This is a genomic window from Streptomyces sp. V3I8, from assembly GCF_030817535.1.
GTDB lineage: Bacteria > Actinomycetota > Actinomycetes > Streptomycetales > Streptomycetaceae > Streptomyces.
In genome coordinates this window covers 457,815-513,797 of record NZ_JAUSZL010000002.1, presented here as the reverse complement: position 1 = coordinate 513,797, position 55,983 = coordinate 457,815, and the positions used below count along the sequence as shown (strand labels likewise).

Annotated in this window: 53 protein-coding genes, 1 tRNA gene and 2 pseudogenes (2 of these 56 running past the window's edge); 36 read left to right on the top strand and 20 right to left on the bottom strand. The window is 72.2% G+C overall.

Annotation, left to right across the window (positions count from 1 at the left end):
• From QFZ75_RS02500 to QFZ75_RS02485, 4 genes are all read left to right on the top strand, one after another.
• On the top strand, positions 1–1,007 hold the 3' portion of the coding sequence (locus QFZ75_RS02500; RefSeq protein ID WP_307533586.1) for a TRAP transporter large permease subunit. It extends 280 nt beyond the left edge of the window; only the last 1,007 of its 1,287 coding nucleotides appear in the window; its start codon lies beyond the left edge, outside the window; the stop codon is at positions 1,005–1,007.
• A gap of 93 nt (positions 1,008–1,100) precedes the next feature.
• Positions 1,101–2,138, top strand: coding sequence for a hypothetical protein (locus QFZ75_RS02495; protein ID WP_307533585.1), 1,038 nt, complete (start codon positions 1,101–1,103; stop codon positions 2,136–2,138).
• A gap of 173 nt (positions 2,139–2,311) precedes the next feature.
• On the top strand, positions 2,312–2,575 hold the full coding sequence (locus QFZ75_RS02490) for an HU family DNA-binding protein (RefSeq protein ID WP_307533584.1): 264 nt from the start codon (positions 2,312–2,314) through the stop codon (positions 2,573–2,575).
• Between the two features lie 118 nt (positions 2,576–2,693).
• Positions 2,694–3,122 (top strand): SRPBCC family protein, encoded by a 429-nt coding sequence (locus QFZ75_RS02485; RefSeq protein WP_307533582.1) that lies wholly within the window; start codon positions 2,694–2,696, stop codon positions 3,120–3,122.
• 78 nt (positions 3,123–3,200) lie between these two features.
• Here QFZ75_RS02485 and QFZ75_RS02480 read toward each other — a convergent pair whose 3' ends face one another.
• Positions 3,201–3,998 carry a class I SAM-dependent methyltransferase gene (locus tag QFZ75_RS02480; protein WP_307533581.1) on the bottom strand — a complete coding sequence of 266 codons (798 nt, stop codon included), beginning with the start codon at positions 3,996–3,998 and terminating at the stop codon, positions 3,201–3,203.
• A 205-nt stretch (positions 3,999–4,203) separates the two neighbouring features.
• Here QFZ75_RS02480 and QFZ75_RS02475 point away from each other — a divergent pair, with 205 nt between their 5' ends.
• Positions 4,204–5,400 (top strand): glycoside hydrolase family 64 protein, encoded by a 1,197-nt coding sequence (locus tag QFZ75_RS02475; protein WP_307533579.1) that lies wholly within the window; start codon positions 4,204–4,206, stop codon positions 5,398–5,400.
• A gap of 237 nt (positions 5,401–5,637) precedes the next feature.
• Positions 5,638–5,808: a hypothetical protein gene (locus tag QFZ75_RS02470; protein ID WP_307533578.1), complete on the top strand. Its 171-nt coding sequence runs from the start codon at positions 5,638–5,640 to the stop codon at positions 5,806–5,808.
• Positions 5,809–5,961: 153 nt separating this feature from the next.
• Here QFZ75_RS02470 and QFZ75_RS02465 read toward each other — a convergent pair whose 3' ends face one another.
• Complete coding sequence (locus QFZ75_RS02465; protein ID WP_307533577.1) at positions 5,962–6,819, bottom strand: enoyl-CoA hydratase/isomerase family protein; 858 nt, start codon at positions 6,817–6,819, stop codon at positions 5,962–5,964.
• A gap of 109 nt (positions 6,820–6,928) precedes the next feature.
• Between QFZ75_RS02465 and QFZ75_RS02460 the strand changes: the two genes are divergently transcribed.
• A complete protein-coding gene (locus QFZ75_RS02460; protein WP_307533576.1) occupies positions 6,929–7,513 on the top strand; it encodes a TetR family transcriptional regulator in 585 nt (194 codons plus the stop codon).
• 28 nt (positions 7,514–7,541) lie between these two features.
• Here the strand turns inward: QFZ75_RS02460 and QFZ75_RS02455 are convergent.
• Positions 7,542–7,667: pseudogene (locus tag QFZ75_RS02455) on the bottom strand (IS5/IS1182 family transposase); the annotation flags it as partial.
• Between the two features lie 508 nt (positions 7,668–8,175).
• Here QFZ75_RS02455 and QFZ75_RS02450 point away from each other — a divergent pair.
• The 3 genes from QFZ75_RS02450 (at position 8,176) to QFZ75_RS02440 (ending at position 11,040) form a co-directional block, all read left to right on the top strand.
• Complete coding sequence (locus QFZ75_RS02450) at positions 8,176–8,682, top strand: hypothetical protein (RefSeq protein WP_307533575.1); 507 nt, start codon at positions 8,176–8,178, stop codon at positions 8,680–8,682.
• Positions 8,683–8,833: 151 nt separating this feature from the next.
• Complete coding sequence (locus tag QFZ75_RS02445) at positions 8,834–10,345, top strand: MFS transporter (protein WP_307533574.1); 1,512 nt, start codon at positions 8,834–8,836, stop codon at positions 10,343–10,345.
• A 113-nt stretch (positions 10,346–10,458) separates the two neighbouring features.
• Entirely contained in the window at positions 10,459–11,040 is a 582-nt protein-coding gene (locus QFZ75_RS02440) for a TetR/AcrR family transcriptional regulator (RefSeq protein ID WP_307533573.1), read from the top strand.
• 76 nt (positions 11,041–11,116) lie between these two features.
• On the opposite strand, the gene QFZ75_RS02435 is transcribed toward QFZ75_RS02440, so the two are convergent.
• The 6 genes from QFZ75_RS02435 to QFZ75_RS02410 form a co-directional block, all read right to left on the bottom strand.
• The gene (locus QFZ75_RS02435) at positions 11,117–13,087 is read right to left on the bottom strand and encodes a flavin monoamine oxidase family protein (RefSeq protein ID WP_373466018.1); all 1,971 of its coding nucleotides are present in this window, start codon (positions 13,085–13,087) and stop codon (positions 11,117–11,119) included.
• Positions 13,088–13,144: 57 nt separating this feature from the next.
• Positions 13,145–13,486, bottom strand: a complete 342-nt coding sequence (locus QFZ75_RS02430; RefSeq protein ID WP_307533571.1) for a cytochrome P450 — start codon at positions 13,484–13,486, stop codon at positions 13,145–13,147.
• Between the two features lie 225 nt (positions 13,487–13,711).
• Positions 13,712–14,554, bottom strand: a complete 843-nt coding sequence (locus QFZ75_RS02425; protein ID WP_307533570.1) for a class I SAM-dependent methyltransferase — start codon at positions 14,552–14,554, stop codon at positions 13,712–13,714.
• Between the two features lie 132 nt (positions 14,555–14,686).
• Positions 14,687–16,624: a glycoside hydrolase family 9 protein gene (locus QFZ75_RS02420; protein ID WP_307533569.1), complete on the bottom strand. Its 1,938-nt coding sequence runs from the start codon at positions 16,622–16,624 to the stop codon at positions 14,687–14,689.
• Positions 16,625–16,695: 71 nt separating this feature from the next.
• Positions 16,696–18,090 (bottom strand): sensor histidine kinase KdpD, encoded by a 1,395-nt coding sequence (locus QFZ75_RS02415; RefSeq protein ID WP_307544190.1) that lies wholly within the window; start codon positions 18,088–18,090, stop codon positions 16,696–16,698.
• Positions 18,091–18,092: 2 nt separating this feature from the next.
• Positions 18,093–18,785, bottom strand: a complete 693-nt coding sequence (locus QFZ75_RS02410; protein ID WP_307533568.1) for a response regulator transcription factor — start codon at positions 18,783–18,785, stop codon at positions 18,093–18,095.
• A 126-nt stretch (positions 18,786–18,911) separates the two neighbouring features.
• On the opposite strand from QFZ75_RS02410, the gene QFZ75_RS02405 reads away from it, so the two are divergent.
• Positions 18,912–19,679: a cobalt-precorrin-6A reductase gene (locus QFZ75_RS02405; protein WP_307533567.1), complete on the top strand. Its 768-nt coding sequence runs from the start codon at positions 18,912–18,914 to the stop codon at positions 19,677–19,679.
• 57 nt (positions 19,680–19,736) lie between these two features.
• Here the strand turns inward: QFZ75_RS02405 and QFZ75_RS02400 are convergent, their stop codons facing one another.
• Positions 19,737–20,369 (bottom strand): precorrin-8X methylmutase, encoded by a 633-nt coding sequence (locus QFZ75_RS02400; RefSeq protein WP_307533566.1) that lies wholly within the window; start codon positions 20,367–20,369, stop codon positions 19,737–19,739.
• A gap of 175 nt (positions 20,370–20,544) precedes the next feature.
• Here QFZ75_RS02400 and QFZ75_RS02395 point away from each other — a divergent pair, with 175 nt between their 5' ends.
• The gene (locus QFZ75_RS02395; protein ID WP_307533565.1) at positions 20,545–21,186 is read left to right on the top strand and encodes a superoxide dismutase; all 642 of its coding nucleotides are present in this window, start codon (positions 20,545–20,547) and stop codon (positions 21,184–21,186) included.
• Between the two features lie 462 nt (positions 21,187–21,648).
• On the opposite strand, the pseudogene QFZ75_RS02390 reads toward QFZ75_RS02395, so the two are convergent.
• Positions 21,649–22,034 (bottom strand): annotated as a pseudogene (locus QFZ75_RS02390) (carboxyl transferase domain-containing protein); the annotation flags it as partial.
• Positions 22,035–22,330: 296 nt separating this feature from the next.
• The gene (locus QFZ75_RS02385; RefSeq protein ID WP_307533564.1) at positions 22,331–22,609 is read right to left on the bottom strand and encodes a hypothetical protein; all 279 of its coding nucleotides are present in this window, start codon (positions 22,607–22,609) and stop codon (positions 22,331–22,333) included.
• Positions 22,610–22,838: 229 nt separating this feature from the next.
• Between QFZ75_RS02385 and QFZ75_RS02380 the strand changes: the two genes are divergently transcribed.
• Positions 22,839–23,168 carry a hypothetical protein gene (locus QFZ75_RS02380; RefSeq protein ID WP_307533563.1) on the top strand — a complete coding sequence of 110 codons (330 nt, stop codon included), beginning with the start codon at positions 22,839–22,841 and terminating at the stop codon, positions 23,166–23,168.
• 11 nt (positions 23,169–23,179) lie between these two features.
• Here QFZ75_RS02380 and meaB read toward each other — a convergent pair whose 3' ends face one another.
• The 5 genes from meaB to QFZ75_RS02355 form a co-directional block, all read right to left on the bottom strand.
• Positions 23,180–24,184, bottom strand: a complete 1,005-nt coding sequence (gene meaB / locus QFZ75_RS02375; RefSeq protein WP_307533562.1) for a methylmalonyl Co-A mutase-associated GTPase MeaB — start codon at positions 24,182–24,184, stop codon at positions 23,180–23,182.
• Positions 24,181–26,355 carry a methylmalonyl-CoA mutase gene (scpA, locus tag QFZ75_RS02370; RefSeq protein WP_307533561.1) on the bottom strand — a complete coding sequence of 725 codons (2,175 nt, stop codon included), beginning with the start codon at positions 26,353–26,355 and terminating at the stop codon, positions 24,181–24,183. Before scpA ends, meaB begins: the two co-directional genes overlap by 4 nt.
• The gene (locus tag QFZ75_RS02365; protein WP_307533560.1) at positions 26,355–28,163 is read right to left on the bottom strand and encodes a methylmalonyl-CoA mutase family protein; all 1,809 of its coding nucleotides are present in this window, start codon (positions 28,161–28,163) and stop codon (positions 26,355–26,357) included. Before QFZ75_RS02365 ends, scpA begins: the two co-directional genes overlap by 1 nt.
• 169 nt (positions 28,164–28,332) lie before the next feature.
• On the bottom strand, positions 28,333–28,728 hold the full coding sequence (locus tag QFZ75_RS02360; RefSeq protein ID WP_307533559.1) for a ribonuclease domain-containing protein: 396 nt from the start codon (positions 28,726–28,728) through the stop codon (positions 28,333–28,335).
• Positions 28,729–29,044: 316 nt separating this feature from the next.
• Positions 29,045–29,464 carry an Hsp20/alpha crystallin family protein gene (locus QFZ75_RS02355; RefSeq protein ID WP_307544189.1) on the bottom strand — a complete coding sequence of 140 codons (420 nt, stop codon included), beginning with the start codon at positions 29,462–29,464 and terminating at the stop codon, positions 29,045–29,047.
• A gap of 284 nt (positions 29,465–29,748) precedes the next feature.
• On the opposite strand from QFZ75_RS02355, the gene QFZ75_RS02350 reads away from it, so the two are divergent.
• The 4 genes from QFZ75_RS02350 (at position 29,749) to QFZ75_RS02335 (ending at position 34,232) form a co-directional block, all read left to right on the top strand.
• Positions 29,749–31,221: an FG-GAP and VCBS repeat-containing protein gene (locus tag QFZ75_RS02350; RefSeq protein WP_307533558.1), complete on the top strand. Its 1,473-nt coding sequence runs from the start codon at positions 29,749–29,751 to the stop codon at positions 31,219–31,221.
• Positions 31,222–31,614: 393 nt separating this feature from the next.
• A complete protein-coding gene (locus tag QFZ75_RS02345) occupies positions 31,615–31,824 on the top strand; it encodes a hypothetical protein (protein ID WP_307533557.1) in 210 nt (69 codons plus the stop codon).
• Positions 31,825–31,903: 79 nt separating this feature from the next.
• Positions 31,904–33,541, top strand: a complete 1,638-nt coding sequence (locus QFZ75_RS02340; RefSeq protein WP_307533556.1) for an ABC-F family ATP-binding cassette domain-containing protein — start codon at positions 31,904–31,906, stop codon at positions 33,539–33,541.
• Between the two features lie 127 nt (positions 33,542–33,668).
• Positions 33,669–34,232: a CGNR zinc finger domain-containing protein gene (locus QFZ75_RS02335; RefSeq protein WP_307533555.1), complete on the top strand. Its 564-nt coding sequence runs from the start codon at positions 33,669–33,671 to the stop codon at positions 34,230–34,232.
• Positions 34,233–34,409: 177 nt separating this feature from the next.
• Here the strand turns inward: QFZ75_RS02335 and QFZ75_RS02330 are convergent, their stop codons facing one another.
• Positions 34,410–35,336 carry a GlxA family transcriptional regulator gene (locus QFZ75_RS02330; protein WP_307533554.1) on the bottom strand — a complete coding sequence of 309 codons (927 nt, stop codon included), beginning with the start codon at positions 35,334–35,336 and terminating at the stop codon, positions 34,410–34,412.
• 10 nt (positions 35,337–35,346) lie between these two features.
• Positions 35,347–35,946 (bottom strand): isochorismatase family protein, encoded by a 600-nt coding sequence (locus tag QFZ75_RS02325; protein ID WP_307533553.1) that lies wholly within the window; start codon positions 35,944–35,946, stop codon positions 35,347–35,349.
• Positions 35,947–36,180: 234 nt separating this feature from the next.
• On the opposite strand from QFZ75_RS02325, the gene QFZ75_RS02320 reads away from it, so the two are divergent.
• Together QFZ75_RS02320 and QFZ75_RS02315 are read left to right on the top strand one after the other, a co-directional pair.
• Positions 36,181–36,254: transfer RNA gene (locus QFZ75_RS02320), tRNA-Met, on the top strand.
• A 330-nt stretch (positions 36,255–36,584) separates the two neighbouring features.
• On the top strand, positions 36,585–37,016 hold the full coding sequence (locus QFZ75_RS02315; RefSeq protein ID WP_307533552.1) for an ankyrin repeat domain-containing protein: 432 nt from the start codon (positions 36,585–36,587) through the stop codon (positions 37,014–37,016).
• 47 nt (positions 37,017–37,063) lie between these two features.
• Here QFZ75_RS02315 and QFZ75_RS02310 read toward each other — a convergent pair whose 3' ends face one another.
• Positions 37,064–37,582: a cupin domain-containing protein gene (locus tag QFZ75_RS02310; protein ID WP_307533551.1), complete on the bottom strand. Its 519-nt coding sequence runs from the start codon at positions 37,580–37,582 to the stop codon at positions 37,064–37,066.
• A gap of 138 nt (positions 37,583–37,720) precedes the next feature.
• Between QFZ75_RS02310 and QFZ75_RS02305 the strand changes: the two genes are divergently transcribed.
• The 17 genes from QFZ75_RS02305 to QFZ75_RS02225 all read left to right on the top strand — a co-directional run.
• Positions 37,721–38,155 carry an Rrf2 family transcriptional regulator gene (locus QFZ75_RS02305; RefSeq protein WP_307533550.1) on the top strand — a complete coding sequence of 145 codons (435 nt, stop codon included), beginning with the start codon at positions 37,721–37,723 and terminating at the stop codon, positions 38,153–38,155.
• A 68-nt stretch (positions 38,156–38,223) separates the two neighbouring features.
• Positions 38,224–39,114: a DsbA family protein gene (locus QFZ75_RS02300; protein WP_307544188.1), complete on the top strand. Its 891-nt coding sequence runs from the start codon at positions 38,224–38,226 to the stop codon at positions 39,112–39,114.
• A gap of 593 nt (positions 39,115–39,707) precedes the next feature.
• Positions 39,708–41,279 (top strand): ABC transporter substrate-binding protein, encoded by a 1,572-nt coding sequence (locus QFZ75_RS02295; protein ID WP_307533549.1) that lies wholly within the window; start codon positions 39,708–39,710, stop codon positions 41,277–41,279.
• Positions 41,280–41,320: 41 nt separating this feature from the next.
• Positions 41,321–42,349, top strand: coding sequence for an ABC transporter permease (locus QFZ75_RS02290; protein ID WP_307533548.1), 1,029 nt, complete (start codon positions 41,321–41,323; stop codon positions 42,347–42,349).
• Between the two features lie 2 nt (positions 42,350–42,351).
• The gene (locus QFZ75_RS02285; protein ID WP_307544187.1) at positions 42,352–43,239 is read left to right on the top strand and encodes an ABC transporter permease; all 888 of its coding nucleotides are present in this window, start codon (positions 42,352–42,354) and stop codon (positions 43,237–43,239) included.
• Positions 43,239–44,156, top strand: coding sequence for an ABC transporter ATP-binding protein (locus QFZ75_RS02280; protein ID WP_307533547.1), 918 nt, complete (start codon positions 43,239–43,241; stop codon positions 44,154–44,156). Before QFZ75_RS02285 ends, QFZ75_RS02280 begins: the two co-directional genes overlap by 1 nt.
• Before the next feature lie 83 nt (positions 44,157–44,239).
• The gene (locus QFZ75_RS02275; protein ID WP_307544186.1) at positions 44,240–45,034 is read left to right on the top strand and encodes an ABC transporter ATP-binding protein; all 795 of its coding nucleotides are present in this window, start codon (positions 44,240–44,242) and stop codon (positions 45,032–45,034) included.
• Positions 45,035–45,121: 87 nt separating this feature from the next.
• A complete protein-coding gene (locus QFZ75_RS02270; RefSeq protein ID WP_307533546.1) occupies positions 45,122–46,462 on the top strand; it encodes an LLM class flavin-dependent oxidoreductase in 1,341 nt (446 codons plus the stop codon).
• Positions 46,463–46,472: 10 nt separating this feature from the next.
• Positions 46,473–48,236: an FAD-dependent oxidoreductase gene (locus QFZ75_RS02265; protein WP_307533545.1), complete on the top strand. Its 1,764-nt coding sequence runs from the start codon at positions 46,473–46,475 to the stop codon at positions 48,234–48,236.
• A gap of 52 nt (positions 48,237–48,288) precedes the next feature.
• Positions 48,289–49,317 carry an LLM class flavin-dependent oxidoreductase gene (locus QFZ75_RS02260; RefSeq protein ID WP_307533544.1) on the top strand — a complete coding sequence of 343 codons (1,029 nt, stop codon included), beginning with the start codon at positions 48,289–48,291 and terminating at the stop codon, positions 49,315–49,317.
• A gap of 1 nt (position 49,318) precedes the next feature.
• On the top strand, positions 49,319–50,101 hold the full coding sequence (locus QFZ75_RS02255; protein WP_307533543.1) for an alpha/beta hydrolase: 783 nt from the start codon (positions 49,319–49,321) through the stop codon (positions 50,099–50,101).
• 115 nt (positions 50,102–50,216) lie between these two features.
• Complete coding sequence (ssuE, locus tag QFZ75_RS02250; RefSeq protein WP_307533542.1) at positions 50,217–50,774, top strand: NADPH-dependent FMN reductase; 558 nt, start codon at positions 50,217–50,219, stop codon at positions 50,772–50,774.
• Positions 50,775–50,919: 145 nt separating this feature from the next.
• The gene (locus tag QFZ75_RS02245; protein ID WP_307544185.1) at positions 50,920–51,540 is read left to right on the top strand and encodes a tellurite resistance TerB family protein; all 621 of its coding nucleotides are present in this window, start codon (positions 50,920–50,922) and stop codon (positions 51,538–51,540) included.
• A gap of 139 nt (positions 51,541–51,679) precedes the next feature.
• Positions 51,680–52,642, top strand: a complete 963-nt coding sequence (locus QFZ75_RS02240; RefSeq protein ID WP_307533541.1) for an SGNH/GDSL hydrolase family protein — start codon at positions 51,680–51,682, stop codon at positions 52,640–52,642.
• Positions 52,643–52,811: 169 nt separating this feature from the next.
• Positions 52,812–54,173 carry an NAD(P)/FAD-dependent oxidoreductase gene (locus QFZ75_RS02235; RefSeq protein WP_307533540.1) on the top strand — a complete coding sequence of 454 codons (1,362 nt, stop codon included), beginning with the start codon at positions 52,812–52,814 and terminating at the stop codon, positions 54,171–54,173.
• A 194-nt stretch (positions 54,174–54,367) separates the two neighbouring features.
• Complete coding sequence (locus QFZ75_RS02230) at positions 54,368–55,372, top strand: TIGR03885 family FMN-dependent LLM class oxidoreductase (protein ID WP_307533539.1); 1,005 nt, start codon at positions 54,368–54,370, stop codon at positions 55,370–55,372.
• Positions 55,363–55,983 carry the 5' end (the start) of an alpha-amylase family protein gene (locus QFZ75_RS02225; protein WP_307533538.1) on the top strand. 1,095 nt of this gene lie beyond the right edge of the window, so 621 of the gene's 1,716 nt are visible here — the first part of the coding sequence; its start codon is at positions 55,363–55,365; its stop codon lies beyond the right edge, outside the window. Before QFZ75_RS02230 ends, QFZ75_RS02225 begins: the two co-directional genes overlap by 10 nt.

Genomic DNA, 55,983 nt, shown 5'->3' with positions numbered 1-55,983 from the left:
GCGGGGACCGTCCGGTCGTGGTGGCCCTCGGTGTGCTGGCGGTCTCCGCCCTCATCGGGACCGTCACCGGCTCGGCGCCCGCCGCGATGCTCGCGGGCCTCATCGGCATCCCGGCCATGATCGCGGTGGGCATCCCGAAGGTGACCGCCGCCGGGACCGTCCTCATGGGCATCGCCGTCGGCATCCCCTTCGAACTGCCCCTGTGGCAGTTCTTCTCCACCGCCCTGGAACTGCCCGTACCGACCGTCCGCGGCTTCATGGTGAAGCTGTTCCCGTTCGCCCTGGTGGCCGCCGTCCTGTACGTGTTCATCGAGTCGCGCCGCCGGGGCGTCGAGCACACCTGGTCCCTCAAGTCCGTGTCGGACAAGCCCCGTTCACCGAGCCGCCGGCAACGCCTCGGCGACGCCCCCTGGTACGCGCTGCTCACCCCGGCCGTGCCGCTGGTCCTCGCCCTGGGCTTCGAACTCGCCATCATCCCGTCCCTGCTGGCAGGCGTCCTGTACGTGCTGGTCACCACCACCCGTCCCCGGGAGATGAACAAGCGGCTGCTGCGCACCCTGTACGGCGGATTCGAGGTGGCCGCCCCGCCGATCGTCCTGTTCATCGCCATCGGCATCCTGCTGGCCGCGGTGAAACTCCCCGGCGCGGTCGAGGCGCTCGAACCGCTGGTGAAGGCGGTCAGTCCGCAGAACGCCGTGGTGTTCGTCGGCGTCTTCACGCTGCTCGTGCCGCTGTGCCTCTACCGCGGGCCGCTGAACGTGTTCGGACTGGGCGCGGGCATCGCCGGTGTCCTCATCTCCACCGGGATCTACCCCGCCGCGGTCGTCCTCGGCATGGCCACCTCGTACAACCAGGTCTTCGGCGTCGCCGACCCGACCAGCACCCAGACCGTGTGGGCCGCCCAGTACGCCGGCGTCTCCCCGCAGCAGGTCATGGTGCGCACGCTCCCGTACGTGTGGGCCGTCGCCCTCGGCGGGCTGTGCGTCACCGCGGCCACGTACCTCTGAGGTCCGGCCGCGCCCCTTTCTCCCTCCCGCCCTCCCCTCCCCTCCCCTCCTCTTTCCCTCCCCGCCCGTCCTTCCGGAGTCTGGAGTCGCACCATGAACGAGCCGCGTCCTGGTCGTCGTCTGTTCCTGCGCGCCGGTGCCGCCACCGGCGCCGCCCTGACCGTCGGCGGACTCGCCCCCACGGCGGCGTCCGCCCTGATCCCGGACGGGGCGGCCGCCCCGTCCGCGGCCGCAGCGCCCGGCGGTTTCCCCGACTACAAGTACGTCCGTACGCTGCTCACCCCCTCCCGGCTGAAGTACAACCCGACGGGCGAGATCATCTTCCCGTGCATCCGGGGCACCGCCGGCCGCATCCCGAACCCCCTGGGCAAGTACTACCTGTACTACGGGCCGCACGACGCACCCGGCGGCATCTGCCTGGCGTACGGCAACTCCCTGGAGGGCCCCTTCACGGAGTTCCCGGACAACCCGATCGTCCCGAACGACTGGCAGCCCCACTACTCCGTCAGCCACGTCGCCTCCGCCCACGTGATGTGGCACGAGAGCGCCAAGGAGATGTGGATGTACTTCCACGGGGAGAACACCACGACGCGGCTGGCCCGGTCCAAGGACGGCGTCAACTTCACCTACGACAAGGTCGTCCTGACCACGTCCATGCTGCCCGGCGGCACGACCGAGACGTCGTACGCCCGGGTCTTCCCGCACGAACTGCCGTCCCGTGGGGCCCACTTCGTGATGGTCTTCATGCTGAACAACACGACCGACCACCGTGACATCCACTGGGGCTGGTCGGCCGACGGGCGCACCTGGACCTTCGACCAGCAGCCGCTGGTCCGCCACACCGACGTCGGCGCCGTCAACATCGGCGGTCCGCACCTGCTGTACCGCAACGACAGCACGTACGTCGTCTACAACAAGGACAAGGGCAGCGGCGGCGACCTGATGATCACCGAGGTCGGCAACGACTTCAGCAGGCGCACGCACCTCGGTGTCTTCTACAACTCCCTGTCGACCGCGCCGGAGAACGGTCGCGCCGCGGCCCCGTCGTTCGGCACGGACGGCGGCGTCCCGTACATGATCTACGAGGCGGGGGACCGGCTCGCGGGTTCCATAGCGATGGCCCGCGGCTGACGGACCGCGCCCGCGGAGACCGCGGCCCCGTCGACCGACCGGCGCAGGCAAGGTGCGCCGAACGCCCGCACCCGTGATCGTGGTGGGGAAGGACTCCGCTCCTCGGAGGCCCGGGTACCAAAGACAGGGGTACCCGGGCGTTCGAGCCCCATGACGGGATACAGGTTCGGCACATGGACAAGCACCAGCTGATCGAGGAGACCGCGGGCCGGACGGGAGCCGCGGAAGGCGACGGGCGGCTCGCGCCGCGCGATGTCGAGCGCGTACTGGACGCGCTGTTCGGGACGGTGGAACACCCCGGTCTGATCGCGGAGGCCGTCAGGGCGGGGGAGACGGTCGTCCTGGGCAGTTTCGGCGACTTCCACGGTGCCGACGGCACGGCCGCCTTCCGGCCCGGCAAGGCCCTGGCCTCCTACCTCCGGAGCGGCACCGGATGAACGCGGCAACCGGCGCCGATCGCGTACCGACCGATCGCGTACCTGCCGATCGCGTACCGGCCGGGCCCGCATCGGTCGGGCCCGCATCGGTCGGACACGCCTCATCACGGACGCGTTCATGGCGACGATGAATCTGCGGGCCATCGGTCCCGCCCCGGCCGGCACGGTGTGGCGGCGCTACACGCACTTTCAGCAGTGGCCCGGCTGGTCGCCGCAGATCAGGGCGGTGCACACGGACACGGCGCACATCGCGCCCGGGGTGCGCGGGAGTGTCGAGTCCGTGGTGGGTCTCAGCGTCGCCTTCGTCGTCGAGGACGTCGACCCCGAACGGCGCAGCTGGAGCTGGCGGGTGCGGTTGGGACCGGTGCGGGTGCGGCTGCGGCACGACGTGCTCCCCCGAACGACCGGCGCCAGGACCGGCGTCGGGACCGGCGCCGGGACCGGTGTCGGCACCGAAACCCGGCTCGTGATGCAGGGGCCGCTGCTCGCACTGATCGCCTACGCGCCGCTGGCGCGCCTCGCCCTGCGCCGGCTCGTCCGTGACTGAGCGTCCCCTCCCCGCCGGGCCGGGGACGGATCGCGTCAGGTGCCGGACCCCGTAAGGCCGTGTCCGGCACCTGACGCCTCACAGCCGCCGCACGCGCAGCACTCCGGTCAGCATCGGAAGAGTGAATTCGCCGCGGGCCGTCTCCGGCCGGCCGGCGAGGAAAGCGCGGATCCGGCTCAGCGTGGCCTCTCGCTCCTGTGCCGGCATGACCAGGATCCCGGCCCGCGTCGCGAGGGTCGCGACGAGGGAGTCGGCAGTACGGCGCTGCCCGTGCGGGAACACGGTCTGCTCCGGTGAGCCGAACCGGGCCGCCCCGCCGGTCCTCGGAAGGTGCATGCCGGTCGTCTCGGCCCGCCAGCTCGCGGGCGTGTCACGCGGGCCGACGGCCGCGCTCCCACCGGCCCGCGCGAGTGCGGCGACCCACTCGGTCCGGTCGTCCAGGACGTTCCACAGGCCGGCCAGGATGCCGCCGGGCGCGAGGACCCTGGCGATCTCGGGTCCCGCGACGGCCATGTCGAACCAGTGCATGGCGTTGCCCGCGAGCACGGCGTCGACGGAGGCGTCCGGCAGCGGGAGCGCCTCGGCGCCGCCCGCCAGGGCACGGACCCCCCGCAGTGCGCGGCGCAGCTCGGTCAGCATCGCCGGATCGGGCTCGACCGCGGTGACCTCGGCGCCCAGTGCGACCAGGGTGGCCGTCAGCTTGCCCGTTCCGGCGCCGAGATCGAGCACGCGCGGGCCGGGCGCAGGCTCGCAGGCCCACCGCACCGCGGCCCGCGCGTAGTCCGGGCGGTGCTCCGCGTACGCGACCGCCGCCGCGCCGAACGACGAGGAGTGGAGCATCCGGTCGTCCTGGCGTGTCCGGTCGTCCTGGTCCATCCGTTCACGGTAGTAGCGCTGCCGATGTTGGTCTAGACCTTGACGTGCTCTGTTCACGCAGGCACTCTGAGAGCGCTCTCATGGACCGACAGGGTCCGCTTCCTCTCACCTCCCCCCCTTGGCGGGGACGCGGCTCCCCGACCGTCCGTCCATCCGTCGTACTTCAACTCCGGTGGCGATGAACCCACCTGGCAGGAGGACGAGCATGCTTGCCCTACGGAAATCGCTGGTGGCGCTGGTGGCCGCGGCGGCCGTCGGTACGGGACTCACGGCGGTGGGCCCCGTGTCCCACGCCGAGGCCGCGGTGCCCACGACCATCCCGCTCGAACTCAAGAACAACTCGGGGCGTGGGGACCAGGTCTACGTCTACGTCATCGGAACCCTGCTCTCGACCGGCCAGCAGGGCTGGGCGGACGCGAACGGCACGTTCCACGCCTGGCCGGCGGGCGGCAACCCGCCGACCCCCGCCCCGGACGCGTCGATCGCCGGGCCGGCCAACGGCCAGACCAAGACGATCCGGATGCCCAAGTTCTCCGGCCGGGTCTACTTCTCGTACGGCCAGAAGCTCGTCTTCAAGCTGACCACGGGCGGCCTGGTGCAGCCCGCGGTGCAGAACCCGTCCGACCCGAACGCGAACATCCTCTTCAACTGGACCGAGTACACCCTCAACGACGCCGGTCTGTGGATCAACAGCACCCAGGTCGACATGTTCTCGGCCCCGTACGCGGTCGGCGTCAAGACCGCCGCCGGGACGGTCAAGACCACCGGACACCTCAAGGCCGGCGGTTACACCGCCTTCTTCAACTCGCTGCGGAGCCAGTCAGGTGGCTGGGCCGGCCTCATCAGGACCCGGTCCGACGGCACCGTCCTGCGTGCCCTGGCGCCCGGCCACGGCATCGAGGCCGGTGCCCTGCCGAGCACCGTCATGAACGACTACATCAACCGGGTGTGGACCAAGTACGCCTCCTCCACGTTGACGGTGACCCCGTTCGCGGACCAGCCCGGCACCAAGTACTTCGGCAGGGTCTCCGGGAACGTCATGAACTTCACCAACAGCTCCGGCGCTGTCGTCACCTCGTTCCAGAAGCCCGACTCGGACAGCGTCTTCGGCTGCTACAAGCTGCTGGACGCGCCGAACGACCTGGTGCGCGGCCCGATCTCCCGCACCCTGTGCGCGGGCTACAACCGCTCCACGCTCCTGACCAACCCCAACCAGCCCGACACCGGTTCGGCGGGCTTCTACCAGGACGCGGTGACCAACCACTACGCCAAGAAGATCCACGAGCAGATGGCCGACGGCAAGGCGTACGGCTTCGCCTTCGACGACGTCGGCGCCCACGAGTCGCTCGTCAACGACGGCAACCCGCAGACGGCGTACATCACGCTCGACCCGTTCAGCTAGGGGGCCTGTATCAAGTCGTGATCTACCTGACCCCCGGTCCGTTGCGGTTCCGGGCGGTCGGGGCGGCGCACTCCTCTGGATCCGTCACCTCGGAACAGCTTGATCACGACTTGACACAGGCACTAAGGCGACGTCGCGGAGGCGCTCACTGCGCTTCCGGGGCGGCGGGTCGCCCATGACCGGATCACGATCGCCGAACAGGAAGCGGCTCTGCTCCGGCTTGGTCTGCCTGCTGCGGTGGCTGAGGCCAATGCCCAGGCGCTCGGCCTCTTCGCCAAGGGGGACTCCGACTGGGGCAGCAACGACGTGCAGCAGATCTTGCAGCGTGCTGCGGCGACGTTCGCTGAATTCGCGAGCGCGCACCTGGCCGCCTTCACCACTTCGCGAGGCAACGAGGCCGGCGAGTGAACTGACGGCGTCTCGGGCCGGCCCGAGACGCCGTACGCCGTACGCCGTACACGGCCGAGGATCAGGTCGGTCTCTACCGCAAGGTCTCGGGCGCAGAAGGTGAACAGCGAAGGGGGTCGGCGCGGATTGCTCCGCGCCGACCCCCTTGGTTGGTCAGAGCTCGTTGATGAGGGCCTCGAGTCGGAGCTCGCCGTCACGGGTCTGCATGCCGGCGCGGAGCAGCTTGTGGGCGAGTTCCGCGGCGTCGGCGGTGAAGAGCGGGCCGAGCAGCGAGTTTTCCGTTGCCAGTCCCGCCCGGGTGACGGGGTTCGGAACCGCGTTCACGGCGTTTTTCACGGCGGAGACGATCTCGGGCTTGAGGGCGCCGATCCGGGTCGCCAAGGCACTGACGAAGGCGTCGATCTCGTCTGCGGGGAGCGCGCGGTTGACGAGGCCGTACCGTTCGGCGAGTTCCGCGTCGACGAGCTGCGCACCGAGTAGGAGCTCGAGGGCGCGCGCGCGGCCCACCAGCGACGTCATGTACTGGGTTCCGCCACCACCGGCCATGATGCCCATGAGCACCTCGGGCTGTGCCTGGCCGGCCTTCCCGATCGCCGCGAAGCGCATGTCGAGGGCCATGAGGAACTCGTTCCCGCCCCCACGGGCGAGCCCGGTCAGCTTGCCGATCGTGATCTGAGGAAGCGACCGGACCTCTTCGTGCACGACCTGCATGAGGTTCAGATCAGCGGGGAACTCCGCGTCGGGGTTCGCTGCGACGGTCGCCGCTCCCGCAGCCGCCAGCACATCGGGCTCGGTGATGAACTTCGTCTCGCCGTGGGCGATGAAGATGTCGGGATCGGCACTGTCGAACACGATCACCCGCACGTCTGTGTCGTCGCGGACCTCGGCGACGAAACTGCGGAGCGAGGGCAGCAGTGTTCCGTCGGAGAGGTTCAGGGGCGGGTTGTCGATCGTGACGGTCGCGACGCCACCGGCAACGGCGACTCGCAGGGCGGGCAGGTCGTAGGACATGGGAACTTCTTCCAGAGGATTGAACGCGGCACCATATGTGACACTGAGTGTCACGGTAGACCCGCAGTGTCGATCGTGCAAATGAGGGGCGGGAACGTACACTCGGTGCATGGACGGCATCAGCACGCGAGCGATCGGCCGCGCAGCGATCCGAGACGAACTCGGCAACCTCGCACTGCGCCGATTCTTGGACTCCGGGTTCGATCCCGTGACCTTCGATGACCTCGCCAGCCGAGCGGGCGTCTCTCGGAGCACGTTCCTGCGGTACTTCGGCAGCAAGGAGGACGTGGTCCTCTACGTCTTCGATCCCCTGAAGGAGCAGATGGCGTCCGCCCTCGCGTCGCGCCCCAGCTCCGAGGACGACTGGACGGCGCTCCGCGCGGCGATCACCCCCGCTGTAGCGCTTCTGGAGGACGACGCGGCCGACGGACTGGCTCGGCTCCGGCTGGTGTGGTCGACTCCCGCGCTCTCGGCTCGCCTGCACGAGAAGCAAGCAAGTTGGCGGCCGGCACTCGTCAACGTCCTGGCTCAACGCGGCGAGGACGAAACCCCTCTCATCACCCTCCGGACGCGTGCGATGGCCGCGCTCGGCTGCGTCATGGTCGCGTATGACGGCTGGGTCGAGAGCAACGGAGCGGCACAGTTGGCGTCGCTCACGGACGACGCGTTCGCAGCCCTGGCACGGCCGCGGTAACCGCGGGCTCCCGCGGCCGTGCCATGAACGCTGCCCGACCGTCCGGGCGGGTGCGGGGGCGGCCGGCCGGGCCGGGGGCCCGGATGCCCTGGAGGACGGGGATGAACTGCGGGCTGTCCCCGGCCTGCCCGGCGGTGATCATGAAGGAGAGCGGGAGGTAATCCCAGGTGTCATCGGACAGTTGAGGGCGAGACACCCCGCTGTTCTACCCGACCGCCCGGAACCGCAACGGACCGGGGGTCAGGTAGATCACGACTTGATACAGGCCCTGGGGCGTTTCTTTTGGATCGGCCCGGGTCCGCGGCGCCCGGCCGACACGGCGCCTCGCGGCGTTGTCGCACGACCCGGGTACGCCCGATACGCGGATCATGCTCCGCCTCGCGACGCACCGCACCGGACACCGCGGCCCGATCCGACCCGATCCGAAAGAAACGCCCCAGGCACCGGGGACGCCCGGGTATCGGAGACGAAGGGCGGGACCCGCGACGCGGGTGGACGGCGCGGGTGGACGGCGGTCACGGGGCCGGGCCGGTCACCCGGGCCGTCGCGGCGCGCTCACCGGCATCCTGGGCACCGGGAGTGAACAGCCGGCACTTCCGCTCCGTACCACCCGTGGAACACCCGCCCCTCGGCGCGGGACCAGCACGGATACGGAGAGGCATGTGCCACACCAGCCACAGCGAGGACGTACCGGCCGCACCCTCGGCGCCCGCACGGCGCGCGGCGCCGCACTGGCCGGCGGCCTGGCGCTGCTGACGCTCGCCACCGCCTGCGGCGGGGACGAGGACGACGGCTCCACGGACGACGGGCGGGCAAGGACCCCCGCGGTGTCCGCCCCCTCGGCCGGGGTCGTGGCACCGGCGAAGGTCGAGGTGATCGCCGCCCTGACCGGCTGCAAGGTCAAGATCCGCACCGACGCCGACGAACTGCGCGAAGGCGTCTGCCACACGACCGGCGGCGATTACCTCATCACGACCTTTCCCGCGGAGAAGTACAAGCTGACCTGGCTCGACAGCGCGGCGATCTACGGAGGCAGGTACCTCGTCGGCCCGCAGTGGGCCATCAGCGCGAAGCCCAAGATGCTCGAGTTCCTGCGGACGAAGGTCGGCGGGGTCGTCCGGGACCTCGACGCCGAGCGCACGGCGGGCGCCGGCCCCGGCACGCCGTAACGGTCGGTGAATCCGCGCCGGAATCACGGACGGGCGTTTTTCGGCGGGTGAACAGGAATTCACCCGCGGAATCGAACGGTAGGTGAACGACGATTCATCGACTAGGGTGAATGGCTGTTCACCCCCGCCTTGTCTCGTCCAGGGAAGTGCCATGCAGGATCCGCCGCCGCTGCCCGCGCAACCGTCCGCCGTCGGCGGGGTCTCGTCCCTGGAGAGGCTGCGCGTCCGCCTGACGGTCCCGGTCCTCGCGTACGGCGGCATCCTGATGGCGGTGATGCAGACCGCCGTCGTACCGCTGCTCCCCGACCTGCCGCGGCTCACCGGTTCCACCGCGGCCGCCGTGTCGTGGACCGTCACCGCGACCCTCCTCGCGGGCGCAGTGCTCACGCCGGTACTGGGCCGCGCCGGCGACATGTACGGCAAGAAGCGCGTCCTGCTCCTCGCCCTCTCGCTGATGACGGCGGGCTCGGTGCTGTGCGCCCTGACCTCGGACATCCGGGTGCTCATCGCGGCCCGGGCGCTGCAGGGCGCCGCCGCGGCCGTGGTGCCGCTCTCCATCGGCATCCTCCGCGACGTCCTGCCGCCCGAGCGCACCGTCTCCGCCGTCGCCCTGATGAGTTCCACGGTCGGGATCGGCGCGGCGCTGGGCCTGCCGCTCGCCGCGCTGGTCGTCGAGTACGCGGACTGGCACACCATGTTCTGGGTGTCGGCCGCGCTCGGAGCGGCCGGGCTGGCGCTCGCCCGGTGGGCGGTGGACGAGTCGGCCGTACGGCAGCCGGGCCGGTTCGACACGCTCGGTGCCCTCGGCCTGGCCACGTTGTTGATCTGCCTGCTGCTGGCGGTCTCGCAGGGCGGTGAGTGGGGCTGGACCGGTGTGCCGGTCGTCTCCCTGTTCACGGGTTTCGTGCTCGTACTGGCCCTGTGGTGGTGGCAGCAACTGCGGGCCGGACGACCGCTGGTCGACCTGCGGCTGGCCGCCCGCCCGAGCGTCGCGCTGCCTCATCTGACCGCCCTGCTCGTCGGATTCTCCTTCTACGCCAACTCCCTGGTCACGGCGCAGCTCGTGCAGGCGCCGACGAGCACCGGGTACGGGCTCGGCCTGTCGATCGTCGGCGCGGGACTGTGCCTGCTGCCCAGCGGTGTGACCATGCTGTTCCTCTCGCCGGTCTCCGCCCGCATCTCCATGGCCCGCGGTCCCCGCGTGACGCTCGCGCTGGGGGCCGCCGTCATCGCGTTCGGGTACGCGATACGGATCGCGGACAGCCGCGACCTGTGGGTGATCGTCCTGGGCGGCACCATCGTGTCGGCCGGCACCGCCCTCGCCTACTCCGCCCTCCCCACCCTGATCCTGGGAGCCGTGCCCGCCGCGCAGACCGGCTCCGCGAGCGGGGTCAACGTCCTGATGCGTACCATCGGCCAGGCGGTGTGCAGTGCGGCCGTGGCCGCCGTACTGGTGCACCACACCCACTTGGTCGGCGGGTTGCCCCTGCCCGGTCTGCGGGGGTATCTGCTGGCCTTCGCGATGGCCGGGGCGGTCGCCCTGGCCGGGTGCGCGATGGCCTTGTCGATACCGGTGGGCGGTGAGCCCGCGAACGCCGGGCGGTGGTCGGGGCGGCGCGGACGGTCCGCGGACACGCTGCTGGAGGGAGCAGGAGAATCATGATGTCCCCGGAGTCCTCCCACGCCGATGCCCTTGCCCACGTCCCTGCTCGTGCCGACGCCCGTGCGCATACCGAGACCCCTGCGCATGCTGGTGCCGGGACCGCGGCAGCGGCAGTGGCCGCGCCCGCCGCCGTGCCGGACGGCGGCCCGGTCCGCCGGGACGCCGGAGCCACCAAGGCGGCCATCCTGCGCGCGGCCCGCCACCTCCTCGCACGGCACGCCCACGGAGACATCACCCTCAAGGCCGTGGCTGAACGGGCCGGTGTCAGCCCGCCCCTGATCATGAAGTACTTCGGCAACAAGGAGACCCTCTTCGCCCAGGTGATGTCCTTCGACGAGGACGCCGCCGTGCTGCTCGACGCACCCGTGGCGGCCCTCGGCCGTCACATGGTCCGCCACGTCCTGGTGAGCCAGCGCGAACGGGGCGCCGACCCGCTGCTGCGCATCGTCTTCGCCCCGTTCCACGGCAGTCAGGGAGACACGCTCCGCACCAACTTCCGTACCCAGGTGAGCGACCGGCTCGCCCTGCGCCTCGACGGCTCCGACGCCGGCCTGCGCGCCGAACTGGCCGTGAGCATGCTGCTCGGCCTGGGCGTGATGTACGGCATCGCGCGGGGCGGGGAACTGCGCGCGACGCCGCTCGACGACATCGTCGGCCGGTACGCACCCGCCGTGCAGGCCTTCCTGACACCGTGACCGGAGCCGTGACCGGAGCCGGAGCCGGAGCCGGAGCCGTTGGGCCCGGGGCCGCCAGGGCCCCGGGCGGGCGCTCTCAGCCGGTGTGGACCTTCAGCGCCGTACGGACGGCGGATTCGAGGGCGCCCTCGATCCAGGCGGGCTTGATCGACGTGTGACACCCCGCGAAGTGCAGGGGCCCCTCCGACCTCGGGATGTCGGGGAACAGCTCCGTGTGCTGACCGGGGAAGAGGACGGAGGCCTCGCCGTAGGCGTAGTGGTCGCGCATCCACGACTGGGTCTTGCACTTGCCGGTGAAGAACACCTCGCAGCGGCGGCCGAAGACGGCCTGCACTCCGGCGAGCGCGCGCAGGTACCGCTCCTCGTCGGCGTACGCGTCCCACTTCAGGGCGTCGTCGGACCAGCTGTAGGAGGCGAGGACGACACCGCCGTCGCTGCCCTCCATGGGGTGCGCGTGCTCGAAGTACGTGAAGCGGTTGGCGTTGTCGCTGACGGAGCCGCCGCCGCGGACGTGGGCGGCCTCGGGATCGCCGGACACGGCGGGGCGGAAGGCCGAGAAGCACTTCTTGAGGTCGTCGGAGAGGGTCACCCCCAGGTCCCGTACGGACCGGTGTGCGCCCAGGTGTCTGCCGTCCCTGACCCTGCCGGCCCGGTACCTGGCGTAGAGGCCGTCCTCGACGGAGTCCAGCGCCTCCTTCCACTCCTCCTCGGTGAACTCCCACCAGCGCCGGGAGAACTCCAGCAGCACCTTGGTCGCGGCGTCGTAGTGCAGTTCCGTGATGGCGCGGCGCTTGCCGTAGGTCAGGGGCGGGTCGAAGGCCACGTGGCGCAGCCCGGAGAAGGGCACGGTGACGATCACCTCGTCGCCCTCGAAGACCTCCGTGACACCGCCGTCGCCGGTCTGGCAGTCCTCCGACACGGTGTGCACCCGTACGCCGCCGTCGCCGCGTTCGATGCGCACGGCACGCCTGTCGAGCCGCACCTTGTTCTTCACCGGTGCGTACAGCGCGTCGACGAGCACCGCGGTGCCGCCCTTGAGCTCCCAGAACTTCGTCTTCGGGTCGATCAGCGCGCTGCCCAGGAAGCTGTGCAGGAAGGAGAGGTGCAGCCGCGAGGTCAGGTTCTGTACGGTGCCGACGAGGTCGATGGTCCGGACGTCGAGGCCGGCGACCTCGGTGAGGTACCGGTACATGGACCAGTGGCCGTACCGCTTGAGGATCTTGACCCATCCCTCGACGAGAGCCGTGCCCTCCTTGCCGCGGATGAGCAGGTGCGCGGGCTCCAGGGCGGCCGCGAGGATGGCCGAGGCGGTCCTCGTACGGTTGTCGCCCCTGACGCCGAAGGTGTCGTTGATCTTCTCGGGGTGCCGCTCGTAGTCGGCCCGGCGCATGTGGACGCCGTTGATGTGCATCCAGGTGCGGTTGGCGCGCTGCGCCGGGTTGTCGACCTCCACGTCCACCAGCAGGAACTCCTGGCGCGGCAGATCGAACTTCTCGATCAGCGCCATCAGGAGCGGGTGGCTTGCGGGCAGGCGCATCGCCCCCGCCTCGGCGTACTGCCGGGGGTCGGCGAAGGGCTGCTCGCCGTTCTCGTGACCGCCTGTGCGGAAGGTCTTGATGCGGCCGCCGACGCGGTTGTCGTTGGCCTCGATCACGACGACGTCGTGGCCCACCCGGTGGAGCAGATCGGCGGCGAGCAGACCGGCCGGGCCGGCCCCGACGATCAGGACCCGCTTCGACGCCCTGCCCCGGCTCGGTGGCAGACCGTGCTCGACGGCCCGTACGTAGGACGGGACCAGGGACTCGTCGTGCTCGTCGTACACGGCGATGGCGCGGGCGACCGTGGTGTAGGCCTGGGGATCGACACCGGGTGGCGCCGCGGCCGGCGCCACCGAGGGTACGGCGACGGGGCTCAGGGCGGTCGCGGGCGCGGCGGTGGCGGCGGTGAGTCCGGCGGCGAGGACCGTGGCACCGGCCGCCGTGACCACCGAACGCCTCGTGGGCGGCGTGTCCTGCGGATGAAGGGACGGAGGAGGGGAGTTGTCCATGTCGTGTGTAGTCATCGTGATCATGCTTGGCACACGGCCGGCGCGTATCCAGGGCATTCACACGGACGAGGAGCTCAAACCACTCTTTCCGTCATAGGGCGGGGCGACCTTCATCAGCAGGGTCCCGGGCCGTACGGTGGCCCGGGCCACCGGCCGCACGATTTGGCCGGGAGGGAGGTCGAACCGCACCTGCCGGACGATCGTCGCGACGGCGGTGATCAGCTCGGTGAGGGCGAACCGGTCGCCGATGCACTTGTGCTTGCCCGCCCCGAAGGGGAGAAACGTTCCTGACCACCTGAGGGTTGCGCGAGGCTTTCCCGTCCCCGCCCCGCCCCGCCTGCCGGCCGCGGTCGACGGCGAAGAGCGTGAGCGCGCCGCTCCCTCCTCCTCGTACGTCACCACCGTGTCCGGCGCCGCTACGTCCCCGGCCGGACGAGCGGGGGTCGCCGAACTGGCCGTGGGCGCGGTGCTGCACCGGATCACCGCCGAGGCGGGGCCCGCCCACGCGGTTGACGGCGGGGTACGAACTGGTCGTGCGCGAGAGCGCGGTCGCCCGGGACCGTACGGTCACCAGGGAGGCCAGGGAGGCCAGGGAGGCGGAGGCGTGCCAGGCGTGACGGTGCTTCAGCGGGGGGCCCGGCGCCAGACGAAGACCTCGGTGCCCGGCTGCCGCTCGGAGAAGCGGTCCGCCGGGGAGGCCTCGCGCAGCAGCCGGCGTACGTCCGCCTCGAAGGCGTCCAGACGCGTGCCGAACAGATGCGGCGCCGAGAACGACATCGAGAAGACGCCGGCCACGACGTCGTCGGCGGAGCGCTCCAGGACCTGCCCGCCGGGGATCACGAGGCGCCGCAGGCCGGTGAATCCGGCGCGGGTGAACACCGCCGCCTCCCCGCTCGGCGTGCCCCGCGCCAGCACGCCCCGGCCTGCCCTGCGGACCGGGCCCAGGTAGCGTGCGACCAGCTCGTCCAGGGCCGCGTACGGCACCGCGGGATGCGGCAGGCCGTCGACGGCCCGGGTCCGCGCCTTCAGATCGGAGATGTGGACGAGGGCCCCGCCCGGCCGGAGCATGTCCCTGACGGTCGCCGCCACCGGGTCGCGGTCCATCCAGTGGAAGGACTGGGCGAAGACGGCGACGGTGAACGTCCCGAGACCGGCCGGCAGTTCCTCGGCCCGGGCCCGCACCCACCGCGCCTTCCCGCCCACCCCGCGCCCGGTGGCCTCGCGCACGGCTTCGGCGATCATCCCGCGGTCCGGGTCCACGCCGACGACCTCGTCGAACAGGTGGGCGAGGGTCAGGGCGACGGTGCCGGGTCCGCATCCCACGTCCAGGAGGCGTCCTCGCCCGTCGGGTTCCAGGGCTTCGGCGAGCGCGTCCGCCAGCCCGGGGGAGTAGGGGAGCCTGCCGCGGCGGTAGTGGGCCGCCGCGCCCAGGAACAGCGTGTCGTCCCACTCCCAGTCGGTGACCATGTCCGCCCGTCACTCCTCGCGCAGTCCGCGTGCCGATACGGCGGACCGATGATTCCACGACCGCGTCGGGTACGCGGCCCCGCGGACACGTCCGTCATCCTGCGGCGCCCGCCCGGCCCCGCGGCGCCCGCGTCATCCTGCGGTCAGGGTGAAGGCCAGCAGCGCCGTGGTGGTGAAGTCCAGCGCGGGCTCCACGGTCTGCCAGGCGCCCACGTCGTCCAGGTAGCGCGCGCCCTTGCCGTCGAAGTCGCTCCAGGCCCCCGTCGGCGGGGCGGCCGTGCACTTCCTCATGGTCGGGAAGCTGTTCAGCTCCTCCAGCCTGTCCGCCGCGTTGGGGCCGTTGACCACGGCGCCCCGCAGGATGGCGCCCGTCCCGTCGTGGCTGCCCCGGAGGTTCGCCAGCGGGTGTTCCGGGCAGTGCGGATAGACCTCGCCGGCGCCGATCACGAAGCTCGTCCCCCAGGCATTGGCGCCCAGGGCCCAGCCCCGCTGCCGGCCGGCGAAGGCCGCGTAACGGGTGTCCCCCGTCGCCCTCGCGTACAGACGGGCGGTGGCCACCAGCCCGAACGTGTGCGGCACGGCGTCGAAGTCGTCGTAGACGGCGCCGGCCCCGAACGGGTCGTGCCCGGCGCGGGCCACGCCGTCCTCCAGCTGGCGGCGCAGGTCCTCGTACAGCTCCTCGGCCCCGATCCCGTGCGTCCGGCCGCCGTCCAGGACGGTGGCCAGGTCGACGTGCGCCAGGGCGCTGACGTCCGCGACCCCGAGGGTGCCCCGCACGTCGGAGCGCAGGTACGCCCCGGCCCAGCGAGCCGCGTCGCCGGCCCAGTCGCCCTCCCGGTCGTCCCCCAGTTCCCGTGCGGCCAGGGCCAGTTCGGCGCCGCCGAACTCCATGTCGTCCTGCCAGGAGTCCTCGGGGTAGAAGGTGGGCGGGAACGCGGTGAGGGGCGGCTCGTCGGGGTCGGGCCGGGTGTCGGCCAGGGCGTAGACGGCGGCGGCCTTGTCCAGCCAGGTCCGGGCCTCCTCCTCGTCCGTACCGGCCGCGCGCTGTGCGGCGAGGGCGAACGCCGCGGCCACCCGGCCCGCCAGACTGGCGCTGACCGCCTCGCCCGGCTCGGCGGCACGGAAGACCGGCCGGTGCTTGATCGCGTCGTCCGGGTCACCGGGTGACACGTCCAGCCGGTCGTCGGCCTCCGGCAGCCGCCACACGTCGTGGTCCGTCCGTACGGCGTCGTTGCCCACGCCGATGCCGACCTGTGCGTAGAGCGTCCCGCTGTCCCCGTCCCACATCCTGTCCAGCCAGGCCAGTCCGTGCGAGGCCTCGGCGGACAGCTCCTCCAGGTCCGGCAGGTCGCGCTGCGCGAGGAGCAGTTCGGCGACCGAGTAGGACGTGGTGCCGGTGAACTTCAGGAAGTCGCCCGCGTCGAACCAGCCACCCGAGACGTCGACCCGCTCCCCGGTCGGGCTCAGCCGCTCGTCGAGCAGCTCGGTGCCCTCCTCGTCGTACCGCGGCGGGGCGTGGACGGCCGCGTCCCGGTCGGCGAGATGGGACGGCCCGTGCCGCAGGGTCCGCCCCCGGGCGCCCGCGGCACCGGGGTGCACGTCGGCTCCGTCGCGCTGCGCCTGCAGGAACCGGACGTTGTCCCGGACCAGCGGGGTCATCAGCTCGCGGGCCCCGGCGACCCGGAAGGCGGGCGAGCGGCCGGACGCGCTCCCGGTCAGCACGACGCGGTAGGTGCCGGTGGTGTCCAGCGCGGAGAGGTCGATGGTGCGTACCGAGGAGTACTCGGCGTTCCAGCGGCCGGTGGAGGGCCCGAGCCTGCCGGCCGTGACCACGTCGTCCCCGGCGTCGACGACCTTGAAGCGCGCGCCCGCGAGTGCCGCCGCGGGCCCCATGACGTAGGCACGCTTCGACTCGCCGCGCACATAGCCGACCTGGTCGACCCTGACGGCGACCTCAGTCGGGGCGGGCTCGTCACCGAAGGGCAGGCCGTACAGGCTTCCGGCGACGAGCAGGGTGCCGAGTCCCGCGGCCACGGTGGCCGGCAGCACGGTTCTGCGCGAAAGGTTCATGTGCCCACGGTGCCGGAGCCTTCATGAGATGAGGATGAGGATGAGGATGAGGATGAGGACTAGGACTAGGACTAGGACGGCTGCGCGCGGAGTGGGGGCGCGGCCGTCCCGGCCGGGTGCGCCGGCAGGCGCAGCTCGGCGGTCAGGCCGCCGCCGGGCGCGTCCACCAGGCGGGCGGTGCCGTGGTGCAGCTCGGCGACCCACCGGACGATGGCGAGCCCTGCTCCCGTCCCGGCGCCCGCTCCCGCCGTTCCTGCGCCGGCCCCCGCTCCCGTCGTTCCCGTGGCGGGGCCGGTGACGCCTCGGGCGAAGACCCTCTCGCGGTCCGCGCGCGGCACGCCCGCGCCATGGTCGCGGACCGTGACGAGGCCCGGTGCGACGGTGACCTCCACCGGCGATCCGGCCGGGCCGCCGTGCCGCTGGGCGTTCTCCACCAGGTTCCGCACCGCCTGGGCCAGCAGGTCGGGGTCGCCGAGCACCACCACGGGTTCGCAGGCCACGGTGACGCTCCCGTGGTCCGGCAGCTCCTCGACCGTGGTCTCCACCAGCTGGTCGAGGCGCAACGGCACCCGCTCGACCGGCTGCGCACCGGCTTCCGCGCGGGCCCTCGCGAGCAGCCCGGTGACCAGCCGGCTCAGCCGGTCCACCAGCCGCAGGGCCTCGTCGGAGGAGCCGTCCCGCTCCGCCACCAGCCGCAGCGCCGCCAGCGGTGTACGCAGCTCGTGCGCCGCCTCGGCCAGGAACTGCTCCTGCTGGCCGAGGCCGCGCAGGGCGGGGCGCATGGCGCGGCCGGACAGCAGATGACCGACGGCTGCCGCGCAGCAGACCAGGGCCGTGCAGCCGAGCGCCAGCCAGCGCACCAGCACGTCGTGATCGTGTTCACCGCGCGCCGGATCCGTGCCGACCAGCACCGCCGCGCCGATCCGGTCGCCGTCCCAGACCGGGGCCGCCGCCCACCGCAGCCGCGTACCGTTCGCGGCGGGGGCGCTGACGACGACGGTCTCCTGCTCCTCGAGGACACCGCGCCAGACCTCGTCGAGCCGGCCCGGGGCGGGCAGCGCCGAACGCGCGGGGACGGCGTGGCGCACCGACGGCGCCTGTCCGGGTGCCGCCCGCAGGACCGCCAGCACCTGTGCGCCGCGCGCGAGTTCGTCCTCGCGCAGCGGTTCCAGGTGCAGTGTCCCCGCGTCGAACCAGACCGCCCGCGACAGGCCGACGGCGCGGCTGCCGACCTCGTGGTCGAGGCCGGCCCCGCGGGACCGGGTGTCGATGTGGACGGCGACCGTGGCGAGCACGACGAGACAGGCCGCGGTCGTCGAGGCGAACAGGAGCGTCATCAGGCGCCGGGTGCGCCGCAGCCGGGCCACGGCGGGGGACGGGGCGGATCCAGTCGCCGGGCGACCGCGGCCCGTCCCGTCGTGCTCGTCCCGCCCGCCCCGGCGCCGCAGGGCGGCCGGACGGATCATCTTCACGTACGCGCCCCGGTGTCCGGCTCCCGACCGGTCCCGCCCAGCCGGTAGCCGACCCCGCGCACCGTCCCGATGGGGTCGGGCGCCCCGAGCCGCCGTCGCAGTTGCCCGATCAGCACGTCCACCACGTTGGACATCGGCTCGCTCGCCTCGTCCCAGCAGCTCTCGATCAGCTCCGTGCGCGTCACCACCTCACCGGCGCGCAGCATCAGCACCTCCAGCACCGCGAACTCCTTCGCGGACAGGCTGAGCAGCACCCCGGCTCTGGAGACACGGCGCCTGGGAAGGTCGACCTCCAGGTCGTCCGCCCGAAGGACCGGCAACCGCGCCGGCTGCTCCCTGCGGCACAGCGCACGCACCCGTACGACCAGTTCGGCGAAGGCGAAGGGCTTGACCAGGTAGTCGTCCGCCCCGTGCTCGAAACCGGCCACCCGGTCGCGCACCGCGTCCAGCGCCGTCAGCAGCAGGAAGGGCAGGGCCGATCCGGTCCGCCGGTGTGCGGCGAGCAGCGTGAGCGAGTCGCCGTCCGGCACCGAGCGGTCGGCCACGACACAGTCGTAGCGGTTGACCGAGAGCTTGAGATCCGCTTCGGCGAGCGTCCGCGCGAGGTCGACGGCGAACCCCGCACCCCGCAGCTGAGCTGCGACGACGGGCCCGAGCTCGGGATCGTCCTCCAAGACCAATACGCGCATGGCCCGGAGCTTAGACGGTACCGGCGGATGCCTTCGCCCGGTGTGCTTGAGTGGGGCTCCACGGGCGTCCTCCGCCGCACCGGCGCCCCGCACCTCGCTGTTCCCGAACGGATCCGGACCCCTCCCATGCACGTACTGATTCTCGGCGGCACGACGGAAGCCCGGCACCTGGCCGGGCTGCTGCACGGCACCCCCGGTCTCGACCTGACCAGTTCACTGGCGGGGCGGGTCGCCGGCCCCCGGCTCCCGCCGGGCGGGGTCCGGGTCGGCGGCTTCGGCGGGGCCGGGGCGATGGCGGCGTGGCTGCGCGAGCACGCGGTGGACGTGCTCGTCGATGCCACCCACCCGTTCGCCGCGACGATCAGCTTCCACGCGGCGCAGGCGGCCGGCGCGGCCGGGATCCCCCTGCTGGCGCTGCGCCGTCCCGGCTGGATCCCGGTCGAGGGCGACGTCTGGCACGAGGCCGGTTCGCTGGCGCGGGCCGCGGAGCTGCTGCCGGGGCTCGGGCGGCGGGTGTTCCTCACCACCGGGCGCACGGGCCTGGCCGCGTTCGCGGGCCTGGACGACCTGTGGTTCCTCGTACGGTCCGTCGACGCACCGGAGCCGCCGGGACCGGCCCGCATGGAGGTCCTGCTCGACCGCGGTCCCTTCGACCTCGACGGGGAGCGCGGGCTGCTGCGCCGCCACCGCGTCGACGTCGTGGTGACGAAGGACAGCGGGGGCGCCGCCACCGCGCCGAAGCTGACCGCCGCGCGGGAGGCCGGGCTGCCGGTGGTCGTGGTCCGCCGGCCGCCGGTTCCCGAGGGGGTCCCGGTGGCGGCCGATGCCGGGGCGGCGGCCCGCTGGGTCGCGGAACACCTCGGCCACGACGTCGCGCCGCCCGCCGGCAGATGACGGCGGCGGTGACGACGGTGACGGTGACGAGGGTTCCTTCCCGCTGAGCAGCGGGGCCTACTCCTCCTCGCTGGCGATCGCGTTGACCGCCGAGGCGGCGATGGCGCTGCCGCCCCGCCGGCCGCGTACCACCAGGTGTTCCAGGCCGTAAGGGTTCTCGGCGAGCGCGTCCTTGGACTCGGCGGCGCCGACGAAGCCGACCGGGACGCCGATGACGGCGGCGGGGCGCGGCGCGCCCTCCCCGACCATCTCCAGGAGGCGGAAGAGGGCGGTGGGCGCGTTGCCGATGGCGACCACGGCGCCCTCCAGCCGGTCGCGCCACAGCTCCAGGGCGGCGGCGCTGCGCGTGGTGCCCAGCTTCGCCGCCAGCTCGGGAACGGACGGGTCGGACAGCATGCAGAGCACGTCGTTGCCGGCGGGCAGCCGCCTGCGGGTCACGCCGGAGGCCACCATCTGCACGTCGCAGAGGACGGGCGCGCCGGCGCGCAGGGCCTCGCGGGCGCGGACCACCACGTCCGGGGTGTGGGCGAGGTCGCGTACGAGGTCGACCATTCCGCAGGCGTGGATCATCCGCACGGCGACCTGGCCGACGTCGGCGGGCAGGGCCGTGAGGTCCGCTTCCGCGCGGATGGTGGCGAAGGACCGGCGGTAGATGGCCGCGCCGTCCTTCTCGTACTCGTACGTGGTCACGGTCTCTCTCGCTGTTCTCGGTCGGCATGCGGGGCCGGCATGCGGGGCGGACCCGGTCCGGGCCCGGGTTCACGGGATTGGTCGCCGCCGCGAGCCTATCCCGGCAGCCGGACACTATTGCTGCTAGCGTGCACTTGCATATGATTGGCAATAACACGGCCGAAGGGTGTTGGGCATGGCGGTTTACACGCTCCCGGAACTTCCGTACGACTACGCGGCGCTCGAACCCGTCATCAACCCGCAGATCGTCGAGCTGCACCACGACAAGCACCACGCGGCGTACGTGAAGGGCGCGAACGACACCCTGGAGCAGCTGGCGGAGGCGCGCGACAAGGAGTCCTGGGGCTCCGTCAACGGCCTGGAGAAGAGTCTCGCCTTCCATCTGTCGGGCCACATCCTGCACTCCATCTACTGGCACAACATGACCGGCGACGGCGGTGGCGAGCCCCTCGCCGCGGACGGTGTGGGCGACCTGGCGGACGCGATCACCGAGTCGTTCGGCTCCTTCGCCGGGTTCAAGGCGCAGCTGACCAAGGCGGCGGCGACCACGCAGGGGTCGGGCTGGGGTGTTCTGGCCTACGAGCCGCTGAGCGGGCGCCTGATCGTCGAGCAGGTCTACGACCACCAGGGCAACGTCGGCCAGGGCTCGACCCCCATCCTGGTCTTCGACGCCTGGGAGCACGCCTTCTACCTGCAGTACAAGAACCAGAAGGTCGACTTCATCGACGCCATGTGGGCCGTCGTCAACTGGCAGGACGTGTCCCGCCGTTACGCCGCCGCCAAGGAGCGCGGCGACAGCCTGCTGCTCGCTCCCTGACGCCGTAGCCGCGTCTCCACGGACGTCCTGCTCGTGATCGTCTTCTCAACCTTCACCGGCAGGCGGTACGACGAAGGGCTCCCGCGAGGACATGACTCGCGGGAGCCCTTCTGCCGTTTCCCGCGGTCAGGTCTGCCGGCTGTGCGGGACACGGAAGGCGCAGGCGCGCCACCTCCGCTCCGGGCGGCGCCCCCGCCGGGCCGCCGCCGGGCCGCCGCCGGTGTTCCGACGGCCGCGCGGGCCAGCGGGATCGCCGTGAGCGCGGCGACCTCCTCGGGCCCGGCGTCCCCTTTTTCCACGCGCAGCATCGTCATGCCGGTTCGGCCCTTCGTCGGTTCCACGCGGACGCGGACGCGTCCGTCACCGAGGGGGGTTGCCGTGTGTGCGGGCCGGCAGCTCGGCGTGCTTGGTGCGCGGAGCGGCGAGCGAGGCGAAGAGCGTACGGCGGGTGTCGGCGGGGTCGACGACCTGGCCGTCGAGCCGTGCCAGGGCGCAGCTGATGTTGCGGGCCCAGCGTTCGTGGATCTCCAGGTAGTCGCCGTCGTCGACGAGCTCCTCGATCCGAGCATCGCCGAGATCTGCGGGATGACGCCGGAGGCGCGGGTGTTGCGCCGGAAGATGCCGCCGTAGCCGGCGAGCGCGCAGATGCCTTCCTGGATGCGGGCGCCCGCGCCGTCGTTGAGGGACACCAGCGGCGCCCCGGCCGCGATGGCCATGTCCATCTCGTTGAACGAGCCCTTGTCCAGCAGCAGTCCGATCCGCTCCCGTACCGGCAGCTTCCCCTCGGCGTGCTCCGCCGCGTCCAGGATCTGACGCCGCGTCCGCAGCGCGCGTGCCTGCCGCACCACCGGTTCCCCCTCCCGCGTGCGCCACGGGTGGCGGACGCGGGGTCCGGGACGGCTGCGCGGTCCGCCGGGCGGACGGGCCCGGCGCCGAGACCGTGGCTTTGCGCCCCGAACCGCTGCCCGCACACCCCGGCGGAGTCACGTCGGGTGCCGGGGGCCGCCGCCATCGCCGACCATGGCGGCGGCCGCCCTGCCACCCTGTCAGGGAGACCGGATCCCGTCCCCGTGCCGGAGCCGGGCATTTCGTGGCACTTCACGTCGCACGGCGACGTCCGGCGGCGCGGGACGCGGGCTCCGGTTCAGCCGATGGTCACCAGGGTCAGCGCGGCCAGTACGGTGATCGCGGCCAGCGGGAGCATCACGGGCCGGACCCGCTCCAGCCACCCGCGCGGGCCGTCGACGCGCCGCTCGGAGTGCCGCCCGCGGGCATCGTCCGGCGACGCGGACTCCATGCCCATGAGGGGGACGGGACCGAGAAGGATGCGGCACCAACGGCAGTCGCTCTCGTCGTCGGACCAGTACGCGCCCGGTGCTCGCGCGAAGGCCACGGGGGTCTCGCCCCCGTCACGCGTCGTCATGGCACGTCCAACGAAGGGCCGCGTGAGCGGCTACGCCCGGGGCGGCCATCGTGATCCGGTCGTCACCGCACCGTGGCCGGGCCGAGTGCGGGCACGTAGCGTTGGCAAACGGTCCTGGCATAACCGCGTCCGGCAGGGGACCCGGGGCCGGGGCGAAAGACCGGTCCTGCGTGCACGCAGGCCGTCTCCACCGCGTACCGTGGTCACCTCACGACCGGAGGTCACACACATGTCCGCGCCACCGCCCGAGCCGAGCTCAGAAACACTGTCGGACCCGTACGCGTTCGAGTTCGCCGATGGTCCGCAGACGCTCGCCGAGCTGCGCACCGCTCTCGCGGTGATCAGCCCCGAGATGCTGACCGCCTTCGACGCCCGGCTCGACGCCGCGACGTTCGGCTGGGACCACGACGAGGTCATCGCCAAGGCCCGCCGGGCCGTGGCGTTCAAGAAGCGGGCCGCGGAGGCCGCCGCCGAAGCGGCCGCCCAGGAAGAGGCGGCCGGGGCGCAGCAGGTCGACGACCCGTGGGCCCACCTCGACGTGCGGGACAGCACCCAGTGACCCGCTGAGCGTCACCGCTCGCCCGGGGCCCGCCCCGTCCCCGCGTCGCCGAACGCCCGCAGGATCCGCTCGGCGGCCAGCGTGGCCGTCAACTCGCCACCCCGCACCCGCTGTTCGAGCTCGGGTGCGAGGGCGCGTACGGCCGGATCCGCGTGCAGGCGGCCCAGCAGCTCCTCGCGGACCATCGTCCACGTCCAGTCGACCTGCTGGTCGCGGCGCTTGGCGGCGAGCCGGCCGCTGGAGTCGAGCAGGGTGCGGTGCTGTTCGAGGCGTTCCCACACGGTGTCCAGCCCGGTCGCTTCGCGGGCGCTGCAGCTCAGCACGGGCGGGGTCCACGCCGCGTCCTTGCCGTGCATCAGCCGCAGGGCGCCGGCCAGCTCGCGGGCGGCGGCCCTGGCGTCACGCTCGTGCGGCCCGTCCGCCTTGTTGACGGCGATGACGTCCGCCAGTTCCAGGACGCCCTTCTTGATGCCCTGGAGCTGGTCACCGGTGCGGGCCAGCGTCAACAGCAGGAACGAGTCGACCATGTTGGCGACCGCGGTCTCCGACTGGCCGACGCCGACCGTCTCCACCAGCACCACGTCGTGACCCGCCGCCTCCATGACGACGATCGACTCGCGGGTCGCCTTGGCGACCCCGCCGAGCGTGCCGGCCGTGGGGGAGGGGCGGATGAACGCCGCCGGGTCCACCGCCAGGCGCTCCATCCGCGTCTTGTCGCCCAGGATGGAGCCGCCCGTACGGCTGGAGGACGGGTCCACGGCCAGCACCGCCACCCGGTGCCCGAGCCCGGTCAGCATGGTGCCGAACGCGTCGATGAACGTCGACTTGCCGACACCGGGGACACCGCTGATACCGATGCGCCGGGCCCGGCCGCTGTGCGGGAGCAGCTCGGTCAGCAACTCCTGGGCCAGCGAACGGTGCTGCGGACGGGTGGACTCGACGAGAGTGATCGCACGCGCGACGATCGCCCGCTTCCCGTCGAGCACACCCTTCACATAGGTGTCGAGTTCGATCACAGGTCGTGCCCGAGCCCGGTCGACAGGCGCTGGACGAGGTCGTACGCCGCGTCCGGGATCACCGTCCCGGGCGGGAACACGGCCGCCGCGCCCATCTCCAGCAGGGTCGGCACGTCCTGCGGCGGGATCACCCCGCCGACGACGACCATGATGTCCTCGCGGCCCTCCGCCGCCAGTTCCTCCCGCAGCGCCGGTACGAGCGTGAGGTGCCCGGCGGCCAGCGACGAGACGCCCACGATGTGCACGTCTGCCTCCACCGCCTGACGCGCCACCTCGGCGGGGGTCTGGAACAGCGGGCCGACGTCGACGTCGAAGCCGAGGTCGGCGAAGGCGGTGGCGATCACCTTCTGGCCGCGGTCGTGGCCGTCCTGGCCCATCTTGGCGACCAGGATGCGCGGCCGGCGCCCCTCGGCCTCCTCGAAGGAGCCGACGAGTGTGCGGGTGCGGTCCACGGACGGGGACTCGCCTGCTTCGTTGCGGTACACACCGGCGATCGTACGGATCTGGCCCGCGTGCCGCCCGTACACCTTCTCCAGGGCGTCGGAGATCTCCCCGACGGTGGCCTCGGCGCGGGCCGCGCGCACCGCCAGCTCCAGCAGGTTGCCCTCACCGCCCGCCGCCCGGGTCAGCGCGTCCAGCGCCTCCTGGCAGGCGCCCTCGTCACGCCCGGCCCGCAGCCGCCGCAGCTTCTCGATCTGCCGGGTGCGTACGGAGGAGTTGTCGACCGTGAGGACGTCGATCTTCTCGTCGGTCTCCACGCGGTACTTGTTGACGCCGATCACCGGCTGGCGGCCGGAGTCGATCCGGGCCTGGGTACGGGCCGCGGCCTCCTCGATGCGCAGTTTGGGGATGCCCGCGTCGATGGCCCTGGCCATGCCGCCCGCCGCCTCGACCTCCTCGATGTGCTGCCAGGCCCGGCGGGCGAGGTCGTACGTGAGCTTCTCGACGTATGCGCTGCCGCCCCACGGGTCGATGACCCGGGTCGTGCCCGACTCCTGCTGGATCAGCAGCTGGGTGTTGCGGGCGATGCGCGCCGAGAAGTCGGTGGGCAGGGCGAGCGCCTCGTCGAGCGCGTTGGTGTGCAGCGACTGGGTGTGGCCCTGCGTCGCGGCCATCGCCTCCACACAGGTCCGCGTCACGTTGTTGAAGACGTCCTGCGCGGTCAGCGACCAGCCCGAGGTCTGCGAATGGGTACGCAGCGACAGGGACTTGGCGTTCTGCGGATCGAACTGCCGCACCAGCTTCGCCCACAGCAGGCGGGCCGCCCGCAGCTTGGCGATCTCCATGAAGAAGTTCATGCCGATCGCCCAGAAGAACGACAGCCGCGGCGCGAACGCGTCGACGTCCAGGCCGGCTTCCCGGCCCGCGCGGATGTACTCGACACCGTCCGCGAGGGTGTACGCCAGCTCCAGGTCGGCCGTCGCGCCGGCCTCCTGGATGTGATAGCCGGAGATGGAGATGGAATTGTAGCGGGGCATCCGCCGCGAGGTGTACGCGAAAATGTCGGAGATGATCCGCATCGACGGCTTCGGCGGATAGATGTAGGTGTTGCGGACCATGAACTCCTTGAGGATGTCGTTCTGGATGGTCCCGGCCAGCTTCTCCGGCGGTACGCCCTGCTCCTCCGCCGCCACGATGTACAGCGCGAGGACCGGCAGCACGGCGCCGTTCATCGTCATCGACACGGTCATCCGGTCGAGCGGGATGCCGTCGAACAGCTGCCGCATGTCGAGGATCGAGTCGATGGCCACGCCCGCCATGCCGACGTCACCCGTCACCCGCGGGTGGTCGCTGTCGTAGCCGCGGTGGGTGGGCAGGTCGAAGGCGACCGACAGGCCCTTCTGCCCGGCGGCCAGATTGCGGCGGTAGAAGGCGTTGGACTCCTCGGCCGTCGAGAAGCCCGCGTACTGGCGGATCGTCCAGGGCTGGTTGACGTACATCGTGGGGTAGGGGCCGCGCAGGTACGGCGCGACGCCCGGGTAGGTCCCGAGGAAGTCGAGGCCCTCCAGGTCATGGCCGGTGTACAGCGGCTTGACCGCGATGCCCTCCGGGGTCTCCCAGAAGGCCTCGTCGTCGCCGGTCGCGTGCTTGACGGCCGTGCGCCATTCGTCGGGGCTGCCCGCGGCGGCCGGGGTCCCCAGCCGGATCCCGGAGAAGTCGGGGATTCCCATCAGGACACTCCCATACGGTCGAGGGTGGCGCGGAGCACGGCGACGGCGTCGCAGCCCGCGAAGACGTACGCGTCGACATCCGGGTACTGCCCGGGCCGGCCGGCCAGGAACACATGGCGGGCGCCCGCCGCCTTCAGCTCCCGGGCCGTGTCCGCGGCCTGCTCCTCGTACAGCGCGTCGCTGGAGCACAGGCAGGCCTCGGTGGCCCCGCTGTCCTCGAAGGAACCCTCCGTGACGGGCTCGATGCCGCCGGCCTGGAAGAGGTTCGCGGCGAAGCCGGTCCGTGCGGTGTGCGCGGCGGCGGGGCCGATGGTGGCCAGGTAGACGCGCGGCCGGCTTCCGGTGGCGGCGAGATGAGCGTCGGAGCGGGCCCGCAGGTCCTCGTACGCCTCGTCGCGGCGCACCCTCGGCAGCCCGCCGGACGGCGGCCCGGGCGCGGGCTCGCGCTGCACGGCACGCTCGGCGAGGTTCGGGAACTCGCTGACCCCGGTGATCGGCTCACGCCGTTTCGCGAGCTTCGCGCTGCGCACGGCCCAGGTCTGCGCCAGGTCCTGACGCAGCCGGCCCGAGCGCAGGGCGGCGGCCTGACCGCCGAGGCCCTCGATGTGCTGGAAGAACTCCCAGCCGGCGTGGGCGAGTTCGTCCGTGAGCCGTTCCACGTACCAGGAACCGCCGGCCGGGTCGATCACCCGCGCCAGGTGCGACTCCTCGACCAGGATCGTCGAGGTGTTGCGGGCGATCCGCCGGGCGAAGGCGTCCGGCAGCCCGAGGGCGTGGTCGAAGGGGAGCACGGTCACCGCGTCCGCGCCGCCCACCCCGGCGGCGAGCGTGGCGATGGTCGTACGCAGCATGTTCACGTACGGATCGCGGCGCGACATCATCACCGGCGAGGTCACGGCGTGCTGCGGTTGCGCCCCCGAACCCGGCGCCCCGCACACCTCGGCGACCCGCGCCCACAGCCGGCGCGCGGCGCGCAGCTTGGCGATGGTCAGGAACTGGTCCGCAGTGGCCGCGTACCTGAACTCCAGCTGTGCGCAGGCCAGTTGGACGGAGAGTCCGGCGGCGGTCAGTTCCCGCAGGTAGGCGACGCCCGTCGCCAGGGAGGCGCCCAGCTCCTGGGCGGCCGAGCCGCCCGCCTCGTGGTACGGCAGCGCGTCCACGGTCAGGGCGCGCAGCCCCGGGTACTCCTCGGCGCACCGCCGCGCGAGCGCGGCGGCCGGTGCGAAGTCCGCTGCCTCGCCGGTACGGGCCTCCTGGCCCAGCGGATCCGCGCCGAGACCGCCGCGTACGGCGTCCTTGGCTAGGTCCCGCTCCCCGTACAGCCGCAGCAGTTCCCGCGCGGCGGCCTCGGCGTCGCGTCCCGCGTCGAGGACGACGGGTGCCAGGTCGAGGTGGACGCCGTCGAGGGCCGCGGCGAGCGACGACACGGGGAAGCCGCCCTCGCCGACGACCAGCCAGAGCGAGGTGACGCCGTTCTCCAGGTCCGCGAGCACCGCGGCGTTGTCGGCCGTGGTGTGCCGCTGACGTACGCCCCAGCCGGCGACGGTGTTCCCGTCGGGCCGACCGCCTCGTACGAAGGGCGCGAAGCCGGGGAGACCGGGATCAGGGGCGTCGTCGTGCGCCGTGTAGAGAGGGCGGGTGGTGAGCCCGTCCTCCAGCGCGGTGGACAGGGCTGCCTCCGCCGTCTCGTCCGAGACATCCTTGCCCGACCTGCTCAGTACGCCCGCCACCAGGCGGCGCCACTGTTCATGTGTCGCGGAAGGAAACTCGGCGGCCAGCGAGAGCCCGTCGTTGGGCAGGACCGTCATGCTCGGATGCTAGGGCAGATTCCTCGGACCGCAGCAGAGGCGGGGGCTGTGACCTTGCCCTCTTGCTCAGAGTGACCTCCGACTCACCGGGCACGGACACTCCCGGCGGCGGATGTGCCGCGCCCCGCGGCCGGTGGGGGTGGGGGCCGCGGGGCGCGGTACGGGCCGCTCAGCAGCTGTAGTTGACCAGTTTGAACGAGACGTAGTGGTCGGACGTGTAGTAGTCCTCCTGGTTCTGCGTACCGGTGACGATGCGGCGGGCGCCGCGTGTCGAGGAACCGGGCGTGATCACCGTGTACTCGTGGTAGTAGCCGGTGGTCCGCCCGGGAAGGACGCCTTCCCGGTTCTGGAAGACGCTGCCGTCCTGCGCGTAGGGGTAGGGGCCGCCCTGCTCGATGAGGTCCAGCGTGTCGTGCGCCTGGGACGGCAGGCTGCCGTAGCAGATGCTGCCGACGGCCGCGGCGGACGTGCCCGCGGCGTTGGCGGTGACGGTGCCGCCGACGAGGACGGCGGACAGGACGGCGGCTGCGGCGCCGATGCGAGTGATCCGTGGGGGGAATCTCATGCGCACCATGATGACGCGCGTAGACGCTGACATGTCAATGACAAGTGCGAGATTTTCACCCGCCGTCCGGTCAGTTTTCGCGAAGTTAACCTGTCGCGGCACCGGGGAGCGACGGGGCGCCGAGGCCGCCGCGCTCGGCGGGATGCGCGCGTTCCCCGCGGTCGCCCGCGGCGCCGCTCCGGCCCGAGGGGATTCCGGTTCCGGAGCTGGTGCGGACCCCGGGGCGGTGGCGGCGCGTACGGCGCGGCGTGCCGGCTCCTGTCGCCGCACATGACGCGGCCCCGCGGGCGGCGCCCGCGGGGCGGTACGGCGGACGTCAGGTCTGGAGCTGCTTGTGGTCGTCGCCGCCGGTGATGTGGATGCGGCGCGGCTTGGCCTGCTCGGCCACGGGGATGCGCAGGGTCAGGACGCCGGCGGCGTACGAGGCGTCGATGCGCTCGGTGTCGAGGGTCTCGCCCAGGAAGAGCTGCCGGGTGCAGGGGCCGCTGGGCCGCTCGGCGACGATGACCTCCGCGCCCTCGGGAGCGGGGGAACGGCGCTCGGCACGTACGGTGAGCACGTTCCGCTCGATGTCCAGGTCGATGGTCTCCGGGTCGATGCCGGGGAGGTCGAAGTGGACGATGAAGTCGTCACCGGAGCGGTAGGCGTCCATCTGCATCGCCGCGGGGCGATCGGGGCCGAAGACCTGCTGGGTGAGACGGTCGAGCTCACGGAACGGGTCGGTGCGCATGAGCATCACGGGTCACTCCTCTCTGCTGTCACTGGGTGCGATGCCCTACGCCTTTTTATATACCCCGGCAGCGGGAAAGTTGACAAGCCTACGCTCAGGATTACTGCCTCTGTCAGCGCCGCGGGGGCGGGCGTCAGTCAGAAGGATCGACAGGTGGTCCGCGGCCGACGCGCCGTGCTCTTGGTTCATGTCCTGTCCACCGCACACAACCATCAGCCGTCGCCGTGTGTCTCACAGGCGAAAGTCGCCCGTGCGCGGCCCCGGGCCGCGTGCTTCTGGTAGGAGGACTTGTGGGCATCCGTCGACTGGCCGTATCGACCGCGGTGGTCACCGCTCTGATCGGTACCTTCAGCGTGCCGATCGCCGCGGGCACCGCATCCGCCGCGGGTGGCGCCACCACCGTGCGCGAGGACTTCAACGGCGACGGCTACCAGGACGTCGCCGTGACCGCGCCGGCCGCCACGGTGGGCGGTCATGCCTGGGCCGGCTACATCACGGTCACCTACGGTTCGGCGAACGGCCTCGACACCGCGCGCACCACCGTCATCACCCAGGACACCCCGGGTGTCCCCGGCGCCTCCGGCGACAACGCGGTGTTCGGCTACGCGATGGTCCCCCGCGACCTGGACGGCGACGGCCTCACCGACCTGGCCGTGACCACCCGTGAATACCGCCCCGAGGACAACGTCAGCGGATCGGTGATCGTCCTGTGGGGCAGCACGACAGGCATCGCCGGCCAGGACTCCGTCCGGGTCGGCGCACCCGCGAACGCCGACGTCGGCGCCGACATCACCGCGGGCGACTTCGACGGGGACGGTCACACCGACCTGTTCATGGGCAACGACGACGAATACGACTACCGCAACGTGCTCTACGGCCCGTTCGACCGCGGCGGTGCCCCCGCACGCGAGCAGGAAGTGAGGGTGTTCAGCACCGACAACACGATCTGCTCCACCGCGGCCGGCGACTTCGACGGTGACGGCATCGAGGACCTCGCGACCTTCCACGTCTACGAGAACCACGCCGAGGGCGGCAAGCTGTGGCTCGGAACGAAGGACGGCCTGTCCACCGTTTCGCAGCGGCTGTCCTCCGCGTCCACCACCGCCGTCGCCGACTTCGACAAGGACGGGTACGCCGACCTCGCGACGCGCGTCTTCCCGGGCGGCGACACCGAGATGGTGGACGACCCGGGGACCATCAAGATCTACTACGGCTCGCCGGCCGGCCCCGGCCGGACCCGTACGCGGACCATCACGCAGCAGACCGCGGGCGTGCCCGGCGTGAGCGAGAAGAACGACCACTTCGGCGCCCGCCTGAGCGCCGGGGACGTGAACGGCGACGGATACCCCGACCTGGCCGTGGGCGTCCCCGGCGAGGCGATCGGCTCGGTGGCCAGGGCAGGCTCCGTGGTGCTCCTCAAGGGCGGCGCGGGCGGGCTCACCGGTACGGGCGCGCAGGCGTTCCACCAGGACACCCCGAGCGTGCCGGGGGTGGCCGAGAAGAACGACGTCTTCGGCGGCTCGCTGCGGCTGCTCGACGTGACGAAGGACGGGAAGGCGGACCTGACCGCGGGCGCGCCGGGTGAGGACCTCGGCACGGTCAGGAACGGCGGCGCGGTGTGGCTGCTGCACGGCACGGCAGCCGGCCTGACGGCGTCGAAGTCGTCCGCGCACAACCCCGTGGACCTCGGGGCGCCGTCGGCGAACGCCCAGTACGGCTGGGACCTCAGCGGCGACAACGGCCCGGGCGTGGCGATCCCTTGACCGTCCCGTCCGCCCCGTCCGCCGGGACCGTCGTGGCCGGTCCCGGTGTCCGGGCAGCCGCATGGCCTCCCATGGGGAGCTGGGAGGCGTGGCGGGTCCTGCCGCCGACGGGACGGCAGGACCCTGCGGCAGGGCTCCCACCTGGGGGATCTGGTGGGGCCCGGACGAACAGCGTGCACTACAAACCGGCCAGATGGATAGATCGCGGCTGAAAAGAGTTGATCCGGTCGATGTCGGTGCCTCAGGCGATGCGGTCATGAAGAACTTCGAACCCACCCGGACCGATCGTGAAGGCCGCGGGCCCGCCGACCGCCGGTCCGCACCACCCGCGGCGCACGAAAAGCGGCTGTTAATCTGTCGCTGACATCGACCGTGTACCGAGGAGTCGCAGGCATGGTGGGAGACGACGACTCCCTGTCCGACGCGTTCGTCGTCCGCTCGCGCCTCTCCTTCGCCCGGCCCGCGGACCGCACGGATCCGGTCACTCCCAACGGCTCGGGCGGGAGCACTCCGCCCGAGCTGATCGTCTGTGAAATCGGGCCCGCCACCGGCTCGTCGACCGCCGGCGGCACGCTCCGGGAGACGGGAGCCCCGGCGGTGTGAGCCGCCGGCCCGTGCAGTGACCCGCGTCCGAGGCCCCGTGCCCGGCGGGCCGACCACCGATCACGTGGGACGGTTTCCTGTGCCCCAGCCCGCTCTGCTCGCCCACGACCTCGTCCGCGACCTGGGCGGCCGACGCGTCCTCGACGGTGTCTCCCTGACCGCCTCCCCCGGCCACCGCATCGGCCTGATCGGGGAGAACGGCGTCGGCAAGTCCACCCTGCTGCGGGTGCTCGCCGGCGCGGACGAACCCGACTCGGGAAGCGTCGTCCGTCCGCCCGGTCTCGGCTTCCTGCACCAGGAGATGCCGTTCGACGCCGACGTGACCATCGCCACGGTGCTGAACGAGGCGCTGCGCGAGGCCCGTGAGGACCTCGCCGAACTGGACCGGCTGGGCGAGGAACTCGGCCGCGTCCCGGAGGACGCCCCTCACCACCTGGAACTCCTCGACGCCTACGGCAGGCGTCTGGAGCAGGCCCAGGACCGGGAGTCCTGGGACGCCGACCGCCGCGCGGCCCTGGTGCTGGAGGGCCTGGGCCTCGGCGCGTTCGCGCACGACCGCACGCTCGGTTCGCTGTCCGGCGGGCAGCGTGGCCGGCTGGCCCTGGCCGCCCTGCTCGTACGGCGTCCGCCGGCACTGCTGCTCGACGAGCCCACCAACCACCTGGACGACAGCGCAGCCGCTTTCCTGGAGGAGCAACTGCGCGGCCTGCCGGGCACGGTGGTCGCCGCATGCCACGACCGGGCGTTCCTCGACGCCGTGTGCACCGATCTGATCGACCTGGATCCGGCGGTGGACGGCCCGGTCCGTCACGGCGGCAACTACAGCGCCTACCTGTCGGAGAAGCGCGCCGAACGGGAGCGCTGGGAGCGACGGTACGCCGAGGAGCAGCAGGAGCTGGTGGAACTGCGTCACTCGGCGGGCGTGACCGCGCACCGGGTCGCCCCGGACCGGGGCCGTACCGACAACGAGAAAATGGGCTACGGCCACCGGGGCGGCCGGGTGCAGAGCCAGATCTCCCGGCGGGTCCGCAACGCCACCCGGCGGCTGGAGGAACTGACGCGGACCCAGGTCGCGGAACCGCCCCGTCCGATGCGGTTCGCGGCCTTCGATCTGGCCGCACGCATCGAGGAGGGCACCCGGCCCCTGGTGTCCCTGCGGGACGTACGGGTGCCGGGCCGGCTCGCACTGGACGGCCTGGAGGTCTCGGCGACGGACCGGCTCCTGGTCACGGGCGACAACGGTACGGGCAAGTCGACGCTGCTCGCCGTGCTCGCCGGACAGCTGCGGGCCGCGGGCGAGGTGCACCGGCTGCGTGGACTGACGGTGGGGCTGCTCACCCAGGACACCGTGTTCGAGCGGTCCGACCGCACGGTCCGGGAGACCTACGAGCTGTCGCTCGGCCCGGCGCGGGCGGAGAAGGTACCGCTGGGCTCCCTCGGTCTCCTGCACGAAGGGGAGCTGGACAAGCCGGTCGGGCACCTGTCCGTGGGCCAGCGCCGACGGCTGGCGCTGGCCCTGCTGGTGGCCCGCCCGCCCCATCTCCTGCTCCTCGACGAGCCCACCAACCACCTCTCTCCCCGGCTGTGCGACGAACTGGAGGAGGCGCTGGGCACCGGCCCCGGCGCGATCGTCGTCGCCACCCACGACCGCTGGCTGCGCCGGAGGTGGCAGGGTCGTGAAGTCCGCCTGGAGGCGGCCCCGGTCGCGACCGGGTAGGGGCGGCGCGAGGGCACGGCTCCGGGCCGGCACCGGCCCGGAGCCGACCTGGAACCGACCGGACGTGCGCCGCCCGGGGCGGTGACGTTCCTTGCACAGGGCGGAAGTCACCTGTCAGGATGGTGATGTGAACCTCGACCATGCCTTCGTGTGCGGGAACCCGGCCCTCGACTTCGCGGCCACCCTCCGCGCCCGGCGCTCGGCCCGGTTCGAGATGCTCGCCACGCCGGACCGGCTCAACGCCTGGTACCTGGAGTCCGGACTCGTGGATGCGATCACACCCGGCCGGGAGGACGACGTCCGAACGGCGATCACGGTGCGTGAGGCTCTCTACCGGCTCGTGACCGACCGCCGTCTGGGTGAGGAATTCGACCGCGAGGCGCTCGCGGTGGTCAACGGCGCCGCGCGCGGAACGCCGGTGACGCCGCAGCTCACCCTGGGCGGGCGGTACACCGAGGCGACGCCCGAGCAGGCGCTGGCCACCGTCGCCCGGCAGGCCGTCGAGCTGCTCGGCGGCCCCGAGGTCCCCTTGATGAAGGAGTGCGGCAACCCCGAGTGCACCCGGGTCTACATCGACCACTCCCGGGGCCTGCGCCGCCAGTGGTGCGGCATGGAGTCCTGCGGCAACAGGATCAAGGCCGCCGCGTACCGCGCACGCAAGAGGACGGCGCCCGCGACGGCCTCGCACTGACCCTCCCCGGAAGTCCTCTGCGCGTCGCCCGCGTGCCGGAAGGCGCCGGTCTCATGCCCGGTGTGCGTATCGGCGTGCGGAATCCGTGACAGGCTCCGATGTCCCTCCACAGGCACGACCCCGCCCCTCGGCGGGTCGTTCGTCCGCGGCACCCGTCCTCGCAGGGCCCCGTGCCGGTCACTGCGCCGACGCGCCCTCAGGCCGGCGGGCCCGCAGGCGGCGGAGCATACGGGGGTCCTCGAAGCCCACGGAGCGGGCTGCGGCGTCCATCGTCGCGCCGTGGCTCATGAGGTGCTGGGCGCGCTCCAGACGGAGGGTCTGCTGATAGCGCAGGGGGGTGAGGCCGGTGGCCCGGCTGAAGAGCCGCGTGAGGGTGCGTTCGCTGACACCGACCGCCGACGCCAGGGCGGGGAGGGGGAGCGGCCGGTCGAAGCGGGCGTCGATGAGGTCCTGGGCCCGGTGCACCGTGTCGTCGAGGTGGGAGCGGTGCCGGAGCATCGCGCTGGACTGCGGTTCATGGCCGTTGCGGCGGGCGTAGACGACCATCTCCCTGGCCACCTGTGCGGCGACGGCCGGGCCGTGCCGCACCGCGACCAGGTGCAGGGCCAGGTCGATGCCGCTGGCGATGCCGGCCGAGGTGATCACCCGGTCGTCGGTCGTGAACAGGACGTCCCGCACGACCACCGCCCGCGGGTGGCGCAGGGCCAGCTCGTCCTGCACGTCGTGGTGGGTGGTGCAGCGGCGCCCGTCGAGCAGGCCCGCCGCGCCCAGCGCCTCGGCCCCGGCGCAGACGCTGGCCACCGTCCCGCCGGCCGCGTGATGATCCCGGAGGGTGCGCAGCGGCCCCGCGCCGATGGCGGGGCCGCCGGCCGGAGTGCCCGCCCGCCAGCCGGGGACCACGATCAGGTCCTCGGGGCCGAGCTCGGGCCAGTCGAGCCCGGCCACCAGCGGCACGCCCTGCGCGGTGGTGACCTGCGCCTGCTCGGCGACGTAGGAGAGCGTGTAGGGATACCCGAAGTCGGCCGCCGTGGAGAAGACCTGCGCGGGGCCGGCCAGGTCCAGCAGATGGACTCCGGGTACCAGGAAGAAGACGATGTGGCTCACGATCCGGTCATCATGCCCGATGTCCGGCCGCGGCCTCCAGCTCGTCGACCGTCGCGATGGTGGCGAAGCGTCCGGCCAGGGCGTACTCGGTGCGCCTGATGACCTCCTCGGCGGGCAGCGTACGGGAATCGGCCAGCAGGTCGGCGACGCTCTGGTCGGCGGGGGCGTCGCGGTGCGGGATGGGGTTGGTCGCGGTCGCGTCGGTGACGAACGTGACCTGGTGGCCGAGGTCGCTCGCGACGCGGGTCGTGGTCTCCACGCACTGCTCGGTGCGGATACCGCAGACGGTGAGCTCGCGGATACCGCGTTCGGTGAGCAGTTGCTGCAGGTTGGTCGTGGTGAAGGCGTTGTGCGAGGTCTTGTGGATCAGCGGCTCGTCCTCCGCCCGCTCCAGCTCCTCCATGAGGCGGACATGGCCCAGGGCCGGGTCGAAGACATCGCCGCTGCCGGGTTCGCAGTGCAGCACCCACACCACGAGGTCCCCTGCCTGGCGGGCGATCCGCACCAGCCGGTTCACCCGGTCGGCGATCTTCGGGTCGGAGATCGTCGCCCACAGGGGGCGGGCGCGGAAGGACTCCTGGACATCGATGACGATCAGTGCTCGGGTCATGCCCCGAGTCTGCGCCACGCGAACGGGGTGGCGACATGCCGTATCGGGTCCCGCACCGGACCGATCCGGTCAGCGGGGTTCGGTACCCGCGTGGGGACGCGCACACCGGCTCCGCACGACCCGGCCGGCCGGTCGGCCCGTTGCGGCGGGTCCGCTTCCGGCCGCGGCTCTCCGTGCGCGGGTGCACGTGTGGTCATCGGTGACCTCCGTGATGGCGTACGGTAGAGACATCGCCGCGGGGTGGAGCAGCTCGGTAGCTCGCTGGGCTCATAACCCAGAGGTCGCAGGTTCAAATCCTGTCCCCGCTACTGCGAAGAGGGCCCGGATCTTCATTGATCCGGGCCCTCTGGCGTTCCGTACCCGGTATCCCCATCCGTCCTACCGTCCTACCGCCCTACCGCGCGTCGCCCGCCTCGCAGTGGACCTCCGGGGTGAGCAGGGCGCCGCAACGAGCCGGCGGGCTGAGGGGCCGACACCTCGGGGACCGAAACCAGGTGGCAGCCGTCCCGGGCCCACCGGTACCGTCGGGCCCCCCAGGCCGACCGTGTCAGCGGTCGGCACCTCCAGGAGAGCCGTCCCTTGACCATGGACTCCCGCCTCGCGCCGCCCGGTTCACTCATCGGCCGGACCGGGGCACTGTGAACCGGCGGCGGCGGAAGAAGCTCTCGAAGAGACTGGTCGACGCGGCGACATTCGGGGACGGCGCTCGGATCAGGGCTCTGCTGCGGGCGGGCGCCCGCCCCGAGGCGGCCGACTCCGAGGGCACCACGCCCCTGTACGCCGCGTCGGTGCAAGGGGAAACCGGCAACGTCCTGTGTCTGCTGGCGGCCGGGGCTCCGCCCGACACCGAGAGCGGGCGCGGCGCGGAAGGCACGCCCCTGTGCGCGGCCGCCTGCTGGGGCCATGCCGACACGGTGGGCGCGCTGCTCGCGCACGGCGCCGATCCGGATCTCCGCGAGGACCACGGAACGGGCCGTTCCCCGCTCGAGTGGGCGATGGCCGGGCCCCACCCCGAGACGGTCGCGCTGCTGGTCGCCGCGGGCGCCCGGCACCGGGACCCGGCCAACTGACCCGGCGCGGAACGCGACCGGCCACGGCCGCGACACCGCTCCGGGTGTCAGGCCTCGTCCGGTGAAAGTGCGTACAACCGGGGGAGGTTGACCACGATCGCCTCCTGCGTGCTGCGGGCGATGACGACGACGGCCTCGTCGTCCGGGTCCGGGTTCTCCTCACGGTGCGGCACGAACGGCGGGACGAAGACGTAGTCGCCGGGAGAGGTCCGCAGCCGCACCTCCTGCGGACCTCTGCCTTCGCCCGCGCCCGAGTCGTCGACGAAGACGAACTCGGGGTGCCCGCTCACCACGTAGATGGCGGTCTCGGACTCACCGTGGTGGTGGTCGGAGGAGGCGGTCGAGGGCGCCACGTGGGTCTGGCCCATCCACAGCTTCTCGGAGCCGACGGTCTTCCCGCTGACGGCCGCGAACCTGCGCATGCCGCCGCTCTGCGCGGTGTCCCCGTCCAGGGAGCCGGCGCGGATGTGGTGCAGGCGGCTGCGCAGCGGGGCGGTCGGGTGGACCGGGGTGTCGTGGAGGTGGGGGTGGAAGCCCTCACCGGGAGTCGTCAACGGCTCGCTCATGGCGGCGACGCTAGAGCCGGTCCAAAAAGGATGTCAAGAGGTGTCCTTTAGCTTTCACCTGCGGCAATGTTCCCGCAACGTAGGAAACAAGTGCCCGAAGATCCGCGCGTGGACCCGCTCCTGCGGCATGATGTGCGCATGCATATTTCCGCGAAGGCGGACTACGCCATGAGGGCGCTGCTGGAACTCGCCCGCGAACCTTCCCGTCCGCTCACCTGTGAAGCCATGGCCTCCTCGCAGGAGATTCCGTTCCGCTTCCTGAAGTCCGTGGTGGGGGAGTTGCGCAGAGCGGGCCTGGTGCGCAGCCAGCGCGGCTGCGAGGGCGGTTACTGGCTCGGCAGACCCGCCGGGGAGATCACCCTGCTGGATGTGACGCGCGCCGTCGACGGCGAACTCATCACCCTGCGTGGGGAACCCCTGGACGGTCTCGACTACCCGGGGCCCGCGACAGGGCTGCCCGATGTGTGGCGGGAGGTCGAGGCCGGTGCGGCGGCGGTCCTGGGCGGGGTGACCCTGACCTCGTTGCTGGGCAGGGGAGTTGTGGAAGGGTCGGTCCACAGGGGCGCCGCGTGACGGGAACGCCGGAGCCGACGCCCCTGACCGAAGCGGCCGGGGTGGTCGAAGCGGCCCGGGCGGCCGAAATGGTCGAAGTGGTGGAGTACACCGATCCGTTGTGCCCCTGGGCCTGGGGATCCGAGCCTGTCTTCCGCGCGTTGCGGGCGGCGCTGGCCGGCCGGGTCCACTGGCGGCGGGCGTACGCGATCCTCTTCGACGACGGTGACGACGCGCCGCCCGACCCGGCGGCGGAGACCGCCTGGTACGCACGCTACGTCGAGGAGGTCGGCTCGCACACCCTGGCCCCCCGGGCCGTGCGGCTCAGCCGGATGCCGGCCGGCTCCTGGCCCGCCTCGCTCGTCGCCAAGGCCGCCGCCCTGCAGGGCGAGACGGTGGCCGAGCGGGTGCTGCGGCGGCTGCGGGAGACCGTCTTCGTGCTCGGCGAGCCCGCCGACACCACCGAGTGGGCGCTGTCCGCGGTACGGGGTGTGCCGGGACTCGATCCGTGGCGCCTCGCGGCCGATGCCGCGTCCGGTGCGGTGCTGGAGCAGGTGCGCGCCGACCGGCTGGAGGCACGCCGCCCGGTGGCCGAGGTGCTGGCCGCGCGGGACGGCTCCCCGCGTCCCGGCCGTTCCCCGCATCCCGGTGCGGCCAAGGAGACCGCCGAGGGCGGGTACCGGTACGCGCTGCCGACGCTGCTCGTCCGGACCCCGGGGAAGTACCGCGTCGTCCCCGGGTGGCGGCCCTTCGCGGAGTACGCCGCCGCCGTCGAGGCCCTGGGTCCCGGGCCGTTGCCGGTCCCCGCCCCGCTCTCCCCGGCGGACGCGCTGGAGCACTACCGCAGCCTGACCGACCCGGAGCGGCGGTTGCTCGCACGGGGTCCGTGGCCACCCCCGTGCGCGGTACGGCTGGACACGGCCAGCGGACCGGTGTGGCTGCACCCGGACGAGGCGGCGACACACCCGGCCACCCGCTGAGCCCTCGCCGGGCAACCGCCCGCCCCGCTGGACCACCGCCGGGCGATCGCCGCCGCGCGGCATGCCTGTGATCTGCGGTCCCGTCCCGTCCGACCAATGAGACACCAATTGGTGTCCATTGACAGTCGGTTGCGGCAGCCTCCAGGATGACACCATGCTCACGACGCACCCCGGTGTGGTGTGCCGCTACGTGGACCTGCGGCGCACCAGCAGCGCACTCTGTCGCTGACCCTCCGCCGTTCCCGGCCCGCAGACGCCTGACCACTGCCCCGGCACTGGCTCCCAGTGCCCGACCGTGCCGCGCCGGCCCCTGCGCCCTCCCTTTCCGTGCCCGGCGCTCCGTCGCACGCCCTCTTCGCCTCCCGGCCCGTCCCCGCGAGCCCGTCGACTCCCACGGTTCCGCATCCCTGTAGTCCCGCAGCTCCGCGCACCCCTGCCCCGAGTGCCGCGCGCCCCGAGTGCGCGCCGGTGCTTTCGCCGGTGTGTCCGCGCTGCCCGTACAGGGGCCGAGTCGACGTTCCCGTACGGGAGGGGCCGGACCCTCCGCTCCTTCCGCCCCGGCAACGGCCGGGGCCCGCCTCAGGAAGAACGAGATGCCCGCTCACCTCATCACCCGCCGCCCCGGACCGGACCCCCGTTCGTCCCGACGGGCGGGCCGCCTGCGGGCCGCAGCCCTCGGGACCGTGCTCGCGGCCGTGCTCACCCCCGTCCTGAGCGCCTGCGGCGGGGACACCGCCGCCGCGGGCGGCGGCTCCACGCTGAAGTGGACCTCCTCGTACTTCCCGACCCACTGGGACCCGGTCGTCGGCGGCAGCGGCGCGCAGTTCCGCGAACTCGCGCTCACCTACGCCTCGTTGACCCGTACCGACGAGACCGGCAAGGCCGTCCCCGACCTGGCGAAGAGCTGGGAGTACAACGACAAGGGCGACGAGATCACCTTCCACCTGCGCTCCGGCCTGAAGTTCAGCGACGGCGAGCCGGTCGACGGCGCCGCGGTCAAGGCGGCCATCGAGCGGGCGCAGAAGCAGAAGAACTCCGCACTCTTCGGCGACCTGAGCTCCATCGAGTCGGTGGACGCCGACGGCCTGGACGCCGTCCTGCACCTCAGTCAGGTCGACTACCAGATACCCCAGCTCCTCGGCCAGCGCGTGCTGCAGGTAGCCAGCCCCAAGGCGGCGAAGAACCCCGGGAAGCTGGACCAGAACCCGGTCGGCGCGGGCCCGTTCACCGTCACCCAGCTGGTGCCGGGCACCAAGGCGGTGCTGAAGAAGAATCCGGACTACTGGGACGCGAAGAACATCCACATCGACAACGTCGAGCTGACCTCCGCCCCCGACGCCTCCACCGTCGTCTCCGGCCTGCAGACCGGCGTCTACAACTTCGCCGACCTGGACCCGAGCCAGGCCTCCGCCGCCAAGAAGGCCGGCCTCGACGTCTTCGTGCAGCCGGGCTTCAACGCCTCCAACCTCAGCCTCAACGTCAACAAGGCGCCCTTCGACGACGACAAGGTCGTCGACGCCGTACGGCACGCGGTGAACCGCGAGGAGTTCGTCGACAAACTGACCTTCGGCTACGGCGAGGTGACCGACCAGCCGTTCCCGAAGGGGTACGTGGCCTACGACCCGAAGTCCGAGGACGCCTACCCCTACGACCCGGCGAAGTCGAAGAAGCTCCTCGCCGACGCGGGCTACAAGTCCGGCGACATCAAGCTGAACCTGGTCATCCCGGCGGAGGACCCCCAGGCGGAGATCGTCCAGTCGCAGCTCGCGAAGGTCGGCATCAAGGTCACGATCAAGATCGACAAGAACTGGGCCACCCCCTTCTTCGCGAAGGACCTGACGTTCTCGCTGTACGGGACCACCGGCCGCGACTCCGCCGCGCAGACCCTCACCGCCCACTTCGGTCCGAACGGCCCGCTGAACCTCAGCACGCCGTACGAGCCGGACGGCTTCGAGGCCGCCATCGCCAAGGTGCGCAAGACGCCGCTGGAGTCGCCGCACTACGCGCGGACCCTGCAGGCCGCGACCCGGGCGGGACTCGAGAGCAAGGCCCTCGTCTTCACCTACTCCCAGCCGAACCTCATCGCCAAGAGCAAGTCGATCTCCGACCTGCCGAAGAACCCGGCCCACATCGACTGGACCGGCGTGACCATCTCCGGCAGCTGACCCCCGTTCCCGCACAGTCCATCAAAGAGAGGGGCAACCCCATGACGACGACCGCGGAACAGGCCCCGCCTGCCCGCCGTCGCGGGGTCGCTGTGACCAGGGTGCGGCACACGCTCGGCCGTCTCCTGGTGACCGTGGCCCGGTCGGTCGCGATCTTCGTGCCGGTCTTCCTGCTCGCGACGTTCGTGACGTTCGCGCTGCGGTCGATGAGCGGCCTCAGCCCGGCGCGGATCCAGCTGGGCGAGGAGGCGACACCCGAGGCGGTCCAGCGGGTCGAGGCCCAGTGGGGTCTGGACCGGCCCTTCCTGACCCAGTACTGGGACTGGTTCACCGGCGTCCTGCACGTACAGCTCGGCACCAGCTGGACCAACGGCGCCGACATCTCCACGCTCATCGGCCTGGGCCTGGGGGTGAGCCTGTCCGTCGCGACGTTCGCGCTGATCATCGGCGTCGTGCTCGGCTTCGTCCTCGGTACGGTCGCCGCCCTGAAGCGCACGACCTGGATCGACCGGTCCGTCACGGGCTTCGTCACCGTGATCTCGGTGATGCCCGCGTTCGTCGTCGGCATCGTGCTGGTCGCGGTCTTCGCCGTGGGACTGAACGTGTTCCCCTCCGCCGGGTACATCCCGGTGGAGCAGGGCTTCGGCCCGTGGCTCGCCCACATCACGCTCCCGGCGCTCGCGCTCAGCTTCGACGTGGTCGCGGACGTCGCCCGGCAGCTCCGCGGCAGCCTCGTCGCGGCCTACCGGGAGAACTACGTGACGGGCGCGGTCGTGCGAGGGCTGGGTCCCCGCCGGATCTTCCTCGGCCATGTGCTGCGCAACGGCATCGGGCCGGCCCTTGCCACCCTGGGGCTCAAGTTCCCCGCACTGGTCGGCGCCTCCGTCGTCACGGAATGGATTTTCGGCCTGCAGGGCTTCGGACGGTTCGCCAACGACTCGGCCCAGGCCGGCGACGTACCGGCCGTGCAGGGCGTCCTGGTCGTGTCGATCGTGCTGGTCGTCCTCTTCAACCTGATCGTCAACCTGGTGCTGGCCCGTGTCACGCCGGCATCCCAGCGGGGGGTATGACCATGGTGCGCCGCGTCCTCACCCTGACATCCGGCCGGATCGCCGTGGCCATCCTCGCCGTCGTCGCGCTGCTGGCCGTCCTCGGACCGCTGCTCGCACCGCAGAACCCGCTGGCCACCAGCGACAACACGCTCGCCGCGGCCTCCGGGGCCCACTGGCTGGGCACCGACCACCTCGGCCGTGACACCTTCAGCCGACTCCTGGACGGCTCACGCGTCAGCGTGCTCGGCTCCCTCGAAGTGGCCCTGATGGCCCTGGTGGTCGGCGCGATCCCGGGCATCCTGTCGGTCTACCTCGGCCGGACCTTCGAATGGATCACCCTGCGCCTGGCCGACACCCTGGTCGCCCTGCCGTTCCTGCTCTTCGCGGTCGCCGTCATCGCCCTCCTGGGCAACGGCATCACCCAGGCCATGCTCGTCACGGGCGCCCTGGTCTCGCCGCTCTTCTACCGGGTGGCCCGCGCCGCCACCCTGGCCGTCGCCCGCTCCCCGTACGTGGAGGCGGCGATCGTCTCCGGCGCCTCGGTCGGCTGGATCGTGCGACGCCACGTATGGGTCAAGGTGCTCCCGCCCATCGCCGTCGCCCTCGCCCAGACCATCGGCGTCGGCTTCATCATCGTCTCCAGCCTCACCTTCCTGGGCATCGGCGTGCAGCCGCCCGCGCCCACCTGGGGCGGCCTGCTCGCCTCCGACCTCGGCTACCTCAGCTACCAGCCGTGGGCGCCGCTGGCCCCCGCCCTGCTGATCATGGTCACCGTCTGGGCCAGCAACCTGCTCGCCGACGCGATCCGTGACGTCTCCGGCGAAGCGGGACGCGCCTTCGCCAACCGCCGCAAGGTACGCGCCAACCGCCTGGACAAACCCGAGCCCGTAGCCACCGGAGGTGCGTGATGGCGACACTGTCCCAACTGTCGGACAACGCGGTTCCCGGCACCACCCTGAGTGCCGAGAAGCCCCCCGCGCCGGCCTCGTCGGCCTCGTCGGCCGCGCCGGCCGCACCGGTCCTCACCGTGCGTGACGTGCGCATCAGCGACCGCGTCACCGACCGCGAGATCGTCCACGGGGTGAGCTTCGAACTCACCCCCGGCAAAACGGTCGGCATCGTCGGCGAGTCGGGCAGCGGCAAGACCCTCACCTGCCGGGCCACGCTGGGCATCCTGCCCCCGCACTTCGAGGTCTCGGCCGGCTCGATCGAGATCACCGGCACCGACATCGCGACCCTCACCCCCCAGCGGTGGACGGCGCTCCGCGGGGCCACGATCAGCGCGGTCTTCCAGGACCCGTCGTCCTACCTCAACCCCTCCATCCGGGTGGGCGCGCAGATCGCCGAGGTCGTCCGGGTCAAGACGGGGCTCAAGAGGCGCGCGGCACGCCACCGTGCCGTCGAACTGCTCCGGGCGGTCCAGCTGCGCGACCCGGAACTCGTCTACGGCCAGTACACCCACGAGCTGTCCGGAGGCATGCTCCAGCGCGTCCTGATCGCCGCCGCGATCGCCGCCGATCCGCGGATCCTCATCGCCGACGAGGCCACGACCGCGCTCGACGTCACGGTCCAGGCCGAGATCCTCGACCTGCTCGTCGAACTGCGCGAACAGACCGGCCTCGCCCTGGTGGTCGTCTCCCACGACCTGGCCGTCGTCGCCCAGCTGTGCGACGAGGTCCTCGTCATGCGCGAGGGCGAGGTGGTGGAACAGGGCACGACGCACGAGGTGCTCCACCGCCCGCGCCACGCGTACACCAAGTTGCTCATCGCCGAGCACGAGAGCTACGGCCTGGAGAAGTTCCTCACGCCGCAGGAGACATCGTGACCACCGGACACACGCCACAGAGTCCCACCGACACCGACACCGACACCGACACAGGTGAGGACGCGGTCCTTGAGGTCACCGGCCTGGAGGTGCACTACGGACCGCGCCGGCAGCGCCGCCGCGCCCTGCACGGCGTCTCGCTGAGCGTCACTCCCGGTGAGACCGTCGGCATCATCGGCGAGACGGGATCCGGCAAGTCCACCTTCGCCCGCACCGTCCTCGGCCTCGTGCGCCCCTCGGCCGGCCGGATCGTCATCGGCGGCGAGGACGTGGGCGCGTACAACAGCCGCCAGTGGCGCCGTCTGCGCCGCCGCGGCGTCGTCCAGTACGTCTTCCAGGACCCGCTGCGCAGCCTCGACCCGGACCTCACCGTCGAGGACTCCCTGATCGAGCCGCTGCTCGTCCAGGGCGTCCCGCGTCAGGAGGCGGCCGGCCGGGCCCGTACGTTCCTCGCCCGCGTCCAGCTCTCCGAGGACCTGCTCGACCGTCTGCCGGGCGAACTCTCCGGCGGCCAGCGCCAGCGTGTGGCGGTGGCCCGCGCCCTGGTCACCGAGCCGAAGCTGATCATCCTCGACGAGCCGGTCAGCGCCCTCGACTCCGCCAACCGCGTCCAGATCCTGCAGATCCTCAAGGACCTGCGCGCCGCGGGCACGGCCCTCGTCTTCATCTCGCACGACCTGGGGTCCGTCGCCGGGATCGCCGACCGCATCGCGGTGCTCTACCAGGGCGAACTCGTCGAGGTCGGTACCGCCCGCGACGTCATCACCGGTCCCCGGCACGTGTACACCCGCCTGCTCGTCGGCTCCGCCCCCACCCTGCGGACGGGACCGGCCGACCGGTCCGAACGCGACCGTCTGCGCGCGCTGCTGCACGCCTGAGGGCCTGACCGGCACCTCGGCGACACATCACGGCGCTTCACCCCGCCAGCACCAGTACCAGTACCAGCACCACCGAGAGGAACCCGCATGTCCCGCACGATCCACCTCGCGCTGCACCCCTACGGCGTCGGCGGCCCCGGCCAGCACGGGCTCTGGAAGGACCCGCGCGTCGCGAAGAACGCCAGCATCGACATCGGCTACTACATCAAGCAGGCCCAGGCGGCCGAACACGCCCTGTTCGACGCCCTGTTCGTCGTCGACAGCCAGTTCATCAACTCCACCTACCCGTCGCACTACCTCAACCGCCTCGAACCGCTGACGCTGCTGTCGGCGGTCGCCACCCACACCCGGCACATCGGCCTGGTCGGCACGGCGAGTTCGACGTACAACTCACCCTTCAACCTCGCCCGCCGGTTCGCCTCCCTCGACCACATCAGCGGCGGCCGGGCCGGCTGGAACGTGGTGACCAGCTTCGACACCGGGACCTCACGGAACTTCGGGCTCGACGAGCACCTCGACTACGCCACCCGCTACGGCAGGGCGCTGGAGTTCGTCCAGGTCGCCCGCGGCCTGTGGGACTCCTACGAGGACGACGCGTTCCCGGCCGACGTGGAGCGCGGCGTCTTCCTCGACCCCAGCAAACTGCACGAACTCAACCACGAGGGCGAGCACTTCAAGGTCGCCGGACCGCTCAACCTCTCCCGCTCGCCGCAGGGCCAGCCGGTGATCTTCCAGGCCGGCGTCTCCGAGGAGGGCCGCGACCTCGCCGCGCAGGTCGCCGAGGGCATCTACGCGCCGGGCGGCTCACTGGAGCAGGCGCAGGAGTACTACGCCGACATCAAGAAGCGCACCGCCTCGTACGGCCGCGACCCCGAGCACATCAAGATCTTCATCCATGGCGGTCCGATCGTCGCGGCCACCGACGAGGCGGCCCGGCGCCGCGAGCGGGAGATCTTCGACGAGGACAACGACTTCGGCCGCAACCTCGCGCTCCTCGGCCGTTCCTTCGGCGCGTACGACTTCAGCGGGCACGACCTCGACGCACCGTTCCCGGACGTGGCGCACCTCGCCGAGAAGGGTGGCAGGACCGGCGCGGCCAAGCTGATCGAGCGGGCCAAGGCAGAAAAGCTGACACTGCGTCAAGTGGCGGAGTCTGTAAGTGAGTTCCGCCGCTCACCGTTCGTCGGGGCGCCCGGGACCGTCGCCGACACCATCGAGAAGTGGTTCGACGCCGGCACCTTCGACGGCATCAACCTCGCCTTCCGCAACAACGACGACCTCGAACTCTTCGTCGACGGTGTCGTGCCGATCCTCCAGAAGCGCGGACTGTTCCGCACCGAGTACGAGGCCGACACCCTGCGCGGCAACCTCGGCCTGCCGGTCCCCGCCAACCGCAACACCCGCGAGCCCAGCCTCGCGGACCACTGAGGGCCGCGACATGAGCGAACTGTCGGTGACGGGCGGGCGCGACGTCCACACGGTCCGGTTCCCCGTCGCCACCCCGCCGGCCGAGGTGGACGTGCTGATCGTCGGCGCGGGCCCCGTAGGCCTCTCCGCGGCGGTCGAACTGACCGCCCGCGGCGTCCGGGTCGCCGTCGTCGACCGCGCCCGCACCGCGACACTGGTGCGGGCCGGCGCGATGGGACACACCCCGCGCGTGGTGGAGCACTTCCGCCGCTGGGGACTGCTCCAGCGCATCCGGGACGCCTGGACCTACCCCCCGGAGTGGAACCGGGGCACCAGGCTGGTGACCTCCCTGACCGGGCACGAACTGGTCCCGGTGCCGCGCCCGCCGTTCACCTCGCGGGGCGGCGCGGGTCCGCGGGACGGCACGACGCCGTACGCGTCCGAGGAGGCCCTGCGCCGACCGCAGACGGTACTCCAGCAGGTCTTCCTCGACCGCCTGGCGGAACAGGGCGTCGGCGTCGCGGGCGGCTGGGAACTGCGGGCCCTGCGCGAGCACGAGGACGGCGTCGACGCCGAGGTCGTCGAGGTGGCCGGCGGCGAACGGCGCACTGTCCGGGCCGCCTACGTACTCGGCACCGACGGCGGGCGCAGCACCACCCGGCGGCTGGCCGGCATCACCCGCGAGGGCGAGCACGCCACCGAGAAGCGGCTGCGGCTCATCGTCCGCACCGGCGACATCAGCGACCGGGTCGGCGCCGCGCCGAGCGGCAGCAACATCGTCGTCAACCACAAGGCCTCCGGCTTCCTCGCCGCCGTGAGCACCCGTGAATGGCGGATCTACGCCGGGCCGTACCCGCTCGCGTACGAGCCCGCCGAGGACGAACTGCTGGAGATCGGCCGGGCCGCGTTCGGATTCGACCTCGACCTCGAACTGGTCTCGGCGACGACCTTCTACCACGCCACCCGTATCGCCGAGACCTTCCACCGCGGCCGGGTGCTGCTCGCCGGCGACGCCGCCCATGTGCGTACCCCCGGCGGCAACCTGGGGGAGGGCTTCGGCGACGTGGTCAACCTCGGCTGGAAACTGGCCGCGGTGATCCGCGGCCACGCCCCCCGGTCCCTTCTCACCTCCTACGACGAGGAGCGCCGCAGGCACAACTGGCGGGTCGCCGACCACTCCCTGCAGCGGGCGCGGCGCACCCAGTCGACGCTCGACGGGATCCGCCGCGGCGGCATCCCCGACGACGCGGATCTCGGCCCCGAGGCCGTGCGGCGCCGCGCGGAGATCGGCGCACGGCTGGGCCGCGACCGCGTCCCGGCGACGGGTGTCACCTTCGACGAGCGCTACGACGCGTCGAGCGCCATCTGGTACGAACCCGGCCAGCTCGACTCCGAACCCCGCTGGCGCGCGGACGTCTACGAGGACGACCCGCGACCGGGCCACCGCGCCCCCGACGGCCACGTCGACCCGTACGGCGGCACACTCCACGACCGCCTCGGCACCTCGCTCGCCCTGCTCGTCCTCACCGAGGACCGTGCCGTCGAGGAGGCCTTCGTCGCACAGGCCACGGCCAGGGCACTCCCGTTCACCGTGATCCACCTCACCCACCCGCAGGCCCGCGCGGTCTACGGCACCGGCAACGTCCTCGTACGCCCCGACCAGCACGTCGCCTGGCGCGGCACCGCACTTCCCGACGCGGGCGCCGGCGCCGTCCTCGACCGGGTGCTGGGCGGCGGCGGTCACCACGACACCGGTCTGCCGGGGCTCGTCGCGGTGGGCAGCGCCGGACCGTGAGCCGGCCGGCAACCCATCGGCGTGACAGGCGACTTCGAAAGGCACGCACCCCATGACCACCCAGACGCCGCGTTTCAGACTCGGCTTCCTCACCCATGTGCAGGGCCGGGGCGACGACCCCGCCCGGACCTACCGCGACGCGGCCGAACTCTTCGTCGTCGCCGACGAACTCGGCTTCGACGTCGGCTGGGTGGCCCAGCACCACGTCCCCGCGAGCGGCGGAGGCCTGTCCTCACCCTGGACGTTCCTCGCCCACGCCGCCGCGCGGACCACCCGCATCCGTCTCGGTACGGCCATCACGGTCCTGCCGCTGGAGGACCCGGTCCGCCTCGCCGAGGACGTCGCCGTCGTCGACACCCTCAGCGGCGGCCGCGTGGAGGTCGGTGTCGGCAGCGGCTACAGCGAGGTGGAGTACGCCGCCTTCGGCCAGGACCCGGCCCGCAGGCGCGAGTCGACCACCGAGAACCTCACCGTGCTCCGCGAGGCGCTGGCCGGCCAGGAGGTGCGTACGCCCGGCTTCCGCGTCCAGCCCGCGCCGGGGGACTTCTCCGACCGGATCTGGCAGGGCGTCTTCAGCGGACCCGGCGCCCGGCACGCGGCGGCGGGCGGCTCGAACCTGCTGCTCAACCGCGCCGCGTACGGCTTCGACGCACCGACCGACGAGGTGCAACGACCGTGGGCCGACGCGTACCTGGACGCCTGGGACCGGCCCCGCCGCCCGCGGATCGGGCTGTCCCGGTTCCTGTTCCCGGCGCGGGACCGGCGCACGGCACTGCGGCACATCGGTGACGACGTCCACCGGGCGGCACTGCGGATGGCCGAGGGCGGCGCCTTCCCCAAGGGCCTGGGCCTGGACGAGGCGTTGCGCCGGTTCCACTGCTTCCACGGCTCGGCGGAGGAGATCGTCGCGCAGCTGCGGCAGGAGAAGGTGCTGCCCCTGGCGACCGACCTGATCGCCCAGTTCAACCCCGCGGTCCCCGACCACGACACCGCCATCCGGGCCCTCGAACTCATCGCGACCGAGGTGGCACCCGCCCTGGGCTGGAAGCCCGCGACCGAACCGGCACCCGCAGGAGTCTGAGATGACCGAGTACACCGACCACCACGCCCCCCGGGGCCTCCGCACGCGCGCCACCGTCGTCGTGGTGCCCGGCAGGGGGGAGACCCGGGACACCTACGACCGGCTGGGCAGGCGCCTGGCCGCCGACGCCTACCGCGTCCGCGTCATCGACGCCCCGGACCTCGGCGCCCCGGACCTCGACGCCGGGGACCTGGCGGCACGGCTGCGCACGTTCGACGCCCGGTTGGCCGCAGCGGCCGACGGGGCCGCGGGCGAGGACGGTGTCGTACGCCCCCTGGTGCTGCTGGGCGCGGACACCGGTGCCCTCGCCGTCGCCGCGCTCCTCGGCCGCGACGACGCCTCCGCCGCCACGACGCCGGACGCCGTCGTCCTCGCCGGGCTCCCCGGTCGCAGCGCGGCCGCCGGCGGCACGTGGGAGGAGGAGCTGGACGTCCGCACGTCCTGCCCCGCCCACCGGGGCGCGCTCACCGGCGACGCCCGGGTGCGCCGCGGTTCACTCGGCGAAGCGGTGCCGGACGCCCTGCTCGCGGCGGCCCACGACAGCGAGACCGGCGTCCCGGTGCTGATCCTCACCGGCGACGCCGACCCCCTCGCCGACCACGACGCACTCGTCCGCACCGCCAAGTCCCTGCCGCGCGCCCGCCTCTCGGTGGTCCGCGGCGGTCACCACGACGTGCTGAACGACCTGCAGCACCGTTCGGTGGCGGCCGAGATCGTCACCTTCCTGGAGACCCTGCGCAACGACCTGGTGCCCCTGATCACCGTGGAGAGCAGCACCTGGTGAGCGCGGCCCGCGGCCCGCCCGCCGCGGGGCGCCGGCCAGGCCCGGCGGTCCCACCGGGCGGAACGGCCCGGCCCCTCTGTCACGTCCGTAACCCCTGACTCCGAAAGGTCCCCTCATGGCCGCCATCCTGTCCGTCTCCGGAAGCCCTTCGGCCACCTCCCGCACCGCACGACTTCTGCGCCACCTGGACGACCGGCTCCGGGACCAGGGCCACGACGTCATCTCCCTGGAGGCACGCACCCTGCCCCCGGAGGCCCTGCTCGGCGCCGACTTCCGGCACCCGGCCGTCGTCGAGGCCACCGCGCTGTTCGACCGGGTGGACGGAGTGGTGATCGGCACCCCCGTCTACAAGGCCGCCTACTCGGGGCTGCTCAAGTCGTTGCTCGACCTGCTCCCGCAGTACGCGCTGACCGGCAAGACGGTGCTGCCGCTCGCCACCGGCGGCAGCACGGCCCACGTGCTGGCCATCGACTACGCGCTGCGCCCGGTCCTCAGCTCCATGGGGGCCGCGCACATCGTCCAGGGCTGGTTCACCCTCGACAAGGACATCACCGCCGGGCCGGACGGCACGCTGACCGTCGCACCGGGCGCCGCCGAGGCCCTGGCGCAGGTCACCGACCGGTTCTCCGAGGCGCTGGGCGGCCGCCCGTCGGTCCTGGCGCCCGTCGGGTGAGCGGGCGGCTCCGCCGAGACCTGGCCGATCCGCCTTGCGCATGATCTTTTTACGTTACCTTTGCCATTCGGGAACCTCTCCGGACGCGGCAACCGTTCAACGGACGGACCGCGCACAGGTATCAGCAGAAGCCGAGGTGGCAGTAGTGGCGATGTGGGACAAGCTCAAGGACCAGGCCAAGAACCTCCAGCAGTCCCAGGGCGCCAGGGGAGGGTCAGGGCAGGGACATGCCTCCGGGCAGGGATACGGCGCCGGACAGGGACACGGCCCCGCCGGGCAGGCGCAGCACGGCGGCCACGCGTCCGGCTCGTCCTCCGGCGGCGGCTCCAAGGCCCAGCTGATCGGGCTGTTCAAGTCCCAGCTCGCGTCGGTCAAGACCGAGCTCAAGAGCGGGGCCTACCGGGACGCCAGCATGGCCATGTGCGCGCTGGTGGCGGCGGCCGACGGACGGGTCGAGCCGGCGGAGAGGCAGCGCGTGGAGGAGCTGATCGTCAGCAACGAAGTCCTGCAGAACTTCCCGGCGGACCAGCTCCGCCAGCGCTTCAACCAGCACGTGGACCGGCTCACCGGCAACTTCGAGCAGGGCAAGGCCGAGGCGCTGCGGGACATCGCCAAGGCGGCCAAGAAGCCGGCGGAGGCCCGCGCGGTCATCCAGACGGGCATGGTGGTGGCGGGCGCCGACGGACACTTCGAGGCGTCCGAGCAGTACGTCATCCGCGACGCCTGCACCACGCTCGGCCTGTCGCCCGCGGAGTTCGGCATCTGACGCGTACGGCGCCGTGGGGCCCGGTCGCCCCGTTCCCCGCGGCGCCGCGGACAACAACACTCCCACCTCTGGTCCCCGGAGCGAACCGGCCGGTATACAAGGGCAGTCATGCGCCGTCCCGGACCCAGGGGGAACCACGATGAACCGTCGCACCCAGAACGGCCAGTACGGCAGAACCGCCTCGGGCCACCGCCGGGCCACCGCCCTGGCGGCGGCCGTCAGCGGCTGCGTCCTCGTCGTCGCCTCCGGCGCACCCGTCGCGGCCCACGGCACCGGCCAGGGGAACAACCACGGAAACAGCCAGGGGAACAGCCACGCCAAGCGCACGGACTACGTCGCGCTCGGCGACTCCTACACCTCGGGACCGCTGATCCCGAAACAGGTGGACGCGAACTGTGCCCGCTCCGACCACAACTACCCCTCCCTGCTCGCCGCGCGGCGCGCAGTGGCCACGTTCAAGGACGTGAGCTGCGGCGGCGCCACGACCGAGCACATGTGGAAGGCCCAGGGCACCAACCCGCCGCAGCTCAACGCCCTGCAGCGGGGCACCGACCTGGTGACGGTCCAGATAGGCGGCAACGACATCGGGTTCGGCTCCATCATCGGCACCTGCGCCCAGCTGAGTTCGCAGGACCTCACGGGCAACCCGTGCCAGCGCCACTACACCTCCCCGTCCGGCGCCGACCGGCTGGCGCTGAAGATCCTCGAGACCGCGCCCGAGATCACCCGGGTGCTGCGGGCCGTGCACGCCAGGGCCCCGCACGCCCGCGTGCTCGTCGTCGGCTACCCGGACCTCCTGCCGGAGGACGGCAGCGGCTGCTACCCCTCGGTACCGTTCGCGACCAAGGACTTCCCCTACCTGCGGGACACCGGCAAGCGCCTCAACCTGATGATGCGCGTGGTCGCCCGGCTGAACGGCGCCGAATACGTCGACACGTACGGGCCGACCGTCGGGCACGACATGTGCAAGGCCCCGGCCGTGCGCTGGATCGAACCGCTGCAGCCGGCCTCGCCCGCGGCCCCGGCCCACCCCAACGCCAAGGGCGAGGAGGTCATGGCCGAGGCCGTGCTGAAGCACCTGCGCAAGGGTCACGGCCACTGACGGACGCTCCCGCCCCACCCCACGCGGCCCGGAACGCGGGCCGCGTGGGCCGACTCGCCGGTCGGAGGAGGTACGGCCGCTCGTCTCGTTGAGGGATCACCATGTGCGATGGGGGAACTCAGGGGCACAGGGGATTGAGGGACGCCCGACAGAGCGCGCCGGTGAAGGGATGGACATCGTGGTACGACCGAAGATTCTGGTGGTGGGAGCGGGCTTCGCGGGAGTGGAGTGCGTCCGCCGCCTGGAGCGCAAACTGGGACCCGACGAGGCCGAGCTGGCCCTGGTGACCCCGTTCTCCTACCAGCTCTACCTGCCGCTGCTGCCACAGGTCGCCTCCGGGGTGCTGACCCCGCAGTCGATCGCCGTGTCGCTCCGCCGCAGCCGCAGGTACCGCACCCGCATCATTCCCGGCGGTGCCATCGGTGTGGACATGAAGGCGAAGGTCTGTGTCGTCCGCAAGATCACGGGCGAGCTCGTGAACGAGCGCTACGACCAGATCGTGCTGGCCCCGGGCAGTGTCACACGTACGTTCGACATCCCGGGCCTGGCCGACAACGCCCGCGGCATGAAGACGCTCGCCGAGGCCGCGTACGTCCGGGACCACGTGATCTCGCAGCTCGACATCGCCGACGCCAGCCACGACGAGGCCGAGCGGGCGGCGCGCCTGCAGTTCGTGGTGGTCGGCGGGGGCTACGCGGGCACCGAGACCGCCGCGTGCCTGCAGCGCCTGACGCACAACGCCGTCAAGCGCTATCCGCGGCTCGACCCGCGGCTGATCAAGTGGCACCTGATCGACATCGCCCCGAAGCTGATGCCCGAACTGGGGGACAAGCTCGGCAGGAGCGCCCAGGAGATCCTGCGCAGGCGGGGCATCGAGGTCTCGCTCGGCGTGTCCATCGAGAAGGCGGGCCCCGAGGAGGTGACCTTCACCGACGGCCGGGTGATCCCGACCCACACCCTGATCTGGACCGCCGGCGTCGCGGCGAGCCCGCTCATCGCCACCCTGGGCGCCGAGACCGTCAAGGGACGGCTCGCGGTCAGCTCGGAGATGTGCCTGCCCGGCCACGACGGGGTCTTCGCGCTCGGCGACGCCGCCGCCGTGCCGGACGAGGCCAAGGACGTGGAGGGCGCGATCTGCCCGCCGACCGCGCAGCACGCGATGCGCCAGGGCAAGCACGTCGCCGACAACGTCATCGCCTCGCTGCGCGGACAGCGGATGACGCCGTACGTCCACAAGGACCTGGGACTCGTCGTGGACCTCGGCGGCCTCGACGCCGTGTCCAAGCCGCTCGGTGTCGAGCTGCGCGGCGTGCCCGCCCTGGTCGCGGCCCGCGGGTACCACTGGTCGGCGCTGCGCACCAACGTGGCGAAGGCCCGGGTCGCGACGAACTGGGTGCTGAACAGCCTGGCCGGCGACGATTTCGTACGGACCGGATTCCAGTCCCGCACGCCGGCGACGCTGCGGGACTTCGAGTACACGAACGCCTACCTGACGCCGGAGCAGATCCGGGAACGGACCGGGGCCGTGTGACGGTCGCGCCGAGGCCGGCGGCGGGCGCGACCGCGGACCGGTGACAAGGCACAGGTGACGAGGAAGAGGCGACGAGGAAGAGGTGAGGCGGGACCCGGACGCTCCTGCGGCGTCCCGCGGTGCGGCGCACGTCAATTCACGGCGTGCGCCCATTACTTCGCCTCGGAAGGCATCCGCGGGGTACCCGGCGTGGCATGACCGCCTATGGATTGCACGCCTCGCACGAACAGATCCCGCCCGCGGATCTGCTCGACGCCGTCACGCACGCGGAACGCGCCGGGTTCACCGCCGCCATGTGCTCGGACCACTTCTCCCCGTGGAGCGTCCGCCAGGGGGAGTCCGGGTTCGCCTGGTCGTGGCTCGGCGCCGCCCTGCAGGCCACCGACCGGGTGCCGTTCGGCGTCGTGAACGCACCGGGACAGCGCTACCACCCCGCGATCGTCGCCCAGGCCGTCGCCAGTCTCGCCGCCATGTACCCCGGCCGGTTCTGGGCGGCGCTCGGCAGCGGTGAGGCCTCCAACGAGCACATCACCGGAGCCCGCTGGCCCCGCAAGGACGTCCGCAACGCACGGCTGCGCGAGTGCGTCGACGTCATCCGCGCGCTGCTGGCGGGGGAGGAGGTCAGCCACGACGGCCTGGTGACGGTGGACCGGGCCCGGCTGTGGACGCTGCCGGCCGAGGTGCCACCGCTGATCGGGGCCGCCTGCAGCGCCGCGACCGCGGCCTGGTGCGCCGAGTGGGCGGACGGCCTGATCACCGTCAACGCGCCGCGGGAGCGGCTGCGCGAGATCATCGGCGCGTACCGCGACGCGGGCGGCCGCGGCCCGCTCCACCTCCAGGTGCACCTGAGCTGGGCGCCGGACGAGGCGGATGCCACCGCGCTGGCGCACGACCAGTGGCGCACCAACGTGCACGCGCCGCCCGTCAGTTGGGACCTGGACTCCCCGGAACTGTTCGACATCGTCAGCGAGCACGTCGGCCCGGAGCAGGTGGCGCGGACGGTGAACATCTCCTCCGACCTGGGCCGGCACACCGCCTGGCTGCAGGAGTACGCCGACCTGGGGTTCGACGCGGTGATGCTCCACCACGTGGGCCGCGAACTGGGTCCGTTCATCGACGTGTTCGGGGACAAGGTGCTGCCGCGCCTCGACGTCACCCGTCCCGTGCCCGCCACGGCGAAGGAGTTCCGGTGCGTCTGACCCGTACGTCCGACCTGTGGTGGAAGAACGCGGTGGTGTACTGCCTGGACGTCGAGACGTACCAGGACGGCGACGGCGACGGGACCGGCGACTTCGCGGGCCTCACCCAGCGCATCGACCACCTGGTGCGTCTCGGTGTGACCTGCGTGTGGCTGATGCCGTTCTACCCGACGCGCGAGCGCGACGACGGGTACGACATCACGGACTTCTACGGCGTCGACCCGCGCCTGGGCACCCTCGGTGACTTCACCGAGTTCGTCCGCACCGCCCGGGACCGCGGCATCCGGGTGATCGCCGACCTCGTCGTCAACCACACCTCCGAGGACCACCCGTGGTTCAAGGACGCCTGTTCCGGCCGGGACTCCGCCCACCGCGACTGGTACGTCTGGGCGGACGAGCCTCCCGAGGACGGCCCGCAAGGAGTGGTCTTCCCCGACGCGGAGGACAGTCTCTGGGAGTACGACGAGGGCAGCGGCCAGTACTACCTGCACCGGTTCTACAAGCAGCAGCCCGACCTGAACGTCGCCAACCCCGAGGTCCGCGACGAGATAGCCCGCGTCATGGGGTTCTGGACGCAGCTCGGACTGTCCGGCTTCCGCGTCGACGCCGTG

Bases quoted from the DNA above. Each gene is read 5' to 3' on its own strand.
- QFZ75_RS02495 (WP_307533585.1), top strand. From the start codon at position 1,101: ATGAACGAGCCGCGTCCTGGTCGTCGTCTGTTCCTGCGCGCCGGTGCC.
- QFZ75_RS02490 (WP_307533584.1), top strand. From the start codon at position 2,312: ATGGACAAGCACCAGCTGATCGAGGAGACCGCGGGCCGGACGGGAGCC.
- QFZ75_RS02485 (WP_307533582.1), top strand. From the start codon at position 2,694: ATGGCGACGATGAATCTGCGGGCCATCGGTCCCGCCCCGGCCGGCACG.
- QFZ75_RS02480 (WP_307533581.1), bottom strand. From the start codon at position 3,998: ATGGACCAGGACGACCGGACACGCCAGGACGACCGGATGCTCCACTCC.
- QFZ75_RS02475 (WP_307533579.1), top strand. From the start codon at position 4,204: ATGCTTGCCCTACGGAAATCGCTGGTGGCGCTGGTGGCCGCGGCGGCC.
- QFZ75_RS02465 (WP_307533577.1), bottom strand. From the start codon at position 6,819: ATGTCCTACGACCTGCCCGCCCTGCGAGTCGCCGTTGCCGGTGGCGTC.
- QFZ75_RS02460 (WP_307533576.1), top strand. From the start codon at position 6,929: ATGGACGGCATCAGCACGCGAGCGATCGGCCGCGCAGCGATCCGAGAC.
- QFZ75_RS02445 (WP_307533574.1), top strand. From the start codon at position 8,834: ATGCAGGATCCGCCGCCGCTGCCCGCGCAACCGTCCGCCGTCGGCGGG.
- QFZ75_RS02435 (WP_373466018.1), bottom strand. From the start codon at position 13,087: ATGGACAACTCCCCTCCTCCGTCCCTTCATCCGCAGGACACGCCGCCC.
- QFZ75_RS02425 (WP_307533570.1), bottom strand. From the start codon at position 14,554: ATGGTCACCGACTGGGAGTGGGACGACACGCTGTTCCTGGGCGCGGCG.
- QFZ75_RS02420 (WP_307533569.1), bottom strand. From the start codon at position 16,624: ATGAACCTTTCGCGCAGAACCGTGCTGCCGGCCACCGTGGCCGCGGGA.
- QFZ75_RS02415 (WP_307544190.1), bottom strand. From the start codon at position 18,090: ATGATCCGTCCGGCCGCCCTGCGGCGCCGGGGCGGGCGGGACGAGCAC.
- QFZ75_RS02410 (WP_307533568.1), bottom strand. From the start codon at position 18,785: ATGCGCGTATTGGTCTTGGAGGACGATCCCGAGCTCGGGCCCGTCGTC.
- QFZ75_RS02405 (WP_307533567.1), top strand. From the start codon at position 18,912: ATGCACGTACTGATTCTCGGCGGCACGACGGAAGCCCGGCACCTGGCC.
- QFZ75_RS02395 (WP_307533565.1), top strand. From the start codon at position 20,545: ATGGCGGTTTACACGCTCCCGGAACTTCCGTACGACTACGCGGCGCTC.
- QFZ75_RS02385 (WP_307533564.1), bottom strand. From the start codon at position 22,609: ATGACGACGCGTGACGGGGGCGAGACCCCCGTGGCCTTCGCGCGAGCA.
- QFZ75_RS02380 (WP_307533563.1), top strand. From the start codon at position 22,839: ATGTCCGCGCCACCGCCCGAGCCGAGCTCAGAAACACTGTCGGACCCG.
- scpA (WP_307533561.1), bottom strand. From the start codon at position 26,355: ATGGGAATCCCCGACTTCTCCGGGATCCGGCTGGGGACCCCGGCCGCC.
- QFZ75_RS02365 (WP_307533560.1), bottom strand. From the start codon at position 28,163: ATGACGGTCCTGCCCAACGACGGGCTCTCGCTGGCCGCCGAGTTTCCT.
- QFZ75_RS02360 (WP_307533559.1), bottom strand. From the start codon at position 28,728: ATGAGATTCCCCCCACGGATCACTCGCATCGGCGCCGCAGCCGCCGTC.
- QFZ75_RS02355 (WP_307544189.1), bottom strand. From the start codon at position 29,464: ATGCTCATGCGCACCGACCCGTTCCGTGAGCTCGACCGTCTCACCCAG.
- QFZ75_RS02345 (WP_307533557.1), top strand. From the start codon at position 31,615: ATGGTGGGAGACGACGACTCCCTGTCCGACGCGTTCGTCGTCCGCTCG.
- QFZ75_RS02325 (WP_307533553.1), bottom strand. From the start codon at position 35,946: ATGACCCGAGCACTGATCGTCATCGATGTCCAGGAGTCCTTCCGCGCC.
- QFZ75_RS02310 (WP_307533551.1), bottom strand. From the start codon at position 37,582: ATGAGCGAGCCGTTGACGACTCCCGGTGAGGGCTTCCACCCCCACCTC.
- QFZ75_RS02305 (WP_307533550.1), top strand. From the start codon at position 37,721: ATGCATATTTCCGCGAAGGCGGACTACGCCATGAGGGCGCTGCTGGAA.
- QFZ75_RS02300 (WP_307544188.1), top strand. From the start codon at position 38,224: ATGGTCGAAGTGGTGGAGTACACCGATCCGTTGTGCCCCTGGGCCTGG.
- QFZ75_RS02295 (WP_307533549.1), top strand. From the start codon at position 39,708: ATGCCCGCTCACCTCATCACCCGCCGCCCCGGACCGGACCCCCGTTCG.
- QFZ75_RS02290 (WP_307533548.1), top strand. From the start codon at position 41,321: ATGACGACGACCGCGGAACAGGCCCCGCCTGCCCGCCGTCGCGGGGTC.
- QFZ75_RS02285 (WP_307544187.1), top strand. From the start codon at position 42,352: ATGGTGCGCCGCGTCCTCACCCTGACATCCGGCCGGATCGCCGTGGCC.
- QFZ75_RS02280 (WP_307533547.1), top strand. From the start codon at position 43,239: ATGGCGACACTGTCCCAACTGTCGGACAACGCGGTTCCCGGCACCACC.
- QFZ75_RS02270 (WP_307533546.1), top strand. From the start codon at position 45,122: ATGTCCCGCACGATCCACCTCGCGCTGCACCCCTACGGCGTCGGCGGC.
- QFZ75_RS02265 (WP_307533545.1), top strand. From the start codon at position 46,473: ATGAGCGAACTGTCGGTGACGGGCGGGCGCGACGTCCACACGGTCCGG.
- QFZ75_RS02260 (WP_307533544.1), top strand. From the start codon at position 48,289: ATGACCACCCAGACGCCGCGTTTCAGACTCGGCTTCCTCACCCATGTG.
- QFZ75_RS02255 (WP_307533543.1), top strand. From the start codon at position 49,319: ATGACCGAGTACACCGACCACCACGCCCCCCGGGGCCTCCGCACGCGC.
- ssuE (WP_307533542.1), top strand. From the start codon at position 50,217: ATGGCCGCCATCCTGTCCGTCTCCGGAAGCCCTTCGGCCACCTCCCGC.
- QFZ75_RS02240 (WP_307533541.1), top strand. From the start codon at position 51,680: ATGAACCGTCGCACCCAGAACGGCCAGTACGGCAGAACCGCCTCGGGC.
- QFZ75_RS02235 (WP_307533540.1), top strand. From the start codon at position 52,812: ATGGACATCGTGGTACGACCGAAGATTCTGGTGGTGGGAGCGGGCTTC.
- QFZ75_RS02230 (WP_307533539.1), top strand. From the start codon at position 54,368: ATGACCGCCTATGGATTGCACGCCTCGCACGAACAGATCCCGCCCGCG.